The following is a 57671-nucleotide window of genomic DNA, read 5'->3' on the forward strand; positions in this document are numbered from 1 at the left end:
ACCGTCTGCTCTCCGAACTCAAGGTACGACACCTTGCCAACGTGTTCATTATTGCCAGCGTGTTCGTAGTGTTGGGGACGACGTTGTACCCTTTTGATTTCACGCTTGATGAATTCAAGGAACGGCTCGATCATTTTCTCAACCAGGATTACAGGCATGTTCGCGGCCACCGGAACGATATCATCACCAACATCATTCTCTTCCTTCCTATCGGTTTCAGTTTCAGTATTCTCTCAACGCGGATGAAGTTCAGCTTCCTTCGGGGATTGTTCGGAGTGACGGTTGCGGGGGGATTGTTGTCCCTCACCGTTGAGTTGTTGCAACTGTTTCTTCCGTTTCGTTTCTCGTCGATACTGGATATCATGGCTAATGCTGCGGGATCTGCATTCGGCTACACAGGCTATGTGATCATTTCACGGACTGTTTACCGGACGTTGACTTCAGCTATCGAGAGAATAAACAAAGGACACAAAGTCGGGTGGTTGGCGGCAATGTACCTGCTGTATGTTCTCTGTTTGCTTCTCGGATCATGGCCGTTGCAGGTTTCGTCTTTCGTGGCCGAGTTCAACCTTGCATACCCGTTGCTTGTCGGTAATGAACCCGGTGGCTCGTGTCCGTGGAATGGCTCCATTAACGAGTTGGTAGTTGCGAACTACCCCTTCTCTCTTCAAGGTGTGGAGGAATATCTGGCCGGACGCGAGTTGAACGCCAATGATCGGAAGGATATTGTTGCTCATTACACCTTCGAGGGCGCCGGTCCGTATCACGACAAACTGAATCTCAATCCGCCCCTGGAGTGGCACGGCAAAGTCTCCGAGGCCCCTGATTCTGAGGAACACGCCCGAATTATGCCCGACAGATGGCTGCAGACGAACGAAGCCGCATCTTCGCTTTCCTATGCAATCATGCGGACGCTCCGCTACACTGTATGCTTTACGGTTTCGAGCAAGGATGCGAAGCATCAACATATTGCGCGCATGATTGCTGTCGCCTCCGATCCGTACCGCCAGAATTTTTCCATCGTGCAGATTCGCGACGATCTCGGCATCCGCTTCCGTTCCATGACTACGGGCATCAACGGCACGAATCCTCAATTCATGATCAACGGCCTATTTGCAGATACCATAACGCATCGGATTGTTGTTTCCGTCAGCCCGGCCCAGGTTCGCGTGTTCGTGGACAGTATTGAGAATGCCTACGCAATCGAACTCGGTCCCGGTTTTGCAATGCTCAACAAGTTCTTTCCGAACAACGGCAAGCTCTCCATCACCTCACCGATGAAGAATTTCCACCGGGTACTGTTTGCCGTCGTGGTGTTTGTTCCCCTTGGCTACTTGCTTGCGTTACTCGTGAGCGAGATACAACGTGGGGTCATCCTCCGGGTTCTTGTTGCTTGCGCCGGCATTGCCGTACCGCCGTACGTGCTTGAGCGGATGTTGTGTTATATGGTGGGAAGGGAGATCAGTTGGGCGAATCTCGCGATCGGATTTGCGTTGATGTTCGGGACTCTCCTCGTTACACTCAGCTCAAAACTCTACAGAATGAAATCGGCTGCCAGCATCAAAGAATCCCGATGACACCGCTCCTGAACGCTTGTCCCGTATGCGGAATGAAGAGCATCGAAATGTTCTTCGAAATGCAGACCATTCCCGTCCAATGCAACGTTTTGCACCATTCACGCGAATCTGCAACAGGCATCCGCAAGGGCAATCTGCAACTCGGGTTTTGTAGAGTGTGCGGACACATCTACAACTATACTTTTGATCACACTCTCATTGCCTACACTCAGGCGTACGAAAATTCCCTTCACTTCTCTCCCCGCTTTCAACGCTTTGCGGAAGAGTTGGCAAACGATCTCATCGACAGATACAATTTGCACAACAAAACCGTCATCGAAATCGGGTGTGGAAAGGGAGATTTTTTGAGAATGATGTGTGAGATTGGCGGCAACCAAGGCATCGGATTTGACGAGAGTTTTCAGCCGGATTTGTTGGAAGAAAATACTGGACGTTTTGCCGTCATCAGGGACTTTTACTCCGAGAAGTACTCCTGCTACAAACCGGATTTTGTCTGCTGCCGTCACGTTCTTGAACACATTTCTTTTCCGGCGGAGTTTCTGAAGAACATTCGGGAGCTCATACCGCCCGAATGCCCGCTTTACTTTGAAGTCCCGAACATGCTCTCGACGCTGCACGATCTTGCCATCTGGGATCTGATCTACGAACATTGTTCGTACTTCACACCGCAATCGCTGGAATACCTCTTCACATCAAGCGGTTTCGAAGTACTGAGGGTGGAAGAAAAATACAACCGGCAATTTCTCGGCATCGAGGCCAGGCCCGCAACGCAGCTCGCCCGATTCACACAAATGAACGACACCAGCATGGCGAATCTCTTTCATCTCATTAGTTCTTTCTCCGACAACTACAACAAGAGAATCGCAGAATGGCTAAGGCGTTGGGCAGATTGGAAGCACAAGCGCATCGTCGTGTGGGGCAGCGGTTCCAAAGGAGTTACATTTCTCAACGTTCTGCGTCCCAACGTTGAATATGTTGTGGATGTGAATCCGCGCAAGCAGGGAATGTTCACAGCCGGAACGGGCCAGTGCATCGTCGCGCCGGAGTTCCTGGTTGACTACAAGCCCGACGTTATCATCGTCATGAATCCGATTTACGAAGAGGAAATTCGCGGCAAACTGCTGCAGATGGGACTGGTCGCAACTACTGCGGTTGCCTGAATCCTGGGTTTGTTATCTACTAAAAGGACGAAGCACATGAACGACACGATCGTTTTGGCGGCATTTTATCTTTATCATTTAGAAAATGAACCGGCGTATCGTCATCATCAGCAAACCCGGGAACGTTGAGGGGATATGGAAGATGGCGACGGCATCGATCGACAAACTGACTTGATAATCTTCACGGAAGTATGAAGAGTTTATTCAGCAACTCAACAACACGCTTGCGCTTCGATCGCAACGAACTCTCCGGGAGCTTCGGCGATATCGGAACAGACGTTCCGCTCATCGCGGGAATGATCATCGCCTGCGGACTTGATACAGCGAGCACGCTGGTGATGTTCGGGCTTATGCAGATCGCGACAGGCCTTCTCTACGGACTGCCGATGCCCGTGCAACCGCTGAAAGCAATGGCAGTGTTGATGATCGCCCAGAAATTGGATGGCAGCATACTGTACGGCGGCGGACTTGCCATCGGTGTTCTGATGATGGTTTTGACCGTGACCGGCCTTCTGGAATGGCTGGCAAAGTTGATTCCCAAAACCGTTGTTCGAGGCATTCAATTCGGCCTCGGCCTGTCACTCGCTTCGCTTGCCCTCAAGAACTACATTGTTGCAGATGCCACAGCGGGCTACGTTCTGGCGGCAATCAGCTTCATCATCGCCCTTTTTTTGATGGGGAATAGAAAATATCCTGCCGCCTTGTTCATCATTGTGACGGGCTTCGCGTACGCGTTCTTCTTCACAATCGACTTCACGACAATTGCCGGAGGCATCGGGCTCGCGTTGCCGGGAATTCACACCCCGGCAATGAATGACATTCTTCAAGGACTTCTGTTGCTTGCGCTTCCACAGCTTCCGCTCTCACTCTCGAATTCCGTCATCGCAACGCGTCAAACAGTATCCGATTTTTTCCCCGAAAGCCCGTTGACCATCAAAAAGATCGGACTCACGTATTCGATCATGAATCTCGTTCTCCCCTTTTTCAACGGCATCCCGAACTGTCACGGAGCCGGCGGATTGGCTGGCCACTATACATTCGGAGCAAGAACAGGCGGCTCGGTGATCATCTACGGCTCGCTGTATCTGGTTCTCGGACTTTTTTTCAGCGATAGCTTCACGGAAGTGTTGAAAGCTTTTCCGTTACCAATTCTTGGTGTAATTCTTCTGTTTGAAAGTCTGTCATTGATGGTATTGATGAAGGATATCACGGCCTCGAAATCCGATCTCTTCATTTGCCTGCTCGTTGCACTCATGGCCTTCGGCCTGCCCCACGGATATGTGATCGGGCTTGTCGTGGGGACGGTTGTGTGGTATATGATGCGGAAAGGAATTCTTCGGAAGGAGTGACAGCCGTTTGTGTAGAAGGCAAATTGTTTTCGAATTCGAAAATGGGTAGAGTATTCAGGAGCATACTATTTTTCGGACCTCAATCCCGATGCATCTCATCTCCTTCAACAATTCAACCGACCATCACCGCGATCAGATGGCGTCGCTTCTTGTTGATGCGTTTGCCCGGTTTGAGTCGGGCTGGAAGAACGCCGACTCGGCGCAGGCGGAGGTCGGGACATTCAACGCGAAGGATCGTCTCGCCTGGCTTGCCCTTGAAGGCGATACTCTCGTCGGATGGATCGGGGCGATTGTCTGTTCGAAGCATTTGTGGGAATTACATCCGCTTGCGGTTCATTCCGATCATCAGCGGAAAGGAATCGGCAAGGCACTTGTCCAGCGACTTGAGTTCGAAGCACGGCAGCGGGGTGTTTCCACAATCATGCTCGGCACGGATGACGATTTCGGCGGCACGTCGCTGTACGGCAAAAACCTCTATCCCGATGTGATCGGGCATCTGAACACGATCCAATCCGTGAACAATCATCCGTTTGAATTTTATCGTGCCCTCGGCTACTCGATCATCGGCATTATTCCCGACGCCACCGGGCCGGGCCGCCACGACATATTAATGGCCAAGAGAGTCTCATAGAAGAAACAGGAATCGGAGATGTTGTGTATGAAGTTGATCACTATTGCAGTTCTGATCTGTTCATTCCCTGAAGCAGGAAGCGCCCAAGAAATATCCGCATCGACTGAACGGCCGTGGAGCGTGAAGCAACTCGTTGAACATCACCTCTCAACCAAAAAGAACGTCGCCGTTCGGGATGTGTACAAGATGCTGTATCACGCACATTTCGGAGTCGAGCATCTTCTCACGGATACGGCAGGCATTCGTTCGTACCTGCTGCGGGAATTGGGATCGATGTCGGCTACGCCGGAGAACGAGCCGCTTGCGGAACGCATCTCGACCACCAACACAATGGTTCGTATCAATCTCCGCCCCTTCACAGCACGGAACCTTGACCCGGAGCTGCTCGTAAAGGCAATGTTCGCATCAGCGGCTGAAACGACACCCGATACATTCCAGTTTCGTCGGGAGTGGAACATGTATGTTGACCTTGTGCGGTACGGCTTTCTGGATTTTCCGATGAACGAGGTACATGAAGTCAGCCGCCTGATTGAGGAAAAGGGCATCGTTCCCGTTCATCATAGCGAAGCATACCGGGAGGCAAATCATCCGGCCTACAGGGTTGTACAACGCAGGGTGTTTGAGCGTCTGTTCGGCGATTAACCGGCTCGCTGCAATGATGTTGTTGCATCTCTCTTTCCGCCTCTGTAATTTTAACCATGAAACGGTTCTTGACATCCGTTCTCCTCTTCTCATCAACAGGCCTGTTGGCGGGCAGCAAGATTGACGCCCGTCTTGCAGAAGTTCTTCGATTTCTTCCACCCGACGAAACGACTGTCGCGTGGATCTTTTTCACGGACAAGGGTTCGCAGGAAATCTACAAATCCGCTGTACCCCGGTCGGTTGTTTCTCCCCGGTCTTTTTTGAGAAGATTGAAGGCCCGCCCGACGGAAACGGCGGTTGACTATACAGATCTCCCGGTCGAACAGCGTTATATTGAACAGCTTGCCGCTCATGGTATTTCGATCCGTCAGACATCGAAGTGGTTCAACGGCGCAAGCGTACGTGGGACGAAAGAACAGCTTGCACAGATTGAAGCTCTTCCGTTCGTCCGAAGCATTGAATTGCTTTCACGGTTCAGGAGAGATCGCATTGAAGAACAGCAGGAAATACCAACCCTGCTGTCATCCCAACCATCGACTTCCGGTTTGGCAACGAATTTTGATTACGGATTGTCGTTCGGCCAGTTGAATCAGATCAACGTACCGGCCGTTCACACCATGGGCAATTACGGGCAGGGAGTTATCATTGGATCGTTTGACAACGGGTTCCGTCTGCTCAATCACGAGGCATTCGACACGCTGCGGACACGCATCGTTGCCACGTATGATTTTGTTGACAAGAAGATCAGCGTTGTGCCGAACAATCCCGATCCCTCATTCGGTGCACATGGCATTGTCACGCTTTCGGCGCTTGCCGGCTTCAAGCCGGGCGAGTTGATTGGGCCGGCGTTCGGCGCAAGCTTCATTCTCGCACGAACGGAAAACGACAGCAGCGAAACACCGATCGAAGAAGACTATTGGGTCGCGGCTATCGAGTGGGCGGACAGCATCGGAGTAGATGTTACATCAACTTCGCTCGGATATCTCACCTACGATCCGCCCTATACAAGCTGGACGTGGGAAGATATGGATGGCAACACCACGGTAATTACCCGCGCGGCCGACATGGCGGTGAGCAAGGGCATCGTGGTGTGCAATTCGGCGGGCAACAACGGCTTTAACGCGGCACGCAACACGCTAAACGCCCCGGCTGATGGCGATAGTGTTCTCTCAATCGGAGCGGTAAATGCCGACGGCAACCGGGCCAGCTTCAGTTCCATGGGCCCGACAACCAGCACTCCCCCACGCATCAAGCCCGATGTGATGGCTCAAGGTTCGTCGGTGCGTTGCGCCAGGCCGACTGATCCGACACAATACACGTACTCCGGCGGAACATCCCTCTCTTGCCCGCTTGCCGCAGGCGTCGCCGCCCTGCTGATTCACGCGAAACCGACAGCAGGCCCGCTCGAAATTATGAACGCACTGAAGGAAACTGCCAGCAACGCAAGCTCTCCGAACAATCAAATGGGGTGGGGAATCTTGAATGCCCACCACGCGATCACAAGTGTCCGTGGATCCGGCACCGCGCCCGGTACGTTTGTGTTGTACCCGAACTATCCTAATCCGTTCAATTCGGGAACAACAATCCGTTACGATATCGGAGAATCGAGCCACGTAACGTTGACTGTCTACAACCTTCTCGGGCAGCAAGTCAGAACCCTGTTCAGCAATCCTGAGACACAAGGTGTGAAGACTGCATTTTGGGATGGAGCAACCAACAGCGGCATTTCCGCGGCAACCGGAACATACTTTTACAGGCTCGTGGTAATTACATCGTCGGGTACATCCTACGCTGAAACACGTAACCTGACGTTACTCAGATGATTTTTTCAGCACTTCAGGGAATCAGCTTCCTTGATTCTCAATAATAGCTTGAGTATACTCAACGCATTCAAACCATCTCATCCATAAAAATAAGGAAAGGAGCAATGATGAAGATTGCTCGCCTATTGGCATCACTTGTTAGTGTCGTGATGTTCTCACTACCCGGGTTTGCGGCAGACAAGACGGGCCCGAAACTTACCGCGGCGTTCACCGCCTTGAACGACAACGATCAGATTCTCGCGTGGGTGTTTTTTACCGATAAAGGATCGAGGGAACATCTCCGCTCAGCAGTGCCGCTCGATGTCGTGTCGCCCCGTTCAATTCAGCGTCGGTTGAAAGTCAGGGCTGCGAACAATGTTGTGGATTACACAGATCTTCCCGTTGAGCAGCAGTACGTTGAACAGATTGCGCAGCAGGTAGTACTGGTCCGGCAACAATCAAAGTGGTTCAATGCCGTAAGTGTGCTTGCAACCAAAGCCCAGCTTCGAAACATTGAATCTCTCCCCTTCGTGAGCAGCCTCGAATTGCTGTACCGGGCAAAAACCAACCGTGAACTCGAACAAGAGATTCCGGATACCGACTCGCCGGAGGGTCATGGTGGTGGTGGCGGAAACCAGATTTACAGTTTCAACTACGGGACATCGCTCAACCAGAATCAACAAATTAACGTCCCGGCTTTGCATGACATTGGGAATTTTGCCCAAGACGTGATCGTCGGGGTGTTTGATAACGGATTCCGGTTGCTCACGCATCAGGCGTTCGACACGCTACGCCCGCGTATTATCGGAACATATGACTATGTCGATAAGAAAGTGAGCGTTGTCCCCAACAATCCAAGCTCGAGCTTCGGCTCGCACGGAGTCAACACGCTTTCTACGATAGGCGGATTCAGAGAGGGGCAACTTATTGGCCCGGCGTTCGGGGCAACGTTTATTCTTGCCAGAACAGAGAATGACAGCAGCGAGACTCCGTTTGAAGAGGACAACTGGGCCGCGGCAATTGAATGGGCGGATAGTCTCGGCGTTGAGGTGACCAGCACGTCGCTCGGCTACAATACATACGATCCGCCCTACCCGAGTTGGACATGGCAGGATATGAACGGTAACACCACCGTTATCACCCGCGCGGCAGATATGGCAGTCAGCAAGGGCATCGTCGTGTTGAACTCAGCCGGAAATTCCGGAAGCTCAAGCGTCAACACTCTTGGTGCACCCGCCGATGGTGACAGCGTTCTGGCAATCGGGGCAGTGACATCGAGCGGAACCAGGTCGAGTTTCAGTTCGGTCGGGCCGACGACGAGCGTTCCGCCGCGTATCAAGCCGGATGTGATGGCTCAAGGTTCGAGTGTAAGAGTAGCAAGCGCAACAAATGCGACGGGGTATGGAAGCTCATCAGGAACATCCTTCTCCTGCCCGCTCGCGGCCGGTGTTGCGGCTCTAATTGTGAAGGCCCGCCCGAACGCCACGCCTGTGCAAATCGGCGATGCAATGCGTTCGACGGCAAGCAACGCTTCATCCCCCAACAATCTGATGGGTTGGGGAATTATCAATGCGGTTGCTGCTATCAATGCCCTGCCCCTGACAAGTGTCGACAACCGGGAAACTCAACCGGATGGTTTCATGCTCGAACAGAATTACCCGAATCCGTTCAACCCGGCAACAACAATCCGGTTTACACTTCCTGCAAACGGATTGGCAACACTGAAAGTGTTTGATGTATTGGGACGTGAAGTTGCCACACTTCTGAACAATGATATGCAGGCAGGCACTCACCAGCTGACACTCGATGCGAGCAATTTTTCCTCCGGCACATACTTCTACAAACTACAGTCCGGCAGCAACGTTGCTGTCAAGAAACTGATGGTCGTAAAATAATCTTCTGACGAGGTGTCCCGTTTTCGGGCGGGACACCCTTCTTCTAACCAATTCTACTGCTATTTCTCATACACATCTTCTTTCGCCCCGACGTTCATTCATGGAGGATACCATGCGTACGTATTCCTTTGCTTTGACAATTCTTCTGGTTTTCGTTTGTCTGTCTGCAAACAGTCAAACAACCTTTACAGATGTGACTGCAACTGCGGGAACCGGCTTGGGGGACGGTACTGCACGCGGATTCAGTTGGGTGGATTTTGACAATGACGGCTTGCTCGATTTGTTCATTCCAACAGCGGGAAATGTTCCCAACAAAGTTTATAAAAACAACGGCGACGGGACGTTTTCGGAAATCGCTGCCGCTCTCGGTCTGAACGATATGGCGAATACAATCACCTGCTCGTGGGCTGATTTTGATAATGACGGCGACCTTGATCTCATCACAACAGCTACGGCGGCAGCGACCGTGTTGTGGCGAAACAACTTCTTCCCTGGCGGCGACACTTCATTCACCAACATCACGGCAAGTTCGGGCATTGCAATGAGCGGAGCACAAATGCCTGCATGGGCCGATTACAATTTGGATGGATTTCTTGATGTGTATTCTCCTATTTCAAACTCCTCTGTCTCATCGGATGCGTTGTATCGGAACAACGGCGACGCCACGTTCACGAATATGGCCGACAGTGCAGGAGTAAATCACCAGGTTTCCGGAATCCTCGAACAGGCGGTTCATTGGGGTGACTTCAACAAGGATGGCTACGCTGATTTATTTATCGGGAATTTGCAGACTGGCGGACCCAGCTTCTTCCATCGCAACAATGGCGACGGCACATTCACAGAGATCGCTGCTTCACTCGGATTTCAGGGTGCGGCACGCGGCTCACAGTGGGTTGATTACAATAATGACGGCTTGTGGGACTACTCGGTTGCAGGATACGCGGGAGGAACGAATGCCGTTCCGGTCAAGCTCTACCGCAACAACGGCGACGGGACTTTCACTGACGCGGCAGCCCAGGCAGGGATCACGGATGCCGTTATTTCTTGGGGAGTGACGTGGGCGGATTTCGATAATGACGGATATGAGGATTTCTTTGTTACCGTGTCAGGACAAAGTACTTCGTGCCTGCTCTATAAGAATAACGGAGACGGCACGTTTACGAATGTTACATCGCAGGCCGGACTTCCCGCCTTCGCTCAACTCAGCGCAGCATGGGGCGATTATGATAATGATGGGGATATGGATCTGTACACATCGGGCGCTGCCTCGGCGGGCAACCATCTCTTCAGAAACAACTCCGACACGACAAACAAATGGCTGAAGGTGAATCTGGCAGGCTCGACTGCCAATCGGTTTGGTGTCGGTGCCCAAATTGAAGTGTACGCAGGCTCGCTTCGCATGATGCGTGAAGTAAACACGGCAATCGGATACCGTTCACAGAATATGCTGACTGCTCACTTCGGACTTGCCGGCAACACGCTTGTGGATTCCGTTGTTGTACGTTGGCCGAACCAGCAGCAAACCAGAACTGTTCAGAGGAATGTTCATGCCAATCAAGTTCTTACGCTGACAGAAATCCCCAGCCAGCATGTTGAAGAACTAAACAGCCCGTTAATGTGGCGCCTTAAGCAAAACTATCCCAATCCCTTCAATCCTTCGACGCAAATCACGTTTACTATACCTGCCCCAGGCAGTGTCCGGCTGAGAGTATTCGATATTCTTGGAAAGGAAGTTGCGGTATTGGTTCATGAAACAAAGGCAGCGGGAACTTATACAGTTTCATGGAACGCGAAAGCTCTCGGAAGCGGTGTTTATTTCTATCGGTTGGAAGGCAGCGGTGTTGTTCTGGCAAAAAAAATGCAGTTGTTAAAATAAGAAGTTGACATTGCAGTTTGCAATGTGCATATTCGTGTAGAATCCTCTGCCTCTATCGGATTGCCGCGTAGTCGCCTTGGGGACATCGGTCTGGTTTCTCCATTCTGGTCATTATTACAACATCCTTGAGTATTCCAACGGCGTGGATCTTTGCGCAACAGAAGGGCAACATGTGCAACGCACACTCTGCCTCCGGAATCGTCATTTCATCTTCACTCTCACAATCACCCTAACCATTCACCAAATCTAAGGAGGCTTCATGTCTCGTAGGTTGCTATTTTCTTGGTGCATCGTTCTCAGCTTTGTTGTCCTGGGAACGTCGTTCGCGCAGGATTATTCCGCAATGTGGAATAATGCAAAGCGAATGAAACTCGGTCTCGATGCATCTCCTGCCCGTCCGATTCAATCGGAAGGACAGGCAACAATGAACCCGCTCAGTCCGCCGAACACGCCGGACATCCAGGTATTCAATCCATCGAACTTCTGGCAGAGCGAGAATTCCATCGGCATCAACTACTCAAACCCGAGCCAGTTGATGGTTTCGACAAATGGCCAGATTCCGGGTTCGAATCCGGTTGTTCAACAGCCATGGGCGTTCAGTACCGATGGCGGTGTGACATGGCCGGCATCCATGCAAAGCGAAGCCATCCCCCCGGGCATTGTGGATTGCTTTGGTGATCCGGTTGCCTTCTTCGATGTTAGCGGACGAGCATATTACTCCACTCTCGGTTCTCCCGGCGGAATCTATTTTGTTTCCACAACAAACTTCGGCGCTACATGGAGCGCCCGTTCGAATGGCGACAATCTGAACAGTACAAATGATGACAAGCAGCACGCGGCGGCAGATTTCTCCGGCACATTTCCAAACAACATCTACACGGCTTGGACAGATTTTGGAGTGACAGGAACACCTATTCAGTTCTCGCGTTCCACCAATCAGGGTCAGACCTGGCTGCCCCGTGTTGCTCTTCCGATCGGCTCAAACCGCGGACAGGGAGTACACATTGCCACCGGCCCCAACGGTGAAGTGTATGTCATGTGGGCACACTACACAACCGGCACTGCCGAAGTCGGCATCGGCTGGGCGAAGTCAACCGATGGTGGTGCCACGTTCAATACGCCTGCGATTGCTTTTCCGATCAATGGCGTGAGAATCTCCAACGGCGGAATTCCAGCAATCAACAATGTTCGTACAGCCAGCTTCCCGTATCACGATGTCGATCGCTCCAACGGCCCGCGCCGCGGATGGGTGTATGTTGTCGTCCCGGAACTGGATGTTGCGAATACCGGACAGGCGGACATCTATTTCTACCGCTCGACCAATGGCGGAACTACTTGGAGTTCTCGATCGAAGGTCAATGGTCCTGACGTCCAGGCCGGCAAATGGCAGTTCATGCCATCCATCGCAGTCGACCCGACAACGGGCGGCATTTCCATCAGCTACTACAGCATGGATTCGGTCGGCACCAACTTTATGACCAACCGGTACATGGCGTACTCCGTTGACGGCGGCGACACGTGGGATAACTTTGTTATCAGCGATGTGCGCGCCCTCTGGGCTCCGCAGCTTACACCGAGCACAAACACGACTTACAACGGCGATTATTACGAAACCGTTGCTATGAACGGCAAAGCTTGGGCAACGTGGACTGACAGGCGTCTCGGCGCAGCCGGCACAAACAATAGGGCATACGTCGGCATCGTGACCTACGCCGAGAACTTTGGCTGGGTCCGAGGCACTGTTTCCAACCTTACGGGCGGTGCGCCTCTGCAGGGAGTTGCTATTGATTTTGTGCAGAATGTCTTGCAGCAGGGAGCAACTACGGCCGCAAATGGCTCATACCTTGCAGGAGCGCAGGTTGACACGCCCGGCACGACGGCAAACCTGACGCTGCGAGGACGGAAGTTCGGATTTGTGGACACGACCATTGCAGTGACATTGACCCGTTTCGACACTCTTACGCGCAACTTCTCGATGCGACCTGCACCGAGCGGAACCCTGAGTGTGCATTCACGCCACCCCAGCGGAAATCTTCGCTCGTATGTGGAAGTGAAATTCGGGGGAACCACCGTTGCGAGCGATTCGACAAATGCAACTACCGGGTTGTTCTCGACGACTCTTCCTACAGGCACCTACAGCGTCATGGTTGATGCGCCTCCTCCCTATCGGACCTTGAACTTCCCGAGCGTCGTAATCAACTCAGGCGCCACAACAAACGTGGATGCCCTGACGCGGGCGGTGTTTGAGTTTACACCGACTGCGGTTCGCGATACACTGCCTGTCGGCGGATCCCGTGTCAAAAACCTGACGATCGCCAACACAACACCCGATTCGGTACAATATCGAATTACTGACGATAATGCACTGCGCATCAAAACGCGGACAATAGACTACAGTCTGCCTTCAGTGAAACGCAGCATGGAGATTCAGAACACTCGCGCAACGCCTAAGGGTCAGATGGATCCGGAACCTCCGGGGACCGATTCTCCCGATGGCCGCGGCGGCCCGGACGCGTTCGGATATCAGTGGGTCGATTCCGATGAACCGGATGGACCGGTATTCGATTGGTTCGATATCTCGACAATCGGTACGCAAATCACAGTCATGACCTCGGGAACCCTGGATGATGGCTTTGCTACCATTCCGTTCCCGGCATCGTTCCCTCTGTATGGCAATTCATATTCTTCCATAAATGTGGGTACGAACGGGTTTATCAATTTCGGAACAGGATCAACATCGTTGTCGAACGGGGCTATTCCCTCAACCGCTGTACCCAACAATGCTATTTACGGGTTCTGGGATGACCTCGACTTCCGCACGAGCGGCAAGCTTCTGTACTATCACGATGTTGCAACCGGACGTTTTATCGTCCAGTTTGACAAGGCGCCACGGTTTGGCACAACAGCTGTCGATACACTGACGTTCCAAATCATCATGAAACCGAGCGGCGAAGTGCTGATTCAATTCCTGCGCGTCGTCGGAACAGTGTTGAACTCCGGAACAATCGGTATCGAAAACGAACCAGGCACGGTCGCATTGCAAGTGGTCAACAATGCGATCTATGTCAAGAACAATCTTGCCATCCGCATCTACCTGCCCGATGCTCCCTGGATCAGCGAGAACCCGTCGTTTGGCAAGATCCCGCCAAACAGTAACCAGATCATTCAATGCACATTCAATGCTACCGGCCTTCTGGCGGGCACTCAGTACAACGCGAACCTCTTTGTCGAGGCAACGCATCCTGATGTGGCTGCCCCGTTCGTTGTCCCGGCCAGCCTGAAGGTGAACGCGGCAGATTCTGCAGTAATGAATCTGAGCAAGACAAGCATTACCTATCCGGCAACGCAGGTGAACACCAGCCGTGCGGACAGTCTCTATGCACGTAACGGCGGGGCGCTCCCGTTGGTGATCAGTTCCATCACCAGCAACAGCGCCCGCTATGTGGTCACACCGGCAAGCGCGAATGTTCCTTCCGGTGATTCGGTGAAGATCCGGGTTACGTACACGCCAATTGCAGTCGGTACTGATACCGGTCGTGTGATTATTCTCAGCAACTCACAAGGTACGCCGCGACGAGATGTAACTCTGTCGGGTTCAGGCATCGGCGCACCGTCGATCGTAGTGAGTGTTACCACCATTGCCGATACGCTTCAAGTTGGGCAGACAAACACCAAGCAGTTCACCATTACAAACTCCACTGCTCCACCTGTTTCTCCGTTGTATGTCAGCATTACCGATAGCGGTGCGTGGGTCAATGTGACCCCGGCGCTCGATACGCTTGGAGGAAGCCAGACGAAGAACTATACCACTGCCTTCAATGCAACGGGCCTTACGGTAGGCACCTATACAACAAACATCCGCATTGCGAGCAACGATCCTGCAAATCCGCTGAAGATTGTTGTTGCGACATTGCGTGTTGTCGGCGGACCCGTCATCAGCGTCCGTCCTGATTCCGTCGTGCGTACGCTGGCTGCAGGTGCAAGCGGAACCGACACGCTGACCATTCGCAATACAGGTGTCTCGGTACTCAACTGGTCGATGTCGGAAGCACCGGGTGAACCGGCTGATATGAGCAACGCCATAAAGAAATACCATGCGGCATTGCCTCCTGTTCCGAAGGGCGTGGACTTCCCCATGACCGACAGCCCCGATACCTCGGGCGGCCCGGATGCATTTGGCTATCGTTGGATTGACAGCGATTCACCGGGTGGACCAACCTTCGGCTGGATTGATATTTCCACAACAGGCGCTTCGCTCGACTCTGCAAGCGATTGGGTTCCCACCGGCACAAACCGGAAGGGCGATGAGGGTTACTTTGCGGTACGAATGCCATTCTCATTCAACTATTACGGAGTGGCATATGATACACTCTTCATCGGAACAAACGGAAACGTGATGTTCCAGCGGCCGACGGCGGACATCTTCACAAACGCCATCTTCCCGACGGCAGGAGGCCCGATTGACAATCACATTGGAGTCTTCTGGGATGATCTGGAAGTGCGGGCCGGTGCCCGAGTGTACTATGGAACAAGCGCCGGAAAGTTTGTCGTTCAGTATCAAGGAATGGCACGTTTCGCCGGCACGGTGCCGAACTACACATTCCAAGTCATTCTTTCGCCGACTGGCGAGATTCTGACTCAGTATCTCGCGATGTCGATTAACGGCGGCGTCCTGAATTCGGCCTCAATCGGCATTGAAAATGCCGATGGTACAGTCGGTTTGGGAGTGTTGTTCAACGCAGCGCCCCCCGGGTACATGCATAACAACCTCGCTATCCTTTTTTCGCGAGGAGTTCCCTGGCTGGAGGAATCACCCACCAGTGGAGCCATCAATCCAGGCGACAGTACAAAGGTTGTGTTGACGTACAATACCACCGGCTTGACGGCAGGATTGTATCGCGCCATCCTTGCGATCACCAGCAACGACTTCAGCAACAATCCGAAGAACGTGCCGGTACGATTAACAGTAACAGGAGGGGCCGCCAGCATTACGGTTACCTCCCCGAATGGCGGCGAGCAATGGAATATCGGCCAGTCGTACAACATCACGTGGAACCAGAACGGAGTTGATTCCGTGACCATCTCCTACTCCACAACAGGCCGGACCGGAACGTATACTACAATTGCCTCCGTTCCTGCACGCCCCGACATGTGGAAGCATCCAAAGTCGTTCTTGCGGCCGATTGCAGGCGGTGAGTTTGATGATCCGCTCGGAACATTTGCTTGGACAATTCCGAATACGCCATCAACAAACTGCTTTGTTCGTATCGTAAGAAAGTCGACCGGAACTCCGGGCGACACGAGCGATGCGGCATTCACTATCCAAACAGGACAAGTACCCGGCGACACGAGTTGGGTTGTCCAGCCGAGCGGTTCGACGTCAACGTTCTATGCAGTTAAGGCAATTGACAACAATGTTGCCTGGGTTGCCGGAACAGCAGGCGTTGTTCTCCGCACAACAAACAGCGGTACCAACTGGACATCTGTTGGCGGCGGGGCAATTGGAACCGCAGATATCTACTCGATTGAAGCACTTGATGCCAACACTGCCTTCGTCACGACATCACCCTCTGCGACGTTCATCTACAGAACTACCAACGGTGGCGCAAGCTGGTCGCAAGTGTATACACTTGCAGGCGGATTCATCAACGGCATGATCATGGTGAGTCCAACGACAGGTTTCGCGGTCGGAGATCCTGTTGGAGGGAAGTGGACAGTTCTCGCTACGACTGATGGAGGAGCATCATGGGCGCGAATGCCGACAGAGCCTGATCAAGTCGGAACCGAAGCCGGATGGAACAACTCCTTTGTGATTGCCGGAAACAACGCGTGGTTTGGAACCAATAGCACGAAGGTCTATCGTACAACGAACGCGGGTCTCGCGTGGAGTTCAGCGGCGACAGCCACGCTGAACAGTTACGGCCTGCACTTCAACGACGTCACGAACGGAGCATTAGTGGGCTCGGCCGGTGCGACAAACTTCTCCACGAACGGTGGTACATCGTGGTCAGCGGGTGGCGCCGCGGGCACCGGACAAGGTAGCGGCGTTTCGGGTGTAAGCGGGTCCGAATTCTGGGCGACCGTCGGCACAAGCGTCTACTACACGACAAACGGCGGCGTTACATGGTCGAATGCAGCGAAGAACGGTTATCCCGGAACTGCTGCACTGTGGGCATTAGACGTGACCAATGCACCCGGCGGTACGTACGGCTGGGCAGCGGGAGCCACCGGAACAATTGTCCGGTACAGAAGAACAGTCACCGACGTAGCGAACGGACCCGCGGCTGTTCCGACGGTATACGCGCTGGATCAGAACTTCCCGAATCCGTTCAATCCTTCAACAACCATTCGCTTCTCGCTGCCTGAGCAGGCAACGGTCAGCCTGAGAATCTACAACATGCTCGGGCAGGAAGTTGCTGTTTTGGTTGAAGGTGACAAGTCGGCTGCATTCCATGAAGTGGTGTGGAATGGACGGAATAGCGCCGGGGCACAAGTTGCAACCGGAATGTATTTCTACCGCATTGAAGCAACAGGTGTTTCCGGAGCGAACTTCACGAACATGAAGAAGCTGATTCTCCTCAAGTAATTCTCGAATCAGCGGGAGTTCGCGCAGTTCGCTGTTTGATTTACCGAAGGCCCGTTCCTTACATTAGGAGCGGGCCTTCCGGTTTATTAAGAGTATCCGAATTGATTGATCGCGCCCCATCCGTGCTCGCATACAGCTGTAATGCCAATTCCGGACTTATTCCCGGCTCACTTCACTCTCAAATCTTTACTGAAATTGACTTGACATTGTGTTGTCCGATGATTAAGTTCAAGTGGTTACTCAAGCGAGAATTTTCTTCTACCTCGCCCTGGGGGGATTCTTTCCAAGAGTGTTTCTACTCTACGTTCTCTGTCAAGTTGGTTCGTGCGATGATGAATGAATAACGCATTCAGGTACACTGTCTTGTCTTTGTTCCGATCAAGCGATTACAATCAACGAAAAACTGACCTAATCAGTTTGCTACAATTCTCACAACACAATCCAATCACCCTTCCTTAGGAGGAATCATGCGGCGACCTTCAACTATGTTGTTGCTCGCAGTTGCGCTCTTTGTTGCAACCGCAACATCGTTTGCCCAACTGACAGGAACAAAAACCATTCCCGGCGACTACGCAACCATCGCGGCAGCCATAGCGGATCTGAATACCAATGGTGTGGGTTCGGGCGGCGTCACGTTTAATGTTGCAGCCGGGTACACAGAGACGATAACGGCTACCCTTTCCATCACCGCGACTGGAACAGCGGCAAATCCTATTACGTTTCAGAAAAGCGGTGGCGGGGCGAACCCCTTGATTACCGCATATACCGGAGGCACCGGAACACCGGGTTCCGCAGTACAGGACGGCATCTGGCAAATGGTGGGGTCCGACTATGTGACCATAGACGGGATTGACTTGCAGGACAACCCGGCAAACGTCGCAAACCCGGAAACGATGGAGTTCGGCTACGCCCTGTACAAGGCGAGCGAGACAAACGGTTCTCAGAACGTTACGATTAGAAACTGTACAATCACGCTGAACCGCGTAAACAACGCAGCAGGTTCCGGTCCTTCAGTGGACGGTTCACGGGGTATCAACGTTGTCAATGCAATCCCCGCGGCTGCCACAACGAATCTTACAATTACAGACGCCGCCGGCTCAAACTCGAACAACAAGTTCTACTCCAACACGATACAGAATTGCAACGTTGGTATTGCGTTGATTGGCTTCGCCGACGTCACGCCGTTTACCTTTGCTGACCAAGGGAATGATGTTGGCGGCGCTTCGCTTGCGACCGGCAACACGATCAGGAACTACGGCGGCGGCGGAACCACGAGCCCGGCAGCCGGCGTACGGACGTTAGCCCAGTACGGAGTGAATATTTCGTACAACACCATAAACAACAATGATGGCGGCGGCGTGAATCATGCCACAACCTTGCGCGGCATCTTCAACAACACCGCAACAAGTGCAAGTGCCACCATCAATAACAACACCATTACGGTAAAATCGGGCGCTACAACCTCCGCTCTGACGGCGATCGAGAACGTCGCAGGTGCGACCGCCGCCGCGAATACGATATCTCTCAGCAACAATACCGTGACTAATGAATACTTGACAGCAACTTCAGGAACATGCTATGGAATTCAGAACACAGCATCGGCTGCCACGGTTGACATCCTCAACAACACGGTAACGAATTTCAGCTACAGCGGCCTTGCATTGACAGGCACCGGGGCCGTTTACCCGATCTATAACACAGGCGCTGCGACGAACGTCAATATTCTGGGAAATACTGTCAGCAATATCGCCCGTTTGGGAACCACAGGCGGTACTACCATTGGGATTTTTGTCAGCAGCGGCGCTACCCAGACCGTCAAGCAGAACACCGTGAATAACTTGAGCATCGATGGTACCGGTGCGACAAGTACAATGTACGGTATTCAGACTACGACGGGCACGATCGTCGTGGACAGCAATACCGTCAGCAACCTGAATGTCATTAAGACAACGGCTACAGGCGTTTTGTACGGCATCTACAACATTGCGTCTCCTACGAACGAGAATTACAACTACAACCAGGTGAATAACCTGACCCACAACGGAACCGGAACAACGTACGGCATCTATGCGTTCACGACAACCGGCGTACGAACTGTTTCCAACAATCTTGTACACACAATCAGCACTGGCGGAACGACAATCGCTGGTATCAACCAGTCAAGCAGTTCGCCTTCTATCTTCAAGAATAAGATCTACAACATTCAGAGCAATTCCACTGGAGCGCCTACCGTTTCAGGTATCGGCGTCACGAGTGTGGGTACTTCCGGTTCTGCAATGATCTACAATAATTTGATAGGCGACCTGAAGGCACCCAACGCCAGCACGTCTGCTGCAACTGCACCGACGCTTCGTGGAATCAACATCACTTCCACAACTGCGACGTCAACGGTAGAAATTTCGTACAACACAGTGTACCTGAACGGATCCTCCACAGGAACGAATTTCGGCACAACGGCGCTCTGGGCCACCACCTCGGCCACTGCAACCTCGGCGGCCCTGACGATTCGCAACAACATCTTTGTCAACACTTCGACACCTGCCGGGACAGGATTTACCTCCGCATACCAACGGTCAAGCACGGCGCTTGCCAACTACACCGATGCTTCAAACAACAACCTGTTTTATGCGGGAACACCAGGAGCAGCGAACCTGATTTTCTTTGACGGAACGAACGCTGATCAGACTCTTGCAGATTTCAAGACAAGAGTCGCCCCGAAAGAAGGGGCTTCCGTCTCGGAAAATCCTGCATTCGTCAGCACTACCGGTACGGATGCGACATTCCTGCACATCAACACAGCTACACCGACGCAGATCGAAAGCGGCGGTATTCCGGTTGCAGGGATTACCGACGATTTTGACGGCGACATACGAAATGCAACAACTCCTGATATCGGTGCCGACGAATTTGCCGGTATTGGTGTCGATCTTTCTCCGCCAGCCATTGTATATTCACCTCTGCTCAACACAGGGGGCATCACGGCACGGACGCTTACCGCTACAATCTCTGACCCGTCCGGCGTGCCGACTTCCGGTATCGGGCTTCCGGTTCTTTATTGGCGGATCAATTCCGGAAGCTATTCACCGGCGACTGCCACCTCACTCGGCAGCAACCAGTATCAGTTCACGTTCGGTGCCGGTGTGACACAGGGTGATACAGTCCGGTACTATGTTGTGGCTCAAGATAATGCCACCACACCCAATGTTGGCGCATTTCCGTCTGCAGGTGCGGGAGGCCTCACAGCCAATCCACCGGCAGCAGCGACCTCGCCGACAACACCAAGCAGCTACTTGATCACGTTGGCGCCCTTGAGCGGCGACTTTACTGTCGGAACAACCTTGTTCAACCGTGTGTCAGGAAGGAATCTGACTCATGAGACGAGAACACGCAGAGTGATGCGGGAGGTACAGATTCCCGTACAATCTGACGAGAGAGTTCAGGGAGATATCCTCGCATTGACTGCCGGAGGGTACAGGATTGAGTACGTCGAGGCCGATGAACAGTATTCCATCCTGACGGAAAACGGTGTTCCGTACACCGGGCCGACCAAAATCGAACTGACCGGAACCATGCGCAGCCAGTTTGGACTTCCCGACAATCTAATGGCAGCGTACGCAACAATTACCGATGCCGTAGCGGATCTGAATCTGCGCGGCGTCAGCGGGAATACGAATTTCCTCCTGGTGGACGCTACCTATCCATCAGAGACATTCCCGATAACAGTTGATATTGCCAACGCAAACCAACCGAGTTCCTCAGCAACCATTACACTGAAACCGAGCACAGGAGTTGCTGCAACCGTCAGCGGGTCTTCGGCGACTTCCATTTTCAAACTGAATGGCGCCGACTATTTCACATTTGATGGCGTCAACAGCGGTGGAAGTTCGCTGACTGTGGCAAATACGAATACCGCCACGTCAACTGCGGTTATTTGGATAGCAAGCAAAGATGCCACCAACGGTGCGACAAACAACACAGTACAGAATTGTACGATTCGCGGATCGGGCGGCCTTCTTACCGCTGTGGCAATCCTCGTGGGAAGCGGAACGACGTTTGGAGGTTTTGCGGAAGCACCGAACTCCAACACGACCATCACGAACAACACGATCAACAATTGCCAGAATGCCGTTTTCAGCACAGGCAATGCAACAACGTTTGACGACAACATGGTGATTTCGTTCAACACCTTCGGGTCAACAGTCGCCAGCGAGAAGCACGGCTTCCGCGGAATGCTCATTTCCAATGCACAGAACAGCACGGTCACTCAGAATACTATTCGCGGAATACTGAGCTCAACATCGAGCTCCGCAACGATGTCCGGTATTCAATTAAGCGGTATCCTGAATAATGTGACCATCTCACGCAATGACATTTCCGATGTCAAGCACGTCAATACGACGGGATGGGGATCAAATGGAATCTTCGGGGCAACCACGGCCGGAACGAATGTCACCATCGTGAACAATTTCATCTATGACGTTGCCAGTGACGGGTTTGGTGGAGTCACCCAATCAGACAACGGGTATGGCCTTGTTCTCAATACTGGCACCGGCTACAACGTGTACTACAACACCGTGAACATGACCACAAATCAGGTCAAGGCAACCGGAATTCCGGCTGCGTTGATGGTCGCCAGCACAATCACGGCACCGGGCACGCTTGATATACGAAACAACCTGTTCATCAACAACCAGACTGTGGGAACCTTCTGTTACGGGGCGCTCGTCTCGTCGGCCAGTACCGTCTTCTCCGCATTGAATTACAATGACTACTTTGCCTCCGATGCGACGAACGGCAGACTGGGAAGATTCGGAACAACAGTCATCAGCGACATAGCAGCATGGAGGACGGCACTCGGTCAGGATGCAAACTCTATTTCTGCGGACATCAATTTCGTGTCTGCCACCAACCTGCACGTCAACAATACACTCCCGTCGGCTGCCGATAGCGCCGCTACACCGATCGCCGGTGTCACGATCGACATAGATGGCCAGACGCGCAATGCGACACATCCCGACATTGGCGCTGATGAGTTCACGTACGTTGTGCCCACACCTCCGGTCGTCAGCAACATCGTCCGGTCAACACGCGTTCCGGCGGCAGGCGATACGGTTGTTGTGACTGCAACTATTACGGACGTGGTCGGCATTGCATCTGCAAACCTGGTTTACAATGTTAACGGTACACCAAACTCTGTTGCGATGGCGTTGACAGGCGGCACGCCGCAGAACGGCACGTACAGCGGAGTTGTTCCGGGAAGCGCCAACCAGGATGGCAACAGGATCGAGTTGCAGATTGAAGCCAACAGCCAGAGCACGCTTTCGACAACAACCCCGATTGCGGCTGCACGCAGCTACTACGCGGGTATCAGCACACTTTCGCTGACTGGTCCAAGGAGAATGCATCCCGACGGCAGACTGATAGACAGTGTCTATTACTCACGCGTCACCGGAACGGTAAACGGCCCGAACTTCCAGACAACGAACCTGGGCTACCACTTCCAGGATGCCCACGGCGGTGTTCAATTGTTTGGATTCGGAATTCTCATTCCGCCGCTGAACCTCGGTGACTCGATTATTGTCACCGGTCGGATGGCACAGTTCCGCGGCCTCACTGAAATCATCCCGGATACGCAGACGGTTGATATTCAGGTGGTCGCCACAGGCCGGACAGTCACGCCAATTACCGTGAGTGTCCCTGACTTCAATGCGAACCCTGAACTCTACGAATCCCGCCTCGTACGCATAACCAGTTTAACCCGGCGTGATGCTACGCCACCGTGGCCCGCTGCTGGCGGCAGCGCAAACATTGTGACATATCAGGGGGTCGTGACCGACACCATCATCATGCGTATCGACAATGATACGCAAATTCCGGGCACACCGGAACCGGCATACCCGACAAACGTAACGGGTGTTATCAGTCAGTTCTCGTCTGCGGCGAGCCTGTACGACAACGGTTACCAGACGCAGCCCCGATACTTGACAGACTTTACCACCTCGACACCGGGTCTTGCAGGAGCGTACACGATTGGAACCGGCGGCAATTATGCAAACCTGAAGGCATTCTTTGATGCCATCAATGCCGACTCTGTTGCTGGAGATATTACGGGCAACATTATCAGCGACCTGACGGAAACAGCATCGGCTGTGCTGAATGCTGTCTACTATGTTAACGGCGGCCCGTGGACAATCACAATCCGGCCTTCGGGCGGAGCCCGGACGGTTTCAGGCGGCATCGCCGGTCCTCTTGTTGATCTGGACGGCGCAGCAAACGTGGTGTTTAACGGAGATATCGGCGGCGTCAAGAGCCTGACACTGCGCAATACCACGTCGGGCACAACGGCAGCAGTTGTTCGCATGATCAATAACGCGAACAACAACAACATCATGAATTGCATCCTGGAGGGAGCCGGAACATCGGTGACGACTGGCGGAGTCATTGCATTCAGCACGTCCGCAACCGACACAATCGGCAACAGCAACAACACCATCTCCAACAACAATATTCGTGATGTTTCCACGACGGGCAGCCGCCCATCGGCAGGTATCTCGTCGAATGGCACTGCCACGGCACGCAACAGTAACAACACGATTTCGAACAACAACATCTTTAACTTCGTCACGAACGGAGTCAACGTCAGCGCCACGGGTAACGGCCCCGGCTGGGTGATCTCGGGTAACAGCTTCTACTATAACAGCGATACAATACCCTCCGCTGCTCAGACGGCGCTGAACTTCAATCCGGGCCTCCTCGCAGGCAATCATTGGATCTATGGTAACTACGTTGGTGGCTCTGCACCGATGGCGGGTGGCTCGCCCTGGACAAATACCGGAAACGTCCAGATCGCGGGTATCTTCGTTACGGTGGATACGACATCTCAATCTACCATAATCAGAAAGAACACGGTCAGGAACATCGTCAAGGCAGGAACCGGAGCGGGAGGCGTATTCCCGATCGGCCTGTTGAACGGTTCGGCAATTATCGACAGTAACACGATTGGCGGTCAGATTGTGCTGTCGCAACCGGTTGTTGTGCCGATTCCGGCAAGCAGACCGGCTACAAGCACCGTGTTGAGTTCCGGGACGATGGCAGCCGGAGTTGAGTTCGATATTCCATCCGAACTTACCTTTGCTTCCGCAACACCTGAAGAAGGGTATACAAGTGACGGTCCCTCGGTTCCCACGGTTCCGTTTGTTGTGGACGGGCCGTGGAGCATCATCAATGGCGGAACCGGCGTTACGACCGGAATCCAGAACCAAACAGCGGGCGTCGCGACAATCAGGCACAATGAAGTTTCACACATGTTCAACACATGGATTGGTTCAACGAGCGGTGCACGCGGTATCCACAACGGCGGCACAACAGCTTCGCGAACTACCATCTCCGAAAATATTGTCCATGATATCGACTCATACACAACTGGTACATTGACGACTCCGGCAGCAGGAGGAATCACATGGTTCCCGGCCGGCTTTACCGGTCCGGACAACGTAGCCACGGGTAATCTGGTGTATGCAATCAGCGCCCGCGATTCGGGAGCTATTGCATCGAATGCCATGGGTATGTTGTTGACCAACTACTCGGCTATTACGACAAAGAACCGGATCTATGATGTCAGGAATGCCTCGACCGGCGTGAATGCCGCATTGCCGCCGACGGCAAGTGGGATTTACATGCGGGCGATGGCCGGAGGTTCGTACGTTGCTAATAACATGGCATCTGTCGGATCCGGCTTGGGTTCCAACACGGTCTTTGCAGCATTCTGGAATGGCTCGGGAACAAACAATATCGGCACACTCTATTACAATTCCGGTTTGGTCACGGGCGTTGCCGACAGCGGTTCATTGAACTCGTGGGCGTTCCTGCGAGGAAACCACACCGCTACATCCGTGTACACGAGCCTGACATTGCGTAACAACATTTTTGTCAACGCACGTACAGGAGGATCGGGCAAGCACTACGCAATCGGTAATCAAGGTGCTCGCCCGGATTCGATGTGGCTGTCCACAACATCCGACTACAACGTGTTCAACAGCGCCAGTGCCGCAACCATTGGTCTGTGGGGAACAGACGACCAAACACTGGCTCAATGGCAGGCAACATCAACAGGTGATGCCATGACGGTTGAAGGTGATCCCGGATTCGTCAGCAATACCGACCTGCATATCACACCGGCATCACAGCTGCCCAGCAACAATGGAACCCCCATTGCCGAGGTTATTGACGACATCGATGGTGACACACGAAGCGCGACAACTCCTGATCGTGGCGCCGATGAGTACGTTGCCCAAGCTGCAGGCCCGCTTCTCTTCGAGAACTTCGAGAGCGGCGTCTTCCCGCCGGTAGGCTGGTCGACGTATATTGTGGCAGGTGACAGCGGGTGGCGTTCCTCGACAGTGGCGCCGTTCAGCCCGACTACCCATGCGTTTGTTCGGTACAATCCTCCTGCCAGCCCGCCTGGAAGCAAATTCCTTGTCACCAAGCGGTTGAACATCCCGTCGGCAGCCAACACGTACGAAATCACCTTCTGGGCACGCAGGCAGTTCACGAGTCCGTTCCCGCCGGATACGATCTACGTGAAACTCTCCACGACAGACAGTCTCCCTGGAAGCTTCGGTCCCGCAATTTACAAGTGCTTCACGGGAGATACAGCGTCCAGTCCGGATGTCTATGGCGTCAACTACCGGAAATTCCGTGCAACGTTTACCGGTATTGCAGGGCCGTTGTACGTGGCGTTCGACCATCAGGATAACGACGGCCAGACGGTCTATCTGGATGATGTGACGGTACAAGAGGCAACGATCACGCAGGTGCATGACATCGGCGTAGTGGCCTTGACGGGCGCACCCTCATCTGCCCCGAAGGTTGTGGCCAACGTGCCGATGGAAAGCTCCAAAGCGATTGAAGCGGAACGCGCGGGCAAGGCATCGGGCGAAACCCATTACTATGAGGGTCCCGGTATCGAATTGGTTCCGGTGTACGGCTTCAACGCCATGGCTCCGGTGTCGTTCCATGCTCGGGTTCGCAACTTCGGCCAGTTTGTGGAGAATGCGTATCAGGTAGGATGGAGTATTGACGGCGTGGCACAGACGCCCGTCAGCAATACGCGTCCGCTGGAAATCGGCGGGTTCGATACGTTGATGTTGACGTGGGCGAATCCGACGGCAGGCGTGCATACGGCGCGTGCGTGGACGATTCTTGCCACGGATACCAATCCGTCGAACGATACATCGGCACCGTACATCTTCGACATTCTGCCGTCGAACATCATTTATGAAGAAACATTTGCCGATACCACCATTCCGGCAGGCTGGCTTGTTGTCAACAACGACGGCAGCCCGGCGGCCAACAGTACATGGCAGTTCAGGCAGATTGTAAACTTCACGGGGGGCGGCACCGTGTTACCGCAGGCAGGAGCGAGCTTCTGGTTTGCGAGCTACACCGGCGCGAACGGGTTCCTGATTGACGAGTGGTTGATCAGCCCGCAGATAGCGGCGGCGAACTTCGACAGCCTGTTCTTCTACGCGGGCGCCATCGGCGGCAGTTTCCCCGATTCGCTGAAGGTGCTGGTCTCGACCACGGGCAACAACGTGGGTGACTTCACGCATCAACTCGGGTACTTCCGCATACCGGGCCCGGTGGGTTCGTGGCACCGGTTTGGCGTGAACCTGTCGCAGTTTGCAGGACAGAACATCTACATTGCCATCAACTACTACATCGTCAATGGCGGCCCGAACGGTGACAATTCGGACAACGTGTGGGCAGACCACGTGATTGTGACCGGCACGCCGATCGGCTTCTTTGACGATTTCGAGAGCTACACGGTTGGCCAGCAGTTGGTTGCTCAGAATCCGACTGACTGGACGACATGGTCGGGTCCTGGCGGTACGGCGGAAGATCCGTTCATTTCCAGTGCGCAGGCCTTCAGCGGCACGAAGTCGGTGGTGATTGTCACGAACAACGACCTCGTCAAGCTGCTTGGGAATGACACAACCGGCGTGCATGAAATCTCCTTCCGGTTCTTTGTGCCGAACACCAAGGCAGGCTACTTCAACACACTGGCTACGTTCACACCACCCAGCACATTCAACTGGGGTATGGAAGCGTACTTCGACTCGACCGGCAACGGCAGACTGTTTGCCGGATCGGCGACGGCGGTTCCGTTCACCTACACACGGAATGCGTGGCAGGAAGCGAAGGTGGTGGTGAATCTGACCATCGACTCGGCGCGGTTTGTCCTGAATGGCAACACGATCCGGACATGGCGGTGGACGGCGGGAGCATCGGGCGGAACAAGTCCGAAGCGTCTGGCGGCCAACGACTTCTTCGGTGCCACGGCGTGGGATCAGATGTACATGGATGACTACCGCTACCGCCCCGGTACGTGGACGGGTGTGGAAGAGCAGCCGCAGCCGGGTATTCCCGAGACCTATGCGTTGATGCAGAACTATCCGAACCCGTTCAACCCGACGACGACGATCCAGTATGCGTTGCCGACGGCCTCGACGGTATCGTTGAAGATCTACAACATCTTAGGTCAGGAAGTAGCAACGTTGGTGGATCAGGTGCAGACTGCGGGCTACCACACGGCAGTGTGGAACGGCCGCAATCAGTACGGCTCACAGGTTGCCACGGGCGTCTACTTCTACCGCATCGAAGCCAAAGCCTCCGACGGCTCGGCTCCTTTCACCAATCTCAAGAAGATGTTGCTGGTGAAGTAAGGATAAACAAAATGGATTTGACAACTTAGCCGAATCCACCGTAACGAAAGACCCCGCCCGCCGAAAGGTGAGCGGGGTCTTTGTGTTTCTTGTCCATTTTGATATATTGGCGTTGAAGTCTCCCCGGCAATAGTTTCACGTATCCTTCGGGAAATTCACAATGAAGAAGTTAGCCTTTTTCTTTCTTCCGCTACTCATCATCGGGTTTGACAATCTCGTCCATGCGGGGAATCCCCATGCGGTATATCTGTACGAAGGGTTCAACGGAAGCGGTATCCCCGCAGGCTGGACGCAGTTCAGAATATCGGGAACTCAAGCGCTCTGGAGCATCGTTGGCGTCGGATCGAACCCGACGGTTCCACCCTACGCAGGATCGGGACAGGCAAAATTCAACTCATTCGATGCGCCGGCGGGCGAACAGGCCAGACTTGTTTCGCCGGCAATCAATCTCTCAACATCCGTCGATCCCTTCCTCACGTTCTATCTGTATCATGACGATGAATATATTTCATCCCGTGATTCCATCTATGTCGAGATCTCAACAGCAGATTCCGTCACCGGACCTTGGACCCCGTTGCTCGGCGCACGACGGCCGAGAAGTATCGAGGGTTGGAGTAACGAGCTCGTTTCGCTGTATGCGTATCGCGGCATAAACCGGGTTTTTCTCTCCTTGCGCGGTGTAAGCAAATACGGCAACAATATGTTTGCGGATGAATTCCGAATTGCAGACTCGTCATTTCATGATATTGGAGTATCGGACCTTCTTCCCGACAACATCCCGACTACACAGCCGCATGTCTCTGTGTTGAGTTCTTTTTCCGATTCGCGCACAGCCATTTCCGCCAACGTGAAAAGTATAGCACGATACGAAGAACAACTTCCGGTGGTTGCTCTTCCCTTTTCTCCCCAACTCAACATCAAAGCAATTGTTCAGAATCGCGGTACGTTCACAGAACCTTCTTATGCCGTGGGATGGCGCGTGAATGATACACAGCAGTCACCGGCGACGGGCGGAGTTCTTGAACCCCGTTTCGGCCGCGATACCGTGACATTCGTGTGGAATGATCCGACACCCGGCATTCATACCTTGACGGCGTGGACAATTCTTTCAGTTGATTCGAACCGCTCGAACGATACAGCACGCATGACGTTTCAGGTTCTCGAACCGGGAACGATATTCTACGAATCGTTCAATGCGGGCGCATTTCCCCCGGCGGGCTGGAGTGTGATCAACAGGGACGGCGGACTTCTTGCTCCCTGGTTCCGCGGTGCGGACACATCGGCATTCCCCGGATTTGAAGGAAGCGGATTTGCAGCAAACAATTTCCAACGCGCCAACGGAACGTATCTCGACGATTATCTCATAACACCACCGGTTGCGGGCGTGGGTCAACCAGGATTGGTGGATTCTCTTGTGTTCCGGACGCGATCGCAATTCAACCAACCTCCGGCCGCTAATTTCCCGGATTCGCTGATGATACTTGTATCAACCTCGGGTGCAGACACATCACATTTCACCATTCTGCTTGACTATTTTTCCGTCCCAAAAACGGAATGGACCCGAAAGGCATATTCGCTCTCACATCACGTGCCTGCAAACTCGACGGTACGCGTTGCTTTCCGTTATCTTCTGCATGATGTCCAGGCAACAACCGGCAGCGGCGACTTTGTCGGTATTGATGCCGTGCAGGTCATCCGCAGCCTCCCGGCTTCGGTTCCAAATACACGGCAGGGTGCTCAAGTATTTGTTCTGGAGCAAAACTATCCCAACCCCTTCAACCCAAGCACAACGATCCGATTCAGCATACCACAAAACGGAGAAGTAGAGTTGAAAGTATTTGATCTACTCGGGCACGAAGTGGCAACATTGGTAAGCGAGCATCTTGAATCAGGGCTTCATCAAGCGCATTTCAATGCATCCAATCTTGCGTCGGGCGTGTATTTCTATCGGTTGAAGCAAGAAACACGTCATATAACCAGAATCATGACATTGTTGAAATAAGGTACAGCCTCATCCTTCGAGTTTCAAAACACTCTTGACTTTTGGAATGCGGTTTTGTAGGTTCATGAGTGTAAGATGTCACTTTTCTTTCCACTGCAACACCTGTTCTCTGTTGTTCCTAGCCGGACTTCTTCCTACATCGTGTAACGATAGACCGTTCAGCACCCTGCAGGAATCTCATACATTTTGACAAAGCCAAGTAAGGAGGTGACGGACACTAATTCCTTTTGAATCGCTTCGAGTTTGAAGTCTTTACATCTACCCACATCATCAGGGCGTGGAGGACCCTCATCAAGTACATATTCCATAACTTCCGCCGCCAAGGCAGAAAATAATCCAACCAATCCAAAAGGAGGCTATATGAAACAGGCTTTCCGTTTGACCGACAGCAGTCATCTTCTCACCCCAAGAAGCGTCTTGACAGTGTTGTTGATGGTGGTTACAGGAGTTGCTGGCTTGATGGCACAAACACCGCAGTATTATAACTATCAAAATGTTGGAGCTTCGAGTAATTCGTTCCCATTTGGCCAGAACCTCGGTAAAAAGGTACAGTGGCTGCTCCTTCCCAACGACTTGACCCAACCCGCTCCGTGTCCCCCGGGCAACAGCATTACGAAGGTGTACTTCTACGTGAGTGGGGCGGGCAGCAGAACGTTTACCGATTTCACCATCAGCATGGGACAAACCTCGATCACGACACTCCCGACCGGAGCGTGGTATGACGGCCCCATGCAGGTTGTTATGTCAGCCCCGTCGATTCCGCTGACCGGCGTCCTGAATTCGTGGATGAGCGTTGAGTTGGATACGCCTTTCCCCTACGATCCGACGCAGAGCCTCGTTATCGAAGTTAACCAGTGTGCATCAGCAGGTACCGGAATAAGCGTTCGTCAGAATGCACTCACAGGCTTCAGACGAAGTTGGTCCGGCACAACGACTCCGTGTCCATTCTTGTGGGGCGGGCAGGATGCAAGTATCGTAAACTTCGGTGTTGATGTTGTTCCGTCAGGAATTCCCGGCTGGACAACACAAACATCCGGTGTCACCACAGCGCTTTACAGTGTGAAGGCAGTAAGCGGTTCGGTTGTATGGGCAGCCGGAGCGGGCGGTGTTGTTCTCCGCACAACGGACGGAGGCGGAACATGGACGAACGTTGGGGGCGGCTCAATCGGAACGATGGATTTGTATAATGTAGACGCACTGAACGCAACGACGGCGTTCGTCACAGGAACTCCATCCACCGTTACATATCTCTTCCGCACAACAAACGGCGGTACTTCTTGGGACACCGTATACACGCAATCGGGCGGATTCCTCAACGCTATTCACATGTTCAATGCCTCGAACGGAATCGCGCAAGGCGATCCCGTAGGAGGTAAATGGACGATTATCCAGACTACTGACGGCGGCACAACGTGGGCCCGGATGGCAACAGAACCGACACAGGTCGGCACTGAAGCCGGATCAAATAACGGACTTGAAGCAATCGGGTCGACACATATCTGGTTCACATCAAACAGCACGCCGCCGAAAGTGTACAGATCAACCGACGGCGGAGCAACGTGGGATTCAGGCACACTGCCGGGTTCAGCAACGTTCACGGCCGGATTGGCATTTCTCAATACGCAGATTGGAATTGCGGGAGCCAATAACGGCACTGCCGCCCGTACAACTGACGGCGGAGCAACATGGAACTCCATCACGGTCGGTACCACCGGCACAATTTATGGCATGGCAAAAGCCGGAACGCTCGATTTCTGGGCAACGCGAGGAACAACAATCCAAGTCAGCAATGACCGCGGCGTCACATGGACTCAAGACTTCAGCGACGCAGCATCGGGCACTATCTGGCACATCGGTTTCGTCACCAGCGGCAACATTGCCAAAGGCTGGACTGTGACGGGATCGGGCAAGATATACGCATACTTCAACCCGATTAGTGTCCACGATCTTGGAATCCAATCTCTTGCAAAAGTCTTCTCGACTAACCGTCCCGCGGCAGCTATCAGCCACAGTATGAATGCCTCGCAACTTGAAACTGCGGGAGAAACTTCGTTTGACGGATCCGAACCATATACGGGAGCACTCACCATCACGCCGACTGGCTCCTTCTCCTTGGCTGATACTGTCGGATTCCGTGCCATCGTCAAGAATTTCGGCACGTTCAACGAATCGTCATACGAATTGCGGTGGCAAATTAACGGCGTAAATCAGCCCACAATCAACAGAGGCCCGATTGCAGCGGATGCTGTGGATACTGTAACATTCCAATGGAACCAGGCAGTAAATGGATCGCATACGCTGAAAGCATGGACGGTTCTTGCCAGCGACAGCAACCCTGCGAACGACACTTCGACCATTTCATTTAATGTCGGACGGGTCCCGGGAGATACGCTCTACACGTTTGTTGTGCCAAATCAGATAATTCTTGGTGTAGCCAAAATTGGTTCGGCCAACAAGCTTGCATTCACCAGTGGCGGACAAAGCTCGACTATTGTCGAGGATAACAAATGGATTGTCACTGATATGTACGGCAGTATTCTTGACACAACCCATTTGCAGGTAAATCCCACTACCGGGCAGGGATTCGGTTTCCGGGATCTGGCGTGGGACGGCCGTTGGCTGCTTACGAGCGATGACACCAGAATGAGAAGAGTCGATACAACAACCTTCACGGAAATCGCCTCGCCCATTGTTACCCCAATCAATCCGAACCGTGGAATTGCATACATGGGGCCGAATCGGATTTGGGTTTCAAACTTCACAACGAATCCGGTAACCCTCTTCGATACGACAGGTGCGACGATCCGTTCCTTGGGAGTACCCGCCGTGGCACCGTACGGTATCGCCTTCGATCGATGGACTTCGAGAACCAGAGGCTACTTGTGGTACTCGGAGCCGTCCACAACAGGCGGGCCGGTCAGATTGTCCAAGGTAGACACAACCACGGGGGCTATTCTTACGACGTACAACTATGCCTCCTTCACAGGGACGGGAGTGTCGGGTGGCCTCAGCATCATCACTGATCATCCGGCGTATCCGAATGCGGTCATTGGGCTGCTAGTCGCCCAGCGATTCCCCACCAGCTTGCTTATTGCCGTCTATCTCGGCATAGACTCAACAACCGTCGGGGTAGAGGAACACGGCGGGCAAGTGCCTGAATCGTTCAGTCTCAACCAGAATTATCCCAACCCCTTCAACCCAAGCACAACGATCTCCTACGGACTGCCGACAGCTTCTCAGGTAAGTTTGAAGATCTACAATGTTCTTGGCCAAGCCGTCGCCACATTGCGCGATGATATTCAGGGGCCCGGCACGTACAATGTGCAGTGGGATAACCAGGGTTCATCGATCTCCAGTGGCGTCTACTTCTACCGGCTGGAGGCAAAACCCGTTGACGGCAGTACGCCGTACACCGGATTCAGGAAAATGCTTCTCCTCAAGTAACGTTCCGCCCGGTTGGTTCTGGCAACAAACAGCGAAGCCTCGAAGATATTCTTCGAGGCTTCCTGCTTGATAGACTGCAACAGACTGTCTATACCTCTTTGAGAGACGAACGAATGATCGACATGCCGAGATCGAGTTCTTCCTTGCTTACCGTTAACGGCGGACGGAACCGGATGGAGCGTTCACCGCTCGGAAGAAGAATTAATCCCTTCTGCATGCAGAGGTTGCGAAGCTTTGTCCGTACCTCCGGTGTCGATATATCGAACGCATCGAACAGGCCAAGCCCGCGCACATTCGAAACGACAGTTGGAAATTCATGGGCAAGGGCTTCGAGTTCCTTCACAAGGTAGTCACCCATTGTGCGGGCATTCTCGACGAGATGTTCTTCTTCAATGATTTCAAGATATCGCTGTGCCCGAACCATGTCGGTCAGATTGCCGCCCCACGTTGAATTGATGCGGCTCGGCACTTTGAACACATTCTCCGCCACTTCGTCTATTCTCTTGCCGCAGAGAAACCCGCAGACTTGCATCTTCTTGCCGAAGGCGATCATATCGGGCTCGATGAAATGCTGGTGTGCCCACATCTTCCCCGTGAGGCCGATGCCCGTCTGTACTTCGTCCATTATCAGCATAGCATCGTTCTCATCTGCCAGTTGACGGAGCATCTGGAAGAACTCCTTGCGGAAATGATTGTCGCCCCCCTCTCCCTGTACGGGCTCGATGATGATCGCAGCAATATCATCCTTGTTGGCTCTGAATGCTTCTTTGATCTGATTTATCGCAATCTCTTCCTCCCTGATGACGAGTGCAAGATTCTGCGCGTTCAGGGGGAAGGTGGTTTTCGGATTCAGAATGCGGGGCCATTTGAATTTCGGGAACAAATCGGTTTTCACCGGGTCGGTATTCGTCAGCGAAAGTGTGTAGCCCGAGCGACCATGAAAACACTGCTTGAAGTGCATCACCTGAGTTCCCCGTTCCTCCTTGTACCCCTTGGCAAAGTTCTTCCTGATCTTCCAGTCAAATGCCGCTTTCAACGCATTTTCAATGCCGAGGGCGCCGCCTTCAATAAAGAAGGCATACGGCAAGTACGATGGAATGGCAACCCGCTCGAATGTTTCGAGAAACTCGGCTTGTTCGGTTGTGTAGATGTCCGAATTGGAGGGTTTGTTGACGGCGACGTACGCGAGTTTCTCCAGAAACTCCGGCGTGGTCATCTTCGGATGATTCAAGCCGACAGGTGATGATGCGACAAATGTGAAGAAATCGAGATAGCGTTTGCCGTCCTTGGCATCAACGAGAAACGAGCCGCTGCTCCTCTTGAGGTCAACGACAATCTCGAAGCCGTCCACCAGCATGTGTTTGGCCAGTGTCGGCAGGACTTGTTGTGCGGGAACACCCGCACGCGTTGCTTGTGATGTTTCTACAATCATGATAATTCTCCTGGTTCAAAAATGATGTTCCGGTTAAAGAATGCAAACGAAAATGGACGCGAACCATCATTCGGATTCAGAAGAACTCGTTGTGTTCGAAGAGGCAAATCAATATGGCTTCGTGGTACCGCATGTTTCCAACGTAACCGTTTAGTAGTTATCAATCTGTGCGCGCTGCAACCCGCCGCTGTAGTCAATGTACACGGTCTTCCATTCCGAGAAGAAATCGTACACTGTCCACCCCCCCTCCCGATGGCCGTTTCCGGTCTGTTTTACGCCACCAAACGGCATATGCGCTTCAGCACCGATTGTCGGGGCATTGATGTAGGTAATACCGGCTTTGATATCGCGAATGGCGCGAAATGCTCCGTTGACATCCCTCGTATAGACGGATGAGGAAAGTCCGTAGATCGTATCGTTCAAAATCTGAATTCCCTCATCCAACGATTTCGTTTTGATGACGGAAAGAACCGGCCCGAAGATTTCCTCTTTTGCAATGCGATGGTCGGGCTTCACCCCGGAGAAGACGGTGGGTTTATAGAACCAGCCTTTCTTGAGATTCGGATCCGGGGGAATCTCTCCTCCTGCTGCAAGAGTTGCTCCTTGCTGTAATCCGATTTCGACGTAGGATTGCGTGGTCTTCTGCTGCCCTTCGTTCACACAGGGCCCGACATCAACGCCGGGCTGCAATCCATCACCCAATTTCAACTTCTCGACACGGCTCACAAGCATCTTCAGGAAATCATCATGGATTTTCTCGTGCAGAATCAAACGGCTGGTTGCTGTGCAGCGCTGGCCCGTTGTTCCGAATGCGCCCCACAAAACTCCTTCGAGCGCAAGGTCCATGTCTGCATCCGGCATGACGATCTGGGCGTTCTTTCCTCCAAGTTCGAGAGAAACACGTTTGAGAGTTTGACTCGCCACTTCCGAGATCTTGATCCCGACGCCGGTTGATCCGGTGAAACTGATCAAGTCCACTTCGGGATGGCTGACAATCGCCATACCTACTTCACCTCCGCCGCCATGAACGATATTCACAACGCCTTCGGGCACACCCGCTTCAAGAAGAATTTCAACAAGCGATGTCGCCGTTGCAGGTGTATCCGACGCCGGCTTGAATACGATCGTATTGCCGCATAACAGTGCAGGGAAAATCTTCCACGTCGGAATTGCCATCGGGAAATTCCACGGTGTAACGATACCTGCAACGCCGATTGGAACCCGAATGGCCATGTTGAACTTGTCGGGAAGTTCGGAGGGTACCGTGTGCCCGAACAGCCTGCGGCCTTCGGTGGCAGCATAATACGCGGTATCGATTCCCTCCTGTACATCGCCGCGGGTTTCGGCAAGAACCTTTCCCATTTCCCGCGTCATTTGACGGGCGAGATCCTCCTTGCGGGCAACCATGATATCGCCGACTTTGCGAAGAATATCGCCACGTTTCGGAGCAGGCGTTAATCTCCATGAATCGAATGCTTTGCGTGCAGCTTGTACCGCCTCTTCGACATCCTCCTTGCCCGACTTGGGGAACGTGCCGACGATTTCGTCCCAGTTGGCCGGATTCCGGTTTTCGAAAGTCTTGCCCGATTTCGCGTCAACCCATTTACCGTTGATAAAGTTCTGAAATTTTTTCGCCATGCTTTTCGCCCTTTGTGATTATTCGAGTCCTACTCGATTAAATATGTAGTCAACGTGCTTCATGCTTTTCTGCAAATCAAAGAGCTCTTCGATGTGTTCCTTGCCGAGCACACGAACAATCTCCTGATTTGCAAGCAGAAGTTCTTTGAAGTTCTTTCCTCCCTGCCACACTTCCATCGCGGCGGTTTGCACCGCCCGATACGCATCTTCTCTCTTCATTTCTTTCTTTGTCAAAGACAGCAGAACGGATTGAGAGAAGATAAGCCCTTGGGTGCGCTCAAGGTTTTTCAGCATGTTCTCGGGATAGACAAGAAGTTTGTCGAGAACGTCCGTCATAAGCGCAAGCATGTAGTCGAGCAGAATGCAACTGTCCGGAATAACGACACGCTCAACAGAAGAATGCGTGATGTCGCGTTCATGCCACAAGGCGACATTCTCGATCGCCGCCATTGCATTGCCCCGAAGCACACGTGACAATCCCGCAATCCGCTCGCATGTGATCGGATTCCGTTTGTGCGGCATAGCCGAGGAGCCTTTCTGCCCTTGTGAGAAATACTCTTCGGCTTCAAGGACTTCGGTTTTTTGAAGGTGTCGGATTTCCGTAGCGAACTTCTCCAGCGAACTTCCGATAACCGCGAGCACGGACATGAATTCCGCGTGCCTGTCCCTCTGAAGTATTTGGGTCGAAACCGGAGCGGGTTTCAGCCCGAGTTTGGCACAAACGTACTCTTCCACTTTCGGGCTGAGATGCTCGAACGTTCCGACAGCGCCGGAAATCTGCCCGACAGAAATCCGTTCGATCGCCGATTCAAGGCGGGCGATATTTCGTTTCGCTTCATCATACCAGAGCGCCAGCTTCAGGCCGAACGTTGTCGGCTCCGCGTGTATGCCGTGCGTTCGTCCCACCATGACGGTGTTCTTGAACTCTTTTGCCCGCCTTGCCAACACTTCCTTGAGTTTGAGAAGATCAGCCATCAGGATCTCTCCCGATTGCTTCATTTGCACGGCGAGACACGTATCCAACACATCGGACGAGGTCATGCCGAGGTGCATAAACCTCGCTTCCGGCCCGACATGCTCTGCGACGTTGGTGAGGAAGGCAATCACATCATGCTTCACTTCCCTCTCAATCTCATCAATGCGGGCAACATTAAAAGCCGACCGGTCGCGCATAACCCGCACAGCCTCCGCCGGAATGACGCCAAGCTCAGCCTGCGCTTCACAGGCAAGCAACTCTATCTCGAGCCAAATGCTGAATTTGTTGTGGTCGTCCCATATGTTGCCCATTTCGGGCCGTGTGTATCGAGCAATCATTCTTGCAAAAAAGGATGAGAACAGGGAGAGTACATTGATGCAGCACTCAGAAAATACCGCACATCAATGTATGAAAATCCGGGCTGAAAAGGAAAGAACGGCCAGAATCGGCATGAAACGCTACAATCCCAACGCCAAACCGGCATGCAGTCCGAAGAATTTGTATGGAGAATCAGGTGTGTAAATAAGATTGTACGAACCGGTGAGCAGCAAACCAACGGGCCCGGCTACATGAATCCCGACGCCAACTTGCGGCGAAAACGTGAACTTGAGTTCACTGCTGTCGTTGTAGATTGCGGAGTTGTTTGCAATCCCCCTGATGCGGAGATAACTCATTCCGAGCGACAGGCCAAGGTACGGTGAGACAACGCCGCGTGAGAGTAACAGGTGGGCTCCCATCGTAATTGGAATAGAGACAATCTTGAATTCGTTGCCGGGAGGGAAATCAACACGCGGGCCCCACTTCACGTATCCTGCCGAACCCGTGAGGGCAAAACTGCCTCCGATGAAATGAAAGTATGTTGCCTTCATCCCGAACCCCGTTCCGGCCGCAATCCTGAACGACTCTGTTGGCTCGGCAACTTCGGCTTGAAGCGAAAAGAATGTCTGCGAATTTGATGATTGATTTCCAACAAACACCAACACAACAAGTGCCATCCACCTCATGACCCTGCCTCCATTGCTCTTGTCTTTCTTCTCTGATTCAGTCATGTATGCTATGTAGAACGTTTTTCTATTCTGACAGGCAGTTCAATGATTCTCCTATCCCTCAGGATTTTGAACTTCAGCGAATCGCCCGCGCGAGAGTCTTCGAGAATGGCGATGTACGCAGATTGATCTCTGACCTTCTCTCCGTTGATCTCGAAGATGATATCGCCGGGTTTGAACCCTGCCTTCTCTCCGGGACTTCGTCGTTGAACGTTACTGACAATCACTCCCTCCACCCTATCGAGCCCGAAATACCGGGCGACGCGCTCATCAACATTCTGAACTTCCAGTCCTGTGTAGTTTTCCCGTTCGACTTTTCCTGTTCGTTTCAGTTCAGCAACCACACTCTTGACGCGATTGATTGGAATAGCAAAACCCAAGCCGATGTTCCCCTGGTTCGGTGTGTAAATGACTGAATTCACGCCAATGACCTCTCCCTGACTGTTCACGAGCGGCCCGCCGCTATTTCCCGAATTGATTGCTGCATCGGTTTGAATCATGCCGCGGTAGGTTCTTCCCTGCTGGGCTCTGAGATTCATATTCTTCGCGCTGATAACGCCGACAGTGACAGTAGGCTGGTTGTTCACATCAAACAATCCGAACGGATTGCCGAATGCAATCGACCACTCGCCGATGATCACGTTGTCGGAGTTTCCCAACTTCAAGTGGGGGAGGTTCTTTCCGTCAATCTTCAACAATGCGATATCCGTCATCTGATCGGTCCCGATCAGCTCTGCTTTGTACTTGTCGCCGTTTGTCATCGTTACGGTTATTTCCTTTGCGTTGCCGGCAACGTGATCGTTGGTGATAACATAGCCGTCGGGCGAGATAATGAAGCCGGAACCAAGTTCCTGTACTTGCTGGGTGTATAACTGATCGGGAAAGAACTGACGGAAAAACGGATCATCGCCCCACGGGCTGCGATATCTATATTGGCGTACTTCGATGACGTTGATTCCGACGACTGCCGCGCTGCACTCAGCAACCGTACGCGTAATAGCGTTTTGGCGTGACGTGCTGACATCGTCCGGGCGGGTTTCGGAACTGTGAGATGCAGGGCGAGCCTCCTCAAACGGAGCATCGGCATACGTATCTGAAGCGGAAGAACTCTCTGCGGCTTCCGGCGCATTGCCTACGTAGTAACCGATCAATCCCCCGACAATCAAAAACAGTGATACGATTCCTGCCATAGCTTTCATACTCATTTAGAGTGGATCCTTCCATTACAAACTTCTACCCGGTTCGCAGCACGTATCTTTCGATTCAAGATTTCACTCCTGCTATGTACTGCTTCACGGGCTGAATTAATCGCAACAAGATGACAAACGCGAGAGCCGCAACAAACCACTTGAATTCAGCGGACGTCGCGTTCATCGGGATACCGCGGGCCAATGTCTCGGCCGGAAGAAAAAAAGCGGTAACCACCATGAGAATTGTCGCCGCCGCATTGCCGACGTTGACATCACGGGAAACCTTTTTACCAACCAACCATGCCCCCATCCACACCAGAACGCAAATCCAGCTTACCATGAACATAACGCCTGCCGCAGTTGCCAATCCCCGCCCGCCTTTGAAGCCGAGCCACACGGGAAAGTTGTGCCCGACTACTGCGGCAACACCGCCAACTGCCAGTGTCGGAAATTCGGCGTTAACAACCTCACTGACAATGAACACACTCAGTACTCCCTTCACAAGATCGAGTAGCAGAACCCCGACGCCAACAATTTTTGAGTTCGTCACTTCATAGCTGTTCAGTGTTCCGACATTGCCGCTGCCGTGATGACGGATGTCGAGATTGGATTTCCATTTCACAAGCACATACGCCGCCGGGAAAGATCCCATCAGATAACCGATTACTACGGCAACAAAGAGAGGAAGCACGAAACGCCGACGCTGTTTGTTTAATCGTTGCAAAAAAATCATAACAAAATTCCCAAGTATAATCAACGGTTCCTTGATTCCCTTGAATGAAACGGCTATATTGATGGGCAATTTTTGGATTATCCCCACGACTCATTCTCCCCTACGACTCGTGATCAAACCGGAAGTCAAAAAGATTCTTCTTCAGTTCAAGCAGGGCAAGCGATCAGAGGAAGAAGTGGTAAAGGCAATTTCATCCGGCATGGTTGAGACACTGGGTTTTGCAACGGTCGACCATCACCGGGAAATGCGACAAGGTTTCCCGGAAGTGATTTTTTGCGAGGGCAAATCCGAACAACAGGTTGCACAGATCGCAAAGAAAATCGTGAATCGCGGAGGCGTTCTTTTCGCTACGAGGGCGAATCCGAAACAGTTTTCCGCAGTAAGGAAAGTCGTTCGACGTGCCAGGTACAATGCAGTTGCACGAACAATCAGTTTCACCAATCGCGTCGAGAATACAACAGGACGAGGCACTATTCTCATTGTGACGGCCGGGACATCGGATTTGCCGGTTGCCGAAGAGGCATTTGAGACCGCTACAATCATGGGAAACGATGTTGACCGTCTCACAGATGTCGGTGTTGCCGGCATTCACCGGCTGCTGATGCAAAGCAAAAAGCTCCATTCTGCATCTGTCATTATCGTTGTGGCAGGAATGGACGGGGCGTTGCCGAGTGTTGTGGGCGGATTGGTTGACGTACCGGTTATCGCTGTGCCGACCTCCGTTGGTTACGGAGCCAACTTCGGCGGCGTTGCGCCACTTTTAGCAATGCTAAACTCGTGCGCAGCAGGCGTGATGGTCGCAAATATCGATAACGGATTCGGAGCCGGAGTCGCGGCAAGCCGGATAAACAGGCAGAGGGGCTGACAGCAACACGAGTCGTCTCAAGCCCGTGATGCGCTGCGGGCTGTTATTGTTCTTTAACATATCCAACTCAAGGAAAGGCCATGGCGAAGGACTTGTCGAAAGTCTGCTACTACGACACCATTCTTCAGACAATCGGGCGAACGCCGCTCGTCAGACTGAACAAGGTGACGGACGGGGCTAGTGGACTCATTCTGGCAAAAGTCGAAACATTCAATCCCGGCGGTTCAGTCAAAGATCGCATCGGGGTTTCCATTATCGAAGAAGCAGAACAGGATGGAAGATTGAAGCCGGGTGGCACGATTGTCGAATCAACCTCTGGCAACACGGGAATGGGCCTTGCGCTGGTGGCAGCCGTCAAGGGATACAAGACTGTCTTTACGTTGCCGGATAAAATGAGTATGGAGAAGATCCGTCTCCTGCGTGCATTCGGAGCCGAGGTGATTGTCACGCCAACTGCGGTTCCGCATGAATCTCCTGAAAGCTACACCGAAGTCGCGAAGAAAGTCGTTCGAGAAACACCGAATTCAATCCTCGCCAATCAATACTACAATCCCCGAAACCCCGAGGCACATTACAAAACCACCGGACCCGAAATCTGGGAACAGACAGGCGGGCAAATCGATTACTTCGTGTGCGGAGTCGGAACCGGCGGCACAATTACCGGAACGGGAAAATATCTGAAGGAAAAGAATCCCAACATCAAAGTCATTGGTATTGACCCGAAAGGCTCCGCGCTACGTGAGTATTACTACACGAAGAAGATCACACCTCTACTCAAAACATACAAAGTGGAAGGCATCGGGCAGGATTATGTACCGGGCACCCTCGACTTCACGTATATTGACGAGATGATTGAAGCCGACGATCGTGAATCATTCCTGATGGCACGACGCCTCACGCGTGAAGAAGGCTTGATGGTTGGCGGCTCCGCCGGAACTGCCGTGGCAGGAATGATGAAAGTTGCCGCGCGCTTCAAAGAACATGACGTTGTGGTTGTGTTGTTGCCCGATTTAGGAGAGCGGTATCTCAGCAAGATTTTCAATGATGATTGGATGAGGGAATACGGGTTCCTGCGTCCTGAAAGAATTACGGCACGGTATATCATCGAGTCGAAAGGCAAAGAGGTTCAGGGATTATTTGAAATCGACCCGCTAACAACCGTTCGCAAGACACTGGAACTGATGAGGCAGAAGGATATCTCCCAGATTCCTGTTCTTGAACGCGGCAAATCCGTCGGCTCGGTTCACGATTCCGAACTGATGGCGAAAGTCATGGCAAAGCCGTCGCTTGTCGATTCCCCCGTAAGCACGGTTATGGAACCGCCCTTCCCCGTTGTGAACATCGACACGTCCATTGATGATGTGGTGAAGCTGATGAAAGCCAAACACAACCCGGCGGTTCTCGTTGAAGATCAGGGAAAGATCACCGGCATCTTGTCGAGATACGATGTTATTGAATTCATGGGAAAGTGATTACCCACCAAAGGAACGGAATGAAGAAACAAGGATTTTCCACCAAGGCGATTCACGCCGGCCAACCGGCCGAACCTGTAACCGGCGCCATTATGACACCGGTTTTCCTCACCTCCACCTACGTACAGGAAGAACTTGGCAAGCATAAAGGCTACGAATACTCCCGCGTTTCGAACCCGACACGGACGGCCCTTGAGCAAAACATTGCAGCGCTGGAAAACGGAAAACACGGATTGGCATTCGGCTCGGGAACGGTAGCGGTCGATGCCATCATGCATCTCCTCAAACCCGGCGATCACGTCATACTCTCGTGGAATGTGTACGGTGGAACGTATCGCATTGCCAAGATGGTGTGGGAGGATTTCGGCTTGCAGTTCGATTTTGTGGATACAACAAATCTACAAAACGTCGAACGTGTTATCCGCCCCAACACGAAAATGTTGTTCATCGAAACGCCCACAAATCCCACGATGGAAATTACCGATCTGGCGGGAGCGGTGGAAATTGCCAAAAAGTTCAAACTGATTTCGGTAGTGGATAATACATTCGCCACCCCTTACCTCCAACAGCCGATGGACTACGGATTCGACATGGTTGTTCACAGCCTGACAAAGTATCTGAACGGCCACAGCGACATGTTAGGCGGATTCATTGTTACAAACAACGACATGTACAATGAGAGACTCCGCTTTTTGCAGAAGGCGGTCGGGGGAATCCTGAGTCCGTTTGATGCCTGGCTCTGTTTGCGTGGCACAAAGACCCTTGCGGTCCGCATGAAACAACACTGCGAAAGCGCAATGAAGGTAGCACAATGGCTGACAACTCAGAAGAAAGTGCAAAAAGTGTATTATCCCGGACTTGACAATCATCCGCAGCATGAACTTGCAAAGAAGCAAATGCGAGGCTTCGGCGGCATGATTTCGTTCGAACTGGGGAATATTGAAACGGCGGGAGCCTTCTTGAAGAAAGTCCGACTTTGTGCTTTGGCAGAGAGTCTCGGAGGAGTGGAAACGATTATCACACACCCAGCGACCATGACACATGCGGCAATCCCCGCCGAGCAACGGGCACGCATTGGTGTAACAGAAGGACTCGTGCGCATCTCGGTAGGCATCGAGGATGTGGAGGATATTCTCGCCGACATGGACAATGCACTGAATCGTTGACGGGTTACGGCGAGGAAAACTCCTCTCGAGAACGGGTGTTGCGGCAGCCATCCATTGTATTCATACTTGAATTTCACTATCTTTTTGCAGCATTGTAGCAGACCAATCATTTCGTATTCCTTTCAAATAGGCTCAACCGAACGATGAAAGCAGTGATCATGGCTGGAGGGTTCGGAACGCGACTGCGCCCGTTGACGTGTAACACTCCAAAGCCCATGGCGCCCGTTATGAACAAACCGATGATGCACCACATCGTGGAGTTGCTGAAACATCACGGCATCTCGGAAATGATCTCCACCCTGTACTACTCCCCTGAAGCGATCACCAACTATTTTGGCGACGGGTCACGACTTGGCGTGAAGATGAGTTACGTGAAAGCCGAGGCCGACTACGGAACCGCCGGAAGCGTGCGCAATGCGACAAAGGGAATTGATGAACGGATCCTCGTTATCAGCGGGGATGTGCTTACCGACTTTGACTTATCCGCTGCAATCCGGTATCACGAAGCCAAGAACGCAAAGGCCACGATCGTTCTCACACATGCAACAAATCCGCTGGCGTTCGGCGTTGTCATCACGGCAGAAGACGGCAAGATCACCCGCTTTCTTGAAAAACCTTCTTGGGGAGAAGTCTTCAGCGATACCATCAACACCGGCATTTACATTCTTGAACCGGATGTAATGGAGTTGATCCCGTATCGTGAGGAATTTGATTTCAGCAAGAATCTTTTCCCGCATCTCTTCCGCAACGACTTGGGATTGTACGGGTACATCGCGGAAGGATACTGGCGCGACATCGGAAACCTGAATGAGTATCAGGAAGCACATACTGACGCACTGAACGGTATCGTCAATATCAATATCGAGGGAAAGAAGGAGGGCAACTTGCGGTATGGCGAGGGTTGTTCGTTCCAACGCGAGAAGCTTTCCATTACCGGACACGTTGTGCTCGGCAAGAATGTTACGATCGGAGATGACGTCGCCCTCTCCAACTGCGTCATTGGCGACAACTGCGTCATCGGCCCGGGAGCCGTGCTTCGCAATACCGTGATTTGGAATGACGTCGTTGTCGGGCACAGTACGGAGCTTTCCACAGATGTTGTCTGCTCGCGCTGCTCTATCGGTGAAAAGGCCGTCATCGCCGAGAACGTATTCATCGGCGATGCCTGCTGGATTGGAAGAAAAGCGCAGCTCTCATCCAATATCAAACTCTGGCCTGAGAAGGTCGTTGAAGAAGGCGCCATCCTCACACGCAGTCTTGTTTGGGAGGATAAATGGTTGCGCGAGTTGTTTGCCGATGCGCGAGTGACCGGACTTTCCAATATCGAGATGAATCCTGAATTCGGCGCGAAATTGGGCGCAGCGTACGGGGCATTTATCGGGGAAGGCAGAACAGCAGTTACGTGCCGTGATTCCGACAACGTATCCCGCATGATGAACCGCGCGCTGATTTGCGGCTTGGTATCGGCGGGCGTTAACACAATGGACTTACGGGCAATGTCCATCCCCCTGCTGCGTCATGAATTGAGTACAGGCAAGGAGGCGGGCGGCATTCATGTCCGGCGGTCGCCGTTTGACAAAAATCTGACCGACATCATCTTCTTCGATGCAAACGGAAAGGACTTGCCTTCGGGAAAGACGAAGAACATCGAACGCCTGTTTTTCGGAGAGGATTTCCCCCGTGCCACACGCGACAAAGTGGGAAGCATCTTCTTCCCCGAACGAACGACGGAATCGTACCGGGAAAAGTTCATATCCTCCATCAACATGGATGCAATCAACAAGCGCAAGTTCAATATGGTGATCGATTATTCGAACGGCGTTGCTTCAACAATTTTCCCCATTATTCTGGGCTCATTTGATTGCCAGGTTATCGCGACCAACGCCCATCTCGATCCCAAACGGTTGACCCGCGATCAGTATGAATTCGACAACTCCATCAGGCAACTCTCCCACATCGTCACCTCGTTGCGATATGACATCGGCTGCCTCATTGACGCCGGAGGCGAAAAGATCTTCCTCGTCAATGAAAACGGAGAGGCCATCCACACCGACCGGCTGCTGACGATTGTGACCGAGCTTTTTCTTCAAACAAATCCTGATGCAACCGCAATTGCGGTTCCCATCACGTCATCCGGGGATATCGACATCATTTGCGGCCAACGGAATGTCTCCGTGCTCAAAACCCGGAACAGCCACCTTGCTATGATGGAGGCGGCAACCACCAAGCAAGTGCAATTTGTTGGTGGAAACAAAGGGGGCTTCATTTTCACGGACTTTTTTTTCGCAACGGACGCGATGTACTCCTTTGCGCGAATTCTCATGATGATGGCTATGACCGGCAAGCGGTTGGGAGACATTGACGCTGCACTGCCGCGCATGTACATGTCGAGACGTAACGTCAATTGTTCGTGGGAGCACAAGGGAAGGGTGATGCGACAGATTATGCGCGATTCGGAGGGCAAGCAACGTGATCTCGTGGATGGTGTAAAGGTACATTTGCAACACAACGGCCAGCGCGCTTCCGTGTTACTGTTGCCTGACAAGGAACGTCCCCTGTTTCATATCAATGCAGAGGCGCCGGACAAATCCGTTGCCGACGATCTGGCAAACCAATACGAGCGCAAGATTATTCACTGGCGCGACAAATCATAGGAGCGACTACACGCAATGAAGATTAGCGATCTCCTCACGGAGGATCTTGTTGTAACACAGCTTGAAGGCAACTCGAAGGACGATATCATTAACAGCATCGTTGATCTCGTTGCAACATCACCGAAAGTTCTCGACAAAGAGAAAGTGCGTGAAGCTGTTTTCGAGCGCGAGCAAATCATGTCAACCGGTGTCGGTGACGGGTTTGCCATCCCTCACGGAAAGACGGACGCCGTGTCAGACATAGCAGCGGCATTTGCCATAACCGCCGAGCCTATTGATTATGAATCGCTCGACGAAAAACCTGTGCGCCTTGTATTTTTACTGGTCAGCAAGGCGAACATGGTCGGACCTCATATCAAGTTGCTCAGCCGCATTTCACGCCTGATGAACAAGTCCGAGTTTCGGGAGAAGCTCCTTCATGTTTCCTCCCCGAAGGAAATCATCGAAATGTTCAAGCAGGAAGAGGCAACGTATTTTGAAGGATAGCGCTGCAGGATGACCAAGCAACGGGCACAGAAAGTACGCACAACTCCGGAACACGAATATCGCCTGACCATCGCCCCGCATTTCAATGCAGAACGGCAAGCCCGGACAGTACTTGTGACAATCGAAACGACCAGGAGGTTTGCCAGCTTTCGTTACGAGCTTGGAGTTCAGGAGAAACTCACAGGGAAAGAACTGCGACTCACAATCGTAGGCTTGAAAGCCCCTCAATTGAGTCTTCCTGCATCGGGCACGGCACAGTTTGTTCGAGAGTATGACAATTTGAAGGGAACATATTCTGTCACCATCGCAAGCCTCGATGGTACGGAAACAACGTTTGTCGTCAAGTTCACAGCAAAGAACATCACACTTCTCAAATCCCCAAAACAATCAATCGTTGAGTTGGTCGTTTCATGATTCCGATTCTGTTTGAAATAGGCCCCGTTAAGGTGTACAGTTACGGACTAATGCTGGGTATTGGATTTCTTCTCGGAAGCTACATTCTCTCCTTGGAATTCAAGCGCAAAGGTATCAACCCGAACTTCGCCAGCAATATTACCATCATAGCCTTGATCTTCGGCCTCGCCGGCGCAAAACTGTTGTACCTTATAGAAAACTGGAGCTCGTTCGTGCGGGCCCCGTTCGACATGATCTTTTCTGCTGGCGGATTGACGTGGTACGGTGGATTTATTGTCGGTATGACTGCTATCGTCGTCTATGTTCGATCAAAGATGCTTCCCATCCTCAAAGTTGTCGATGGCCTCGGTGTAGCGCTCTTGCTTGCATACGGCGTTGCCCGTTTGGGTTGCCACTTGTCGGGAGACGGCGATTACGGCTTTCCTACCGATTTGCCGTGGGGTACGAATTACGAAAACGGCACGTATCCTCCTTCACGGGCATTTTCCATTTTTCCCGAACTCACAAGCCAATACCCAAATGGCATCGTTCCCGACAACACTCCGTGTCACCCGACACCCGTGTACGAAATGCTCCTTGGTGTCGGCGGGTTTCTGTTGATGTGGTTGTACTTTAGAAAGAAGAACTATCCCGACGGAAAGCTCTTCGCCCTTTACCTTGTCCTGTCAAGTCTGTTCAGGTTCAGCGTGGAATTTCTACGCCTTAACCCTCGACTACTCTTCGGCTTGTCAGAGGCACAACTCATCAGCATCCCCTTGTTCCTTGGCGGCGTGATCTGGATTCTCGTACTGAACCGAAAACGTGAAGATGCGGATTCATGATACTCGTCGAACTATATTCCAAAGACGACTGCCCGCTCTGCGACGAGGCGATTGCTGTACTGGACAAAGTCCGTTCGGAAACACCCTTTACGCTCAAGGTTGTCAAACTCCTCCCGGGCGAAGAGAACTTTGATGAATTCAAGCACGATTTTCCCGTGCTTCACATCAACAAGCGGTTTGCATTCAAGCACCGGCTGAATGAAACGACGCTGAAGATCCGCCTGCAACAGGTGGCCAACGAGGGCAAAAGCGTGGCACTTGAAGATGACGTTGATTTCGGGGATGTAAACCGCGGATGATGTACGTCGCCAAAGGATTGGAAGCGCTCGGCATTGCATGCCTGGGTCTGGGTCTCATCCTTGGGATCAACAGTCCGACGCTGTGGGTTGAGCTGTATCTCTTTCTTCTCGGTATTTTTGTCTTTTTCATAGGATGGGGAATCGAGAAGATCATTGCTCGAAGACAGAAGGCAAAAAGTTCATCCTGAAGTTTCCACATCATGCCTGAAACAATTGTCGGCAGGAATCCGGTCATTGAAGCGCTGAAGGCCGGACGTGCCATCGAACATATTTCTCTCCTTTCCGGCGTACACGGAAAACCCATTGAAGAAATCCGCACACTTGCCAAGTCCCGGAACATCCCCGTCACCGAAATGCACCGCCAGAAGTTCCGTGAACTTGCCGACGATCAAATGACGCAGGGCGTCATGGCCGTACTTCGTACGCCGCACAAGTATGTGAGTGTTGATTCATTTTTTGAGATTGCCGCAGGACGAAACCAGCAACCGTTTCTGCTGATTCTCGACGAAATCGAAGACCCGCACAACCTTGGCGCGCTCATCCGTACCGCCGAGTGTGCCGGAGTGCATGGCGTGATTGTTCCGAAACATCACTCGGCTCCCGTTAGCTCGACTGTCGTCAAGACATCAGCAGGGGCAACAACACACATTGCCATCGCTGAAGTCACCAATATCGTGAACACTATTCGAGAGCTGAAGCAGGAGGGTTGCTGGATTGTCGGGTTGGATGGCACAGGCGACCGGTTGCACGATGCGGTTGACTATAGATCGCCCATTGCAGTGGTTGTTGGGAATGAAGGGAAAGGAATACGGCGGCTAGTGAAGGAGCATTGTGATTTTGTAGTGAGAATCCCCCTTCTGGGAAAAATCGAATCACTCAACGCATCAGTCGCAGGTGCGGTGGCTATGTATGAGGTTGTGCGGCAGCGAACAAACAAGCAGAATTGATCTACTCTTCGGGTTCATCCCCCCGCATCAATCCGAATTTTTTCATCTTGTTGTACAGATGGCTCCGCTGGATGTCGAGGGCTTCCGCCGTCTTGCTGATGTTCCACTTGTTTTCATCCAACATCTTCTTGATGTATGCCGCCTCGGCCCTGTCCTTGAAATCCTGAAACGTCCCTCCAAGACTCAACAGATCATCAAACTCGGTTTTTGTGCCGGCAGCACCCTTCTCAATCTGTGCCGCCTCGATGGTATTCGAGGGAGTCATGATCACGAGACGTTCCACAATGTTGCGCAGTTCACGAACGTTGCCTGGCCAATCCATCATCTTCAATTTATGCAGCGCTTCAATCGAAAACTTCTTCTGCCCCATGCCGTACCGGAGACAGATGTCTTCTGCAAACGATGTGGCCAGCAAAGGAATATCATCACGGCGTTCACGCAACGGCGGCACATGAATAGGAATGACATTCAGGCGATGAAACAAGTCCTCGCGAAAGCGACTTTGCTTGATTGCCTCCGCAATGTTCTTGTTCGTTGCCGCAATCACCCGAACATCAACGGCAATCTGTTTCGTGCCGCCCACACGTTCGATTCTCCCCTCTTCCAACGCCCGCAAAACTTTCGCCTGCGCATTCAGGCTCATGTCGCCAATTTCATCAAGGAAGATCGTGCCGGCATCCGCTTGTTCGAATTTCCCAATGCGCTGGTTCGTTGCCCCCGTAAATGCCCCTTTCTCGTGTCCGAAGAGTTCTGACTCAATCAGTTCGTTCGGTATTGCTGCACAGTTCACTTCAACGAGGGATTTTTCCTTCCGTTTACTCTGCCGGTGAATAGCCTTTGCGACGAGTTCTTTCCCCACGCCATTCTCCCCCGTAATCAAGACACGGGCATCCGTCGGCGCGACGCGTTCTATCACCGTCAGCACATCTTTGATTTTCTGACTTTCGCCGAGAATGACGCTTTTCCCCTCGACCCTCTCTTTCATCAACTTGTTTTCAAGCAACAACTGCTTTTTGTCAAGGGCGTTGCGCAGCTAATCAACAGTTGCAAATATCTTTGTCAGAAGTTTGGAGGGAAATCGAAACTTGCATAAGGTGGGTTGCCTCGACAGCAGTTTCAATCGTGCCGTGACCGGAGATCATGACGACAGGCAGGTCGATTTCCGTTTCTTTGATCTTGCGAAGTACCTCAAGCCCGTCCATGCCGGCCATTTTGATATCAAGCAGGACAAGGTCAAACTGCATAGCAGTAAGTCGCGACAATGCTGACATGCCATCTTCCGCAAAATGCACGTCGTACTTCGCGTATTGCAGAATCATGCGGAGTGAATCGCGTATCGCTTTGTCATCATCAACAACGAGAATGGACTTCATCGATCCTCCTGAATGAGATCTAATGCGCCGCATGGCGGCACCGAAACCGAGTCACGCCCGGCAATCGAATAGCGTAAAAATGCCGAGGGAAGAACGTTCTTATCTTCCAACAATCTCAACCCGAATTCCTGTCCGTGCCGGTTCGCCCGGAAATCACGTTCATCCAATGCACCGTCAACAATGATCTTGTCTTCGCCCCATTCGATAAACGAGCCTATACGTTCAGCAACATCGCGTGATTCGAACGTGTATGCAAGAAACGCCGAGCCGAAAAAGTGCTGCAACTTGTCCCGGTCACCGGCAGCTCCTGCCGGCGAATCATCATAGAGTGTTTTCGGAAGGGCGCTCACCCGAGAGCGAAACTCCTCCTCGAACTCCGACGTCAGAGGAAACCAGAGCAACGGCCCGACAACCGGCAGCTTGACGCCAAATCTTCTGTGGTCCATTGTTGCTGCCAGCGAGATGAACAGCGCTTCGTACGCATTGTTCCAACTCAGCCTCATCGCTTTGTCGAAAATTGCGTCAACCGCGCTGAGGTCGCCAAATGACTTTTTGAACCCGGTAAACTCCTCGCTACGGATATATTCTTTCAGGTGATAGACGTCTTGTACAACTTTCGGCAACACAAACGGTGCAAAGAAACTGATCAACTCGGGAATCTCGGCGCGTTCGTCAAACACCGGGGCCGCGGGTTGCGAGTATACAGATGCCGGAACAGCAAGCAACAATCCAACCAGCATAGAAAGCAAGAAACCGTTCATCCTCAGCGCTCCAAAACTGTGCCGGTGGATTACGTTTGAATAACGCCGGGATTAAACTGCGGAAAATCGGGATTGTGCATTGCCATCTCAATTCCCCTGGAAACGATGTTGCGTGTCTCCGCGGGATCAACAATTCCATCAACCCACAATCGTGCGGCGGCAAAGTAGGGGTTCGTCTCTTTTTCGTAACGTTGCTGGATTTCAGCGAGCAACTGCTGTTGTTGCTCTTTGCTGATGTGTTTGCCGCCCTTTTCCATCTGCTGAATGCGAATTCCTAACAATGTCTCGCTCGCCTGCTTCCCTCCCATCACGGCAATCTGTGCAGTCGGCCAAGCATAGATCAAGCGAGGTTCGTACGCTTTGCCGCACATTGCGTAGTTTCCCGCCCCGTAACTATTCCCGACCATGAATGTGAACTTCGGAACGATGCTGTTTGCGACGGCATTCACGAGTTTCGCGCCATCCTTGATAATGCCGCCATGTTCAGCACGACTTCCGACCATGAACCCTGTGACATCCTGGAAAAATACCAGCGGGATGCGCTTCTGGTTGCAGTTCAGAATGAAGCGCGTTGCCTTGTCGGCGCTATCACTGTAGATCACCCCGCCGACCTGCATCTCGCCTTTTGCAGTTTTCACAACCGAACGCTGGTTCGCGACAATCCCGACCGCCCAACCATCAATACGGGCGTAGCCGGTAACGATGGTCTTGCCATAGCCCGCCTTATACTCGTCGAGTTCACTTCCGTCGAGAATGCGCGCAAGAATTTCATACGTGTCATACGGCTTCGTGCGATCTGCAGGAAAGAGGCCGTAGATTTCTTCAGCGGGAAATTCCGGCTGAACGGGTTCGATCCTGTCAAACCCTGCTGTCGGCTTGTGGCCGAGTTTACCGACAATGCTACGGATTTTCTGAATCGCTTCGTCATCATTGGCCATTTTGTGGTCGGTGACGCCGCTGATTTCACAATGGACTGTAGCTCCGCCGAGCAGTTCGTTTTCAATCTCTTCGCCAATTGCCGCTTTCACTAAATGCGCACCGGCAAGGAAGACGCTTCCGGTCTTATCAACAATCATCGCTTCGTCGCTCATGATCGGGAGATACGCACCGCCCGCCACACACGGTCCCATGATTGCAGCAATTTGTGTGATGCCGAGCGACGACATGACGGCGTTGTTCCGGAAGATGCGGCCGAAATGTTCTTTGTCCGGAAAGATTTCACTTTGGAGAGGGAGAAACACACCCGCGGAGTCGACGAGATACACAATCGGGAGCCTGTTTTCGATGGAGATTTCCTGCGCACGCAAATTCTTTTTGGCAGTGATCGGAAACCACGCCCCTGCCTTGACTGTCGCATCATTGGCAACGATCACGACGTCCCGTCCATGAATCTTGCCGATGCCGAACACGGTTCCTGACGACGGGGCTCCTCCATATTCCTCATACATTTCGTACGCGGCAAAAAGGCCGACTTCAAGGAAGTAACTCCCGGGATCAATCAGCTTTTCAATGCGTTCCCGTGCCGAGAGCTTTCCTTTCTGATGAAGTTTCTCAATCGCCGCCTTGCCGCCGCCGAGTTTGACTTTTTCAGCCATCTCGCGAACGAACTTCAGCCGGGATGTGAAATTCTCCTCATTTTTTTGAAACGAGGGAGAATGTTTGAGTTCCGTTCCGATACGCGCCATAGATTACATTGCCAGCAATTGTCTTGCAATAACCATCTTTTGAACTTCAGAAGTCCCTTCACCGATCGTCATCAACTTCACATCACGATACAACTTTTCGACCGGAAATTCCTTGATGAATCCGTAGCCGCCATGAATTTGTACGGCTTCGTTGGTTGCACGCACAGCGGCTTCGCTGGCAAAGAGTTTCGCCTGAGAAACCGCGAGCGTGTAGTCCATTCCATTCGTTGCCATCCATGCTGCCCGTTGGGTTAGCAGCCGGGCGGCATTGATTTCAGTTGCCATATCGGCAAGCTTCCATTGGATGCCTTGAAACTCCGCCAGCGCCTTGCCAAATTGATGCCGCTCCTTTGCATACTTCACGCTCGCATCGAGCGCGCCTTGAGCAATGCCTACTGAAAGGGCCGCAATGCCGATCCGTCCGCCATCGAGAACGGTGAGCGCCTGTTTGAATCCCTGCCCTACTTCCCCGATCAGATTTTCCCCGGGCACACGAACGTTATCGAATATCAACGTTGCGGTATCGCTGCAGCGCATGCCGAGTTTGTTTTCTTTCTTGCCGATGGTGAATCCTTTCATTCCTTTTTCAAGAATGAAGGCCGAGATGCTCCCCTTCCCTTTCGACCGGTCCGTCATCGCCATGATGACGTACGTTCCGCCGACCGACCCTTGCGTTATGAATGTTTTGCTCCCGTTGAGAATCCAGTCCTTGCCGTCGCGGGCAGCGATTGTTTTCATCCCTCCCGAATCACTCCCGGATCCGGGTTCCGTCAGCCCCCACGCGCCGAGTTTGCGCCCGCTGGCAAGATCGGGAACGTACCGCTTCTTCTGCTCTTCATTGGCAAACTTCATGATGTGCCCCGTACACAGACTATTGTGCGAAGCGACGGTGAGGGCAATTGACGGATCGACTTTCGCAATCTCTTCAATGATGACAATCGCCTCCATCTCACTCAATCCGGCACCGCCAAGTTCTTCGGGCCACGTCATTCCCATGAAGCCGAGATCGGCCGCTTTCTTCGCAATGTCGTGAGGAAATTCCTGTGACTCGTCATACTTCATGACGTAAGGGCGCATCTCCTCTTCAGCGAACTTGCGCGCAAGCTCTTGAACGGCCTTCTGGCTTTCGGTGAGATTGAAGCTCATTCCGGTTGCTTCTGACATCGGGTTTCTCCTAGTGATTACGGAAATTATTGATTAATTCATGCGCAAGGTCGTACGGAGTTGTCGTGAACGAAACAACATCATCCATCCGGGAAGAGAGCATACGTTGTCGTTCTTCACTCCAGAAATCCGTACGGAGTGTATCGGCTACAAGCTCACGAATACGTGACTCCATTCGTGAGCGCCGCTTCTTCTGCAGTTCCTTGCTTTGTTCGAGGAACGTCCGATGCTCGCTGATTTTCGCGGCGATCTCTTCAATCCCCTTTCCTTCGCTGGCTATGCATTTCAGCACATCAGGATTCCAGGCACTTGCCGGCTTGAAATGCAGAATCATCTTGATGGACATCACCGCCTGTTCGGCCCCGGCGCGATCAGCTTTGTTCAGCACAAAGAAGTCCGCAATCTCCATCAAACCTGCCTTCATAGCCTGTATGGAATCGCCCGACTCGGGCACGAGAACCACAACGGTTGAATCTGCAGCTCCGGCAATATCCAGTTCCGATTGGCCGACACCGACTGTTTCCATGATGATAATATCTTTCCCCGACGCGTCAAGAACATCGGCTGCCTCCATTGCCTTCTTGCTCAATCCTCCAAGACTTCCCCGCGAAGCCATGCTTCGAATGAACACATCTTCGTCCAACTCAACATCCGTCATGCGAACCCGGTCGCCAAGCAATGCCCCGCCCGTAAACGGACTCGTCGGGTCGACGGCGATGATCCCGACACCGAGATTTTGCCGTCGATAGTATTGTGCAAGTTTGTTTGTGAGCGTGCTTTTGCCGGCTCCCGGGGGGCCGGTTATTCCAATGCGGTACGCACGACCTGTCTTCGGAAAAATCGAACGCAGCAATTCCTCCGAGCCATCAAGCTCATTCTCAACAAGAGAGATTGCCCGGGCGGTTGCAATGCGGTCGCCCTCAAACAACAGCCCCGAATCGACAGCCGATCTACGCGCCATATCCCTCTTTCGATCTGAAGTACTCGACAGTTTTCCGAAGTCCTTCCTCCATTGAAACAGTCGCCCTCCATCCTAATTGCATTTTGATTCGAGCAGATGTGAGAACGCTGCGCAATTGTTCGCCTTTCTTGGCCGGACCGTGACGCTCCTCTGCCGGGGAACCGGTAAGTTTTTTGAGATGATGGAAGAGTTGGTTGACATCCGTTTCAATTCCGGTTCCGATATTGAACACGTGCGAGCCTTCACAGTTGAGCGCCAGAACGTTTGCTTGAACGACATCCCCCACAAACACATAGTCACGCGTTTGCTTCCCTTCGCCGTTGATGACAGGTTGCTGACCGCTAAGAAGTTTTGTTGTGAAGATTGCAACAACGCCCGCTTCGCCTTCCGGATTTTGGCGCGGCCCGTAGATATTTGCATAGCGAAGACTGACAGAATTGATGCCATACACAGCCTTGTAGTAAAAGAGATATTGTTCGGTCGTGAGCTTCGCCACGCCGTATGGTGAAATCGGGCGGGTCGGATGAAGTTCATCGGCGGGAAAATAATCTTGTTCACCATAAATCGCCCCGCCGCTGGATGCAAAGATCACGCGTTTCACACCCGTTGCAACGCAACACTCCAGCATTGTGAGTACGCCGATGATGTTGACGGAAGCGTCATAGACCGGATCTTCGACGGATCTGCGAACATCCATTTGTGCTGCGTGATGATTGACGACATCGAAATTGCCGGCCTGAAAAATCTTCCTCACAGCCTCGGTATCCCGAAGATCAACCCTGTGAAATGTCGCCGCCGGATTGATGTTGATTTGCCGGCCTGTGGAGAGATTGTCCAGAATCGAAACGTTGTGGCCCTGCGTTATGTATTCATCTACAATATGAGATGCGATGAATCCGGCACCGCCGGTAACAAGTATATTCAACCTGTTTTCCCTTTCCGAAATCACATACTGCCTTCAAGAAACTGCCACGCCGTGAAAGCATAGACAACACCAACGACTGTTACCCACGACGAAGCAACAACCCGGTTCCGACGAATATTGAAAAACTCCTTCATCCTTTTTGTGTCCGCGAACAACGCGACGCCCCCTGCCGCGAACATCGCTGCAACTGGCATGAGCGGGAGCCTGTACCGCGCCTCGCAATGCAACAAGACTTGCATACCTGTAAAAAATACCACCGCTAGCAAGATCGGAACGAAGGGTCTTGTCTTCCATCCCATCGTCATCAATCCGAATCCCGCAAACACGTACATCACCATATCGCCCGCAACACACACCGCCTGAAGTCTCGTATCCGAGTCTGTGTTTGAGATGGGATAGATCCAGTGCATATAGAATTTCTTCAGAGCAAGAGTTGCCGCATTTCCCGGTTCTGACAGAACATATTCGATAGCAAGCTTTCTGCCCAGTGCACTTCTTTCTGTTTCCGTTGATCTGGTCAGATTCAGATTGTGTTCCGCCGCTCTCAACCGGAACCATTCCTCGAAGCCCGGTTTACTGCTCCATGTTCCTGTCGAATACGGGTTGTTGCCGAGCAGCAGGGAGATTCCGCCCCACGAGGAGATCGGAACAAATTCGCCGTGAACATTATAGTTACGAATCGTCCACGGCGTGAGAACAATCAGCCAGGCAACAATTGCAACTGCCAACGAGCCAGCATACACGCCGGGTTGTTTCCGATACGCCACAAGAAGCACGGCAATCAGGAAAATAAAGAAGCCGAAGAACACAGCCCTCGTCAATGTGGCGAAGCCCGCAAGGATGCCTATCAACGCTCCGGTTGCAATCGTCGGGTGTTTGCGTTGGCGTTCCAGCAAGATGAATGAAGCGAGAACGAAGACAATGTACAACGATTCCGTCTGAAGCAACGTCGAATAGATAACAAGCCCCGGGTAT

At 52.5% G+C, this 57671-nt stretch carries 34 protein-coding genes and 1 pseudogene (1 of these 35 running past the window's edge); 22 read left to right on the plus strand and 13 right to left on the minus strand.

Going from position 1 to position 57671, the window contains the following annotated elements:
- The 12 genes from KF749_00005 to KF749_00060 form a co-directional block, all read left to right on the plus strand.
- Window positions 1–1577, plus strand: a 1577-nt coding sequence (locus KF749_00005; GenBank protein ID MBX2989527.1) for a VanZ family protein, incomplete at its 5' end; no start/stop codon positions are given.
- A complete protein-coding gene (locus tag KF749_00010; GenBank protein ID MBX2989528.1) occupies window positions 1574–2737 on the plus strand; it encodes a methyltransferase domain-containing protein in 1164 nt (387 codons plus the stop codon). The genes KF749_00005 and KF749_00010, both read left to right, overlap by 4 nt.
- Window positions 2738–2928: 191 nt before the next feature.
- The gene (locus KF749_00015; GenBank protein ID MBX2989529.1) at window positions 2929–4086 is read left to right on the plus strand and encodes a putative sulfate/molybdate transporter; all 1158 of its coding nucleotides are present in this window, start codon (window positions 2929–2931) and stop codon (window positions 4084–4086) included.
- A gap of 88 nt (window positions 4087–4174) precedes the next feature.
- Complete coding sequence (locus tag KF749_00020) at window positions 4175–4717, plus strand: GNAT family N-acetyltransferase (protein ID MBX2989530.1); 543 nt, start codon at window positions 4175–4177, stop codon at window positions 4715–4717.
- A gap of 27 nt (window positions 4718–4744) precedes the next feature.
- Complete coding sequence (locus tag KF749_00025) at window positions 4745–5359, plus strand: hypothetical protein (GenBank protein MBX2989531.1); 615 nt, start codon at window positions 4745–4747, stop codon at window positions 5357–5359.
- A gap of 56 nt (window positions 5360–5415) precedes the next feature.
- Window positions 5416–7182 (plus strand): S8 family serine peptidase, encoded by a 1767-nt coding sequence (locus KF749_00030; GenBank protein ID MBX2989532.1) that lies wholly within the window; start codon window positions 5416–5418, stop codon window positions 7180–7182.
- A 104-nt stretch (window positions 7183–7286) separates the two neighbouring features.
- Window positions 7287–9056 (plus strand): S8 family peptidase, encoded by a 1770-nt coding sequence (locus KF749_00035; GenBank protein MBX2989533.1) that lies wholly within the window; start codon window positions 7287–7289, stop codon window positions 9054–9056.
- A 112-nt stretch (window positions 9057–9168) separates the two neighbouring features.
- Window positions 9169–10932, plus strand: a complete 1764-nt coding sequence (locus tag KF749_00040; protein MBX2989534.1) for a VCBS repeat-containing protein — start codon at window positions 9169–9171, stop codon at window positions 10930–10932.
- A gap of 259 nt (window positions 10933–11191) precedes the next feature.
- Entirely contained in the window at window positions 11192–17518 is a 6327-nt protein-coding gene (locus KF749_00045) for a T9SS type A sorting domain-containing protein (GenBank protein MBX2989535.1), read from the plus strand.
- Window positions 17519–17985: 467 nt separating this feature from the next.
- Window positions 17986–28242 carry a choice-of-anchor J domain-containing protein gene (locus KF749_00050; protein MBX2989536.1) on the plus strand — a complete coding sequence of 3419 codons (10257 nt, stop codon included), beginning with the start codon at window positions 17986–17988 and terminating at the stop codon, window positions 28240–28242.
- Between the two features lie 160 nt (window positions 28243–28402).
- Window positions 28403–30244: a choice-of-anchor J domain-containing protein gene (locus tag KF749_00055; protein MBX2989537.1), complete on the plus strand. Its 1842-nt coding sequence runs from the start codon at window positions 28403–28405 to the stop codon at window positions 30242–30244.
- A gap of 360 nt (window positions 30245–30604) precedes the next feature.
- A complete protein-coding gene (locus KF749_00060; protein ID MBX2989538.1) occupies window positions 30605–33688 on the plus strand; it encodes a T9SS type A sorting domain-containing protein in 3084 nt (1027 codons plus the stop codon).
- An 88-nt stretch (window positions 33689–33776) separates the two neighbouring features.
- Here the strand turns inward: KF749_00060 and lat are convergent, their stop codons facing one another.
- The 6 genes from lat to KF749_00090 form a co-directional block, all read right to left on the minus strand.
- A complete protein-coding gene (gene lat, locus KF749_00065; GenBank protein ID MBX2989539.1) occupies window positions 33777–35120 on the minus strand; it encodes an L-lysine 6-transaminase in 1344 nt (447 codons plus the stop codon).
- Window positions 35121–35270: 150 nt separating this feature from the next.
- Window positions 35271–36758 carry an aldehyde dehydrogenase family protein gene (locus KF749_00070; GenBank protein MBX2989540.1) on the minus strand — a complete coding sequence of 496 codons (1488 nt, stop codon included), beginning with the start codon at window positions 36756–36758 and terminating at the stop codon, window positions 35271–35273.
- 18 nt (window positions 36759–36776) lie between these two features.
- Window positions 36777–38072, minus strand: a complete 1296-nt coding sequence (locus KF749_00075; protein MBX2989541.1) for an adenylosuccinate lyase — start codon at window positions 38070–38072, stop codon at window positions 36777–36779.
- Window positions 38073–38192: 120 nt separating this feature from the next.
- Complete coding sequence (locus KF749_00080) at window positions 38193–38738, minus strand: outer membrane beta-barrel protein (protein ID MBX2989542.1); 546 nt, start codon at window positions 38736–38738, stop codon at window positions 38193–38195.
- 50 nt (window positions 38739–38788) lie between these two features.
- The gene (locus KF749_00085) at window positions 38789–39970 is read right to left on the minus strand and encodes a trypsin-like peptidase domain-containing protein (protein ID MBX2989543.1); all 1182 of its coding nucleotides are present in this window, start codon (window positions 39968–39970) and stop codon (window positions 38789–38791) included.
- Between the two features lie 73 nt (window positions 39971–40043).
- On the minus strand, window positions 40044–40703 hold the full coding sequence (locus KF749_00090; protein MBX2989544.1) for a glycerol-3-phosphate acyltransferase: 660 nt from the start codon (window positions 40701–40703) through the stop codon (window positions 40044–40046).
- A gap of 109 nt (window positions 40704–40812) precedes the next feature.
- On the opposite strand from KF749_00090, the gene larB reads away from it, so the two are divergent.
- From larB to rlmB, 10 genes are all read left to right on the plus strand, one after another.
- Window positions 40813–41568: a nickel pincer cofactor biosynthesis protein LarB gene (gene larB / locus KF749_00095; protein ID MBX2989545.1), complete on the plus strand. Its 756-nt coding sequence runs from the start codon at window positions 40813–40815 to the stop codon at window positions 41566–41568.
- An 80-nt stretch (window positions 41569–41648) separates the two neighbouring features.
- Window positions 41649–43040, plus strand: coding sequence for a cystathionine beta-synthase (locus KF749_00100; GenBank protein MBX2989546.1), 1392 nt, complete (start codon window positions 41649–41651; stop codon window positions 43038–43040).
- A gap of 20 nt (window positions 43041–43060) precedes the next feature.
- Window positions 43061–44206 carry a PLP-dependent transferase gene (locus tag KF749_00105; protein MBX2989547.1) on the plus strand — a complete coding sequence of 382 codons (1146 nt, stop codon included), beginning with the start codon at window positions 43061–43063 and terminating at the stop codon, window positions 44204–44206.
- A 158-nt stretch (window positions 44207–44364) separates the two neighbouring features.
- Window positions 44365–46860, plus strand: coding sequence for an NTP transferase domain-containing protein (locus KF749_00110; GenBank protein MBX2989548.1), 2496 nt, complete (start codon window positions 44365–44367; stop codon window positions 46858–46860).
- A gap of 15 nt (window positions 46861–46875) precedes the next feature.
- On the plus strand, window positions 46876–47346 hold the full coding sequence (locus KF749_00115) for a PTS sugar transporter subunit IIA (protein MBX2989549.1): 471 nt from the start codon (window positions 46876–46878) through the stop codon (window positions 47344–47346).
- Between the two features lie 9 nt (window positions 47347–47355).
- Window positions 47356–47760, plus strand: coding sequence for a hypothetical protein (locus KF749_00120; protein ID MBX2989550.1), 405 nt, complete (start codon window positions 47356–47358; stop codon window positions 47758–47760).
- Window positions 47757–48581 (plus strand): prolipoprotein diacylglyceryl transferase, encoded by an 825-nt coding sequence (locus KF749_00125; protein MBX2989551.1) that lies wholly within the window; start codon window positions 47757–47759, stop codon window positions 48579–48581. Before KF749_00120 ends, KF749_00125 begins: the two co-directional genes overlap by 4 nt.
- Complete coding sequence (locus KF749_00130) at window positions 48578–48880, plus strand: glutaredoxin family protein (protein MBX2989552.1); 303 nt, start codon at window positions 48578–48580, stop codon at window positions 48878–48880. The genes KF749_00125 and KF749_00130 overlap by 4 nt, the downstream gene beginning before the upstream one ends.
- Window positions 48877–49068 carry a hypothetical protein gene (locus KF749_00135; protein ID MBX2989553.1) on the plus strand — a complete coding sequence of 64 codons (192 nt, stop codon included), beginning with the start codon at window positions 48877–48879 and terminating at the stop codon, window positions 49066–49068. Before KF749_00130 ends, KF749_00135 begins: the two co-directional genes overlap by 4 nt.
- 12 nt (window positions 49069–49080) lie before the next feature.
- Window positions 49081–49827 carry a 23S rRNA (guanosine(2251)-2'-O)-methyltransferase RlmB gene (gene rlmB / locus KF749_00140; protein ID MBX2989554.1) on the plus strand — a complete coding sequence of 249 codons (747 nt, stop codon included), beginning with the start codon at window positions 49081–49083 and terminating at the stop codon, window positions 49825–49827.
- Between the two features lies 1 nt (window position 49828).
- Here rlmB and KF749_00145 read toward each other — a convergent pair.
- From KF749_00145 to KF749_00175, 7 genes and pseudogenes are all read right to left on the minus strand, one after another.
- Window positions 49829–51200: pseudogene (locus KF749_00145) on the minus strand (sigma-54-dependent Fis family transcriptional regulator).
- Window positions 51197–51961: a hypothetical protein gene (locus KF749_00150; protein MBX2989555.1), complete on the minus strand. Its 765-nt coding sequence runs from the start codon at window positions 51959–51961 to the stop codon at window positions 51197–51199. Before KF749_00150 ends, KF749_00145 begins: the two are co-directional and overlap by 4 nt.
- A 29-nt stretch (window positions 51962–51990) precedes the next feature.
- Window positions 51991–53646 (minus strand): acyl-CoA carboxylase subunit beta, encoded by a 1656-nt coding sequence (locus KF749_00155; protein ID MBX2989556.1) that lies wholly within the window; start codon window positions 53644–53646, stop codon window positions 51991–51993.
- 3 nt (window positions 53647–53649) lie between these two features.
- On the minus strand, window positions 53650–54792 hold the full coding sequence (locus KF749_00160) for an acyl-CoA dehydrogenase family protein (protein MBX2989557.1): 1143 nt from the start codon (window positions 54790–54792) through the stop codon (window positions 53650–53652).
- Window positions 54793–54820: 28 nt separating this feature from the next.
- On the minus strand, window positions 54821–55771 hold the full coding sequence (gene meaB / locus KF749_00165) for a methylmalonyl Co-A mutase-associated GTPase MeaB (protein ID MBX2989558.1): 951 nt from the start codon (window positions 55769–55771) through the stop codon (window positions 54821–54823).
- Window positions 55761–56696, minus strand: coding sequence for an NAD-dependent epimerase/dehydratase family protein (locus KF749_00170; protein MBX2989559.1), 936 nt, complete (start codon window positions 56694–56696; stop codon window positions 55761–55763). Before KF749_00170 ends, meaB begins: the two co-directional genes overlap by 11 nt.
- A 20-nt stretch (window positions 56697–56716) precedes the next feature.
- Window positions 56717–57671, minus strand: partial view of a glycosyltransferase family 39 protein gene (locus KF749_00175; GenBank protein ID MBX2989560.1) — the 3' portion only. Its footprint extends 368 nt past the window's final position; 955 of the gene's 1323 nt are visible here — the last part of the coding sequence; the start codon falls outside the window, past its right edge; the stop codon is at window positions 56717–56719.

Source organism: Bacteroidota bacterium, from assembly GCA_019637975.1.
Taxonomy (GTDB): domain Bacteria; phylum Bacteroidota; class Ignavibacteria; order UBA10030; family UBA6906; genus CAADGV01.

Coding starts and splice junctions, on each gene's coding strand:
- KF749_00035 (MBX2989533.1), top strand. CDS start 7,287: ATGATGAAGATTGCTCGCCTATTGGCATCACTTGTTAGTGTCGTGATG.
- KF749_00020 (MBX2989530.1), top strand. CDS start 4,175: ATGCATCTCATCTCCTTCAACAATTCAACCGACCATCACCGCGATCAG.
- KF749_00030 (MBX2989532.1), top strand. CDS start 5,416: ATGAAACGGTTCTTGACATCCGTTCTCCTCTTCTCATCAACAGGCCTG.
- KF749_00155 (MBX2989556.1), bottom strand. CDS start 53,646: ATGGCGCGTATCGGAACGGAACTCAAACATTCTCCCTCGTTTCAAAAA.
- KF749_00010 (MBX2989528.1), top strand. CDS start 1,574: ATGACACCGCTCCTGAACGCTTGTCCCGTATGCGGAATGAAGAGCATC.
- KF749_00060 (MBX2989538.1), top strand. CDS start 30,605: ATGAAACAGGCTTTCCGTTTGACCGACAGCAGTCATCTTCTCACCCCA.
- KF749_00130 (MBX2989552.1), top strand. CDS start 48,578: ATGATACTCGTCGAACTATATTCCAAAGACGACTGCCCGCTCTGCGAC.
- KF749_00120 (MBX2989550.1), top strand. CDS start 47,356: ATGACCAAGCAACGGGCACAGAAAGTACGCACAACTCCGGAACACGAA.
- KF749_00070 (MBX2989540.1), bottom strand. CDS start 36,758: ATGGCGAAAAAATTTCAGAACTTTATCAACGGTAAATGGGTTGACGCG.
- KF749_00045 (MBX2989535.1), top strand. CDS start 11,192: ATGTCTCGTAGGTTGCTATTTTCTTGGTGCATCGTTCTCAGCTTTGTT.
- KF749_00040 (MBX2989534.1), top strand. CDS start 9,169: ATGCGTACGTATTCCTTTGCTTTGACAATTCTTCTGGTTTTCGTTTGT.
- KF749_00050 (MBX2989536.1), top strand. CDS start 17,986: ATGCGGCGACCTTCAACTATGTTGTTGCTCGCAGTTGCGCTCTTTGTT.
- rlmB (MBX2989554.1), top strand. CDS start 49,081: ATGCCTGAAACAATTGTCGGCAGGAATCCGGTCATTGAAGCGCTGAAG.
- KF749_00080 (MBX2989542.1), bottom strand. CDS start 38,738: ATGAGGTGGATGGCACTTGTTGTGTTGGTGTTTGTTGGAAATCAATCA.
- lat (MBX2989539.1), bottom strand. CDS start 35,120: ATGATTGTAGAAACATCACAAGCAACGCGTGCGGGTGTTCCCGCACAA.
- KF749_00150 (MBX2989555.1), bottom strand. CDS start 51,961: ATGAACGGTTTCTTGCTTTCTATGCTGGTTGGATTGTTGCTTGCTGTT.
- KF749_00100 (MBX2989546.1), top strand. CDS start 41,649: ATGGCGAAGGACTTGTCGAAAGTCTGCTACTACGACACCATTCTTCAG.
- KF749_00125 (MBX2989551.1), top strand. CDS start 47,757: ATGATTCCGATTCTGTTTGAAATAGGCCCCGTTAAGGTGTACAGTTAC.
- meaB (MBX2989558.1), bottom strand. CDS start 55,771: ATGGCGCGTAGATCGGCTGTCGATTCGGGGCTGTTGTTTGAGGGCGAC.
- KF749_00115 (MBX2989549.1), top strand. CDS start 46,876: ATGAAGATTAGCGATCTCCTCACGGAGGATCTTGTTGTAACACAGCTT.
- KF749_00105 (MBX2989547.1), top strand. CDS start 43,061: ATGAAGAAACAAGGATTTTCCACCAAGGCGATTCACGCCGGCCAACCG.
- KF749_00075 (MBX2989541.1), bottom strand. CDS start 38,072: ATGATTGCTCGATACACACGGCCCGAAATGGGCAACATATGGGACGAC.
- KF749_00090 (MBX2989544.1), bottom strand. CDS start 40,703: ATGATTTTTTTGCAACGATTAAACAAACAGCGTCGGCGTTTCGTGCTT.
- KF749_00110 (MBX2989548.1), top strand. CDS start 44,365: ATGGCTGGAGGGTTCGGAACGCGACTGCGCCCGTTGACGTGTAACACT.
- KF749_00015 (MBX2989529.1), top strand. CDS start 2,929: ATGAAGAGTTTATTCAGCAACTCAACAACACGCTTGCGCTTCGATCGC.
- KF749_00025 (MBX2989531.1), top strand. CDS start 4,745: ATGAAGTTGATCACTATTGCAGTTCTGATCTGTTCATTCCCTGAAGCA.
- KF749_00055 (MBX2989537.1), top strand. CDS start 28,403: ATGAAGAAGTTAGCCTTTTTCTTTCTTCCGCTACTCATCATCGGGTTT.
- KF749_00135 (MBX2989553.1), top strand. CDS start 48,877: ATGATGTACGTCGCCAAAGGATTGGAAGCGCTCGGCATTGCATGCCTG.
- KF749_00160 (MBX2989557.1), bottom strand. CDS start 54,792: ATGAGCTTCAATCTCACCGAAAGCCAGAAGGCCGTTCAAGAGCTTGCG.
- KF749_00085 (MBX2989543.1), bottom strand. CDS start 39,970: ATGGCAGGAATCGTATCACTGTTTTTGATTGTCGGGGGATTGATCGGT.